The organism is Alterinioella nitratireducens (assembly GCF_013155465.1).
Classification (GTDB): domain Bacteria; phylum Pseudomonadota; class Alphaproteobacteria; order Rhodobacterales; family Rhodobacteraceae; genus Alterinioella; species Alterinioella nitratireducens.
Window position 1 is genome coordinate 1 of sequence record NZ_JABJVX010000009.1, and the last position, 57,671, is coordinate 57,671.

At 65.5% G+C, this 57,671-nt stretch carries 45 protein-coding genes, 1 tRNA gene and 1 pseudogene (1 of these 47 running past the window's edge); 18 read left to right on the plus strand and 29 right to left on the minus strand.

Annotated features, from left to right (window positions below; translation table 11 throughout):
• Positions 1–85: 85 nt before the first annotated feature.
• Positions 86–667, minus strand: a complete 582-nt coding sequence (locus HNS34_RS14705) for a TetR/AcrR family transcriptional regulator (RefSeq protein WP_172320856.1) — start codon at positions 665–667, stop codon at positions 86–88.
• 102 nt (positions 668–769) lie between these two features.
• On the opposite strand from HNS34_RS14705, the gene HNS34_RS14710 reads away from it, so the two are divergent.
• The 6 genes from HNS34_RS14710 to HNS34_RS14735 all read left to right on the plus strand — a co-directional run bounded on the left by HNS34_RS14710 (position 770) and on the right by HNS34_RS14735 (position 6,489).
• A complete protein-coding gene (locus HNS34_RS14710; RefSeq protein ID WP_172320857.1) occupies positions 770–1,024 on the plus strand; it encodes a hypothetical protein in 255 nt (84 codons plus the stop codon).
• Positions 1,025–1,108: 84 nt separating this feature from the next.
• The gene (locus HNS34_RS14715) at positions 1,109–2,395 is read left to right on the plus strand and encodes a homoserine dehydrogenase (protein WP_172320858.1); all 1,287 of its coding nucleotides are present in this window, start codon (positions 1,109–1,111) and stop codon (positions 2,393–2,395) included.
• 159 nt (positions 2,396–2,554) lie between these two features.
• A complete protein-coding gene (gene glpX / locus HNS34_RS14720) occupies positions 2,555–3,529 on the plus strand; it encodes a class II fructose-bisphosphatase (protein ID WP_172320859.1) in 975 nt (324 codons plus the stop codon).
• Positions 3,526–5,271: a single-stranded-DNA-specific exonuclease RecJ gene (gene recJ, locus HNS34_RS14725; protein WP_172320860.1), complete on the plus strand. Its 1,746-nt coding sequence runs from the start codon at positions 3,526–3,528 to the stop codon at positions 5,269–5,271. Before glpX ends, recJ begins: the two co-directional genes overlap by 4 nt.
• A 93-nt stretch (positions 5,272–5,364) precedes the next feature.
• Positions 5,365–5,439: transfer RNA gene (locus HNS34_RS14730), tRNA-Glu, on the plus strand.
• Positions 5,440–5,553: 114 nt separating this feature from the next.
• The gene (locus tag HNS34_RS14735) at positions 5,554–6,489 is read left to right on the plus strand and encodes a dihydrodipicolinate synthase family protein (RefSeq protein WP_172320861.1); all 936 of its coding nucleotides are present in this window, start codon (positions 5,554–5,556) and stop codon (positions 6,487–6,489) included.
• Between the two features lie 13 nt (positions 6,490–6,502).
• Here HNS34_RS14735 and HNS34_RS14740 read toward each other — a convergent pair whose 3' ends face one another.
• The gene (locus tag HNS34_RS14740; RefSeq protein WP_172320862.1) at positions 6,503–7,369 is read right to left on the minus strand and encodes a LysR family transcriptional regulator; all 867 of its coding nucleotides are present in this window, start codon (positions 7,367–7,369) and stop codon (positions 6,503–6,505) included.
• Between the two features lie 129 nt (positions 7,370–7,498).
• Here HNS34_RS14740 and HNS34_RS14745 point away from each other — a divergent pair, with 129 nt between their 5' ends.
• From HNS34_RS14745 to HNS34_RS14770, 6 genes are read left to right on the plus strand one after another with little or no spacing between them, the layout of a single operon-like run.
• Complete coding sequence (locus tag HNS34_RS14745; protein ID WP_235952750.1) at positions 7,499–8,323, plus strand: carbon-nitrogen hydrolase family protein; 825 nt, start codon at positions 7,499–7,501, stop codon at positions 8,321–8,323.
• A 27-nt stretch (positions 8,324–8,350) separates the two neighbouring features.
• Positions 8,351–9,928, plus strand: coding sequence for an ABC transporter substrate-binding protein (locus tag HNS34_RS14750; protein ID WP_172320864.1), 1,578 nt, complete (start codon positions 8,351–8,353; stop codon positions 9,926–9,928).
• Positions 9,929–11,539 carry a dipeptide ABC transporter ATP-binding protein gene (locus HNS34_RS14755; protein ID WP_172320865.1) on the plus strand — a complete coding sequence of 537 codons (1,611 nt, stop codon included), beginning with the start codon at positions 9,929–9,931 and terminating at the stop codon, positions 11,537–11,539. It begins immediately after the preceding gene.
• Complete coding sequence (locus tag HNS34_RS14760; RefSeq protein WP_172320866.1) at positions 11,536–12,459, plus strand: ABC transporter permease; 924 nt, start codon at positions 11,536–11,538, stop codon at positions 12,457–12,459. The genes HNS34_RS14755 and HNS34_RS14760 overlap by 4 nt, the downstream gene beginning before the upstream one ends.
• A 1-nt stretch (position 12,460) precedes the next feature.
• The gene (locus tag HNS34_RS14765; RefSeq protein WP_172320867.1) at positions 12,461–13,318 is read left to right on the plus strand and encodes an ABC transporter permease; all 858 of its coding nucleotides are present in this window, start codon (positions 12,461–12,463) and stop codon (positions 13,316–13,318) included.
• Between the two features lie 11 nt (positions 13,319–13,329).
• Complete coding sequence (locus HNS34_RS14770; RefSeq protein WP_172320868.1) at positions 13,330–14,034, plus strand: RraA family protein; 705 nt, start codon at positions 13,330–13,332, stop codon at positions 14,032–14,034.
• Between the two features lie 4 nt (positions 14,035–14,038).
• Here HNS34_RS14770 and HNS34_RS14775 read toward each other — a convergent pair whose 3' ends face one another.
• Together HNS34_RS14775 and HNS34_RS14780 are read right to left on the minus strand one after the other, a co-directional pair.
• Positions 14,039–15,277 (minus strand): GNAT family N-acetyltransferase, encoded by a 1,239-nt coding sequence (locus HNS34_RS14775; RefSeq protein WP_235952755.1) that lies wholly within the window; start codon positions 15,275–15,277, stop codon positions 14,039–14,041.
• Between the two features lie 2 nt (positions 15,278–15,279).
• A complete protein-coding gene (locus HNS34_RS14780; protein WP_328700545.1) occupies positions 15,280–16,314 on the minus strand; it encodes a phosphotransferase family protein in 1,035 nt (344 codons plus the stop codon).
• Between the two features lie 386 nt (positions 16,315–16,700).
• Between HNS34_RS14780 and HNS34_RS14785 the strand changes: the two genes are divergently transcribed.
• The gene (locus HNS34_RS14785; protein ID WP_172320870.1) at positions 16,701–18,323 is read left to right on the plus strand and encodes a hypothetical protein; all 1,623 of its coding nucleotides are present in this window, start codon (positions 16,701–16,703) and stop codon (positions 18,321–18,323) included.
• 60 nt (positions 18,324–18,383) lie between these two features.
• On the opposite strand, the gene guaD is transcribed toward HNS34_RS14785, so the two are convergent.
• The 5 genes from guaD to xdhA all read right to left on the minus strand — a co-directional run bounded on the left by guaD (position 18,384) and on the right by xdhA (position 26,053).
• On the minus strand, positions 18,384–19,676 hold the full coding sequence (gene guaD / locus HNS34_RS14790) for a guanine deaminase (RefSeq protein WP_172320871.1): 1,293 nt from the start codon (positions 19,674–19,676) through the stop codon (positions 18,384–18,386).
• Between the two features lie 80 nt (positions 19,677–19,756).
• Positions 19,757–21,364: a xanthine/uracil/vitamin C permease gene (locus HNS34_RS14795; protein ID WP_172320872.1), complete on the minus strand. Its 1,608-nt coding sequence runs from the start codon at positions 21,362–21,364 to the stop codon at positions 19,757–19,759.
• Between the two features lie 34 nt (positions 21,365–21,398).
• Positions 21,399–22,259, minus strand: coding sequence for a xanthine dehydrogenase accessory protein XdhC (xdhC, locus tag HNS34_RS14800; RefSeq protein WP_172320873.1), 861 nt, complete (start codon positions 22,257–22,259; stop codon positions 21,399–21,401).
• Between the two features lie 4 nt (positions 22,260–22,263).
• Positions 22,264–24,579 (minus strand): xanthine dehydrogenase molybdopterin binding subunit, encoded by a 2,316-nt coding sequence (xdhB, locus tag HNS34_RS14805; RefSeq protein ID WP_172320874.1) that lies wholly within the window; start codon positions 24,577–24,579, stop codon positions 22,264–22,266.
• Positions 24,580–24,595: 16 nt separating this feature from the next.
• Positions 24,596–26,053 (minus strand): xanthine dehydrogenase small subunit, encoded by a 1,458-nt coding sequence (xdhA, locus tag HNS34_RS14810; protein WP_172320875.1) that lies wholly within the window; start codon positions 26,051–26,053, stop codon positions 24,596–24,598.
• A gap of 170 nt (positions 26,054–26,223) precedes the next feature.
• On the opposite strand from xdhA, the gene HNS34_RS14815 reads away from it, so the two are divergent.
• Together HNS34_RS14815 and HNS34_RS14820 are read left to right on the plus strand one after the other, a co-directional pair.
• A complete protein-coding gene (locus HNS34_RS14815; RefSeq protein WP_172320876.1) occupies positions 26,224–27,135 on the plus strand; it encodes a LysR family transcriptional regulator in 912 nt (303 codons plus the stop codon).
• 79 nt (positions 27,136–27,214) lie between these two features.
• Positions 27,215–29,647: a GcvT family protein gene (locus HNS34_RS14820; RefSeq protein ID WP_172320877.1), complete on the plus strand. Its 2,433-nt coding sequence runs from the start codon at positions 27,215–27,217 to the stop codon at positions 29,645–29,647.
• 6 nt (positions 29,648–29,653) lie between these two features.
• On the opposite strand, the gene HNS34_RS14825 is transcribed toward HNS34_RS14820, so the two are convergent.
• From HNS34_RS14825 to HNS34_RS14865, 9 genes are all read right to left on the minus strand, one after another.
• Positions 29,654–30,688, minus strand: coding sequence for a coiled-coil domain-containing protein (locus tag HNS34_RS14825; RefSeq protein WP_172320878.1), 1,035 nt, complete (start codon positions 30,686–30,688; stop codon positions 29,654–29,656).
• 126 nt (positions 30,689–30,814) lie between these two features.
• Positions 30,815–31,822, minus strand: a complete 1,008-nt coding sequence (locus tag HNS34_RS14830; protein ID WP_172320879.1) for a GlxA family transcriptional regulator — start codon at positions 31,820–31,822, stop codon at positions 30,815–30,817.
• Entirely contained in the window at positions 31,819–33,885 is a 2,067-nt protein-coding gene (locus HNS34_RS14835) for an ABC transporter permease (RefSeq protein ID WP_172320880.1), read from the minus strand. The genes HNS34_RS14830 and HNS34_RS14835 overlap by 4 nt, the downstream gene beginning before the upstream one ends.
• Positions 33,882–34,943, minus strand: coding sequence for a quaternary amine ABC transporter ATP-binding protein (locus tag HNS34_RS14840; RefSeq protein ID WP_172320881.1), 1,062 nt, complete (start codon positions 34,941–34,943; stop codon positions 33,882–33,884). The genes HNS34_RS14835 and HNS34_RS14840 overlap by 4 nt, the downstream gene beginning before the upstream one ends.
• Before the next feature lie 9 nt (positions 34,944–34,952).
• Positions 34,953–35,903 carry an ABC transporter substrate-binding protein gene (locus HNS34_RS14845; protein ID WP_172320882.1) on the minus strand — a complete coding sequence of 317 codons (951 nt, stop codon included), beginning with the start codon at positions 35,901–35,903 and terminating at the stop codon, positions 34,953–34,955.
• A 241-nt stretch (positions 35,904–36,144) separates the two neighbouring features.
• The gene (locus HNS34_RS14850) at positions 36,145–37,785 is read right to left on the minus strand and encodes an ABC transporter ATP-binding protein (protein ID WP_172320883.1); all 1,641 of its coding nucleotides are present in this window, start codon (positions 37,783–37,785) and stop codon (positions 36,145–36,147) included.
• Positions 37,786–37,789: 4 nt separating this feature from the next.
• Complete coding sequence (locus HNS34_RS14855) at positions 37,790–38,713, minus strand: ABC transporter permease (RefSeq protein WP_172320884.1); 924 nt, start codon at positions 38,711–38,713, stop codon at positions 37,790–37,792.
• A gap of 12 nt (positions 38,714–38,725) precedes the next feature.
• Entirely contained in the window at positions 38,726–39,679 is a 954-nt protein-coding gene (locus HNS34_RS14860) for an ABC transporter permease (RefSeq protein WP_172320885.1), read from the minus strand.
• A 101-nt stretch (positions 39,680–39,780) separates the two neighbouring features.
• On the minus strand, positions 39,781–41,349 hold the full coding sequence (locus HNS34_RS14865) for an ABC transporter substrate-binding protein (protein ID WP_172320886.1): 1,569 nt from the start codon (positions 41,347–41,349) through the stop codon (positions 39,781–39,783).
• 341 nt (positions 41,350–41,690) lie between these two features.
• Between HNS34_RS14865 and betC the strand changes: the two genes are divergently transcribed.
• Positions 41,691–43,217: a choline-sulfatase gene (betC, locus tag HNS34_RS14870; protein ID WP_172320887.1), complete on the plus strand. Its 1,527-nt coding sequence runs from the start codon at positions 41,691–41,693 to the stop codon at positions 43,215–43,217.
• Between the two features lie 238 nt (positions 43,218–43,455).
• Here betC and HNS34_RS14875 read toward each other — a convergent pair whose 3' ends face one another.
• Together HNS34_RS14875 and HNS34_RS14880 are read right to left on the minus strand one after the other, a co-directional pair.
• Positions 43,456–44,478, minus strand: coding sequence for a phosphotransferase family protein (locus tag HNS34_RS14875; RefSeq protein WP_172320888.1), 1,023 nt, complete (start codon positions 44,476–44,478; stop codon positions 43,456–43,458).
• A complete protein-coding gene (locus HNS34_RS14880; protein ID WP_172320889.1) occupies positions 44,468–45,676 on the minus strand; it encodes an acyl-CoA dehydrogenase family protein in 1,209 nt (402 codons plus the stop codon). Before HNS34_RS14880 ends, HNS34_RS14875 begins: the two co-directional genes overlap by 11 nt.
• A gap of 114 nt (positions 45,677–45,790) precedes the next feature.
• On the opposite strand from HNS34_RS14880, the gene HNS34_RS14885 reads away from it, so the two are divergent.
• The gene (locus HNS34_RS14885; RefSeq protein ID WP_172320890.1) at positions 45,791–46,558 is read left to right on the plus strand and encodes an SDR family oxidoreductase; all 768 of its coding nucleotides are present in this window, start codon (positions 45,791–45,793) and stop codon (positions 46,556–46,558) included.
• A gap of 252 nt (positions 46,559–46,810) precedes the next feature.
• On the opposite strand, the pseudogene HNS34_RS14890 reads toward HNS34_RS14885, so the two are convergent.
• The 9 genes and pseudogenes from HNS34_RS14890 to HNS34_RS14930 all read right to left on the minus strand — a co-directional run.
• Positions 46,811–47,635: pseudogene (locus tag HNS34_RS14890) on the minus strand (ABC transporter permease); the annotation flags it as partial.
• A gap of 32 nt (positions 47,636–47,667) precedes the next feature.
• The gene (locus HNS34_RS14895; protein WP_172320892.1) at positions 47,668–49,230 is read right to left on the minus strand and encodes an ABC transporter permease; all 1,563 of its coding nucleotides are present in this window, start codon (positions 49,228–49,230) and stop codon (positions 47,668–47,670) included.
• Positions 49,231–49,233: 3 nt separating this feature from the next.
• The gene (locus tag HNS34_RS14900; RefSeq protein ID WP_172320893.1) at positions 49,234–49,521 is read right to left on the minus strand and encodes a DUF1330 domain-containing protein; all 288 of its coding nucleotides are present in this window, start codon (positions 49,519–49,521) and stop codon (positions 49,234–49,236) included.
• A 107-nt stretch (positions 49,522–49,628) separates the two neighbouring features.
• Positions 49,629–50,744, minus strand: coding sequence for an extracellular solute-binding protein (locus HNS34_RS14905; protein ID WP_172320894.1), 1,116 nt, complete (start codon positions 50,742–50,744; stop codon positions 49,629–49,631).
• Between the two features lie 80 nt (positions 50,745–50,824).
• Positions 50,825–51,925, minus strand: a complete 1,101-nt coding sequence (locus tag HNS34_RS14910; RefSeq protein WP_172320895.1) for an ABC transporter ATP-binding protein — start codon at positions 51,923–51,925, stop codon at positions 50,825–50,827.
• Positions 51,909–52,187: a hypothetical protein gene (locus HNS34_RS14915; protein WP_172320896.1), complete on the minus strand. Its 279-nt coding sequence runs from the start codon at positions 52,185–52,187 to the stop codon at positions 51,909–51,911. The genes HNS34_RS14910 and HNS34_RS14915 overlap by 17 nt, the downstream gene beginning before the upstream one ends.
• Positions 52,188–52,289: 102 nt before the next feature.
• A complete protein-coding gene (locus tag HNS34_RS14920) occupies positions 52,290–53,132 on the minus strand; it encodes a PaaX family transcriptional regulator C-terminal domain-containing protein (protein ID WP_172320897.1) in 843 nt (280 codons plus the stop codon).
• Between the two features lie 33 nt (positions 53,133–53,165).
• A complete protein-coding gene (gene paaZ, locus HNS34_RS14925; protein WP_172320898.1) occupies positions 53,166–55,187 on the minus strand; it encodes a phenylacetic acid degradation bifunctional protein PaaZ in 2,022 nt (673 codons plus the stop codon).
• Complete coding sequence (locus HNS34_RS14930) at positions 55,184–57,214, minus strand: FAD-dependent oxidoreductase (RefSeq protein ID WP_172320899.1); 2,031 nt, start codon at positions 57,212–57,214, stop codon at positions 55,184–55,186. The genes paaZ and HNS34_RS14930 overlap by 4 nt, the downstream gene beginning before the upstream one ends.
• 92 nt (positions 57,215–57,306) lie before the next feature.
• On the opposite strand from HNS34_RS14930, the gene paaG reads away from it, so the two are divergent.
• On the plus strand, positions 57,307–57,671 hold the beginning of the coding sequence (gene paaG / locus HNS34_RS14935; protein ID WP_172320900.1) for a 2-(1,2-epoxy-1,2-dihydrophenyl)acetyl-CoA isomerase PaaG. The gene runs 421 nt beyond the window's last position; 365 of the gene's 786 nt are visible here — the first part of the coding sequence; it begins with the start codon at positions 57,307–57,309; the stop codon falls past the right edge of the window.

Here is a 57,671-nt window from a genome sequence, read left to right on the forward strand (position 1 = left end):
CATGCCGGATACGTTTGTGCAGACTGATTACGCCGTCACCCAATCGTCGCTTGCAACCGGGGCGGGCCATACGTTTTCGGCCAAGTCAGGCCGCCACCGCCTTGCGCACCATGTCCCAGTAGATCGCCTCGATATCGCCCCGCGCCAGCCGCCCGCCCTCGCGATACCAGGTGTTCACCCCGGTCAGCATGGCGATAATCGCCAGCGCGGCCAGCTTGCTGTCGGGCAGGTCGAAACTGCGCGCCGCCTGCCCCGCCCGCAGGATCATTTCCAGCCGATCCTCATACTGACGGCGCAGGGCTTCGATCACGGCGAAATTCTCGGGCTCCAGGTTGCGCAGCTCCATATAGGCGATGAAGACCAGTTCGGGCCGGTCCAGGTGGTAGCGGATATGGTGGCGGCAGAACGCCTCCAACTGATCCACGGCAGACCCCTCCGGCACCTGCCAGCTTGCCAGCAGATCCTCAAGGTGATCGCGCATGAGATCAAAAAGAAGTGTCTGTTTATCAGGGGTATAGAGGTAAAGCGCACCCGCCTGCACGCCGACCTCCGCCGCGATCTGGCGCATGGAAACGGCGGCGAATCCGTGTCGCGCAAAGAGGCGCAGCGCCGCGTCGCGCACCTTGGGGCCGGTGATGTCGGCGTGGGAACCTTGTTTGCGTGCCATGGGGGGCACATTATCTGAACACACGTTCAATTCAAGCAGATGCTGGACGCGGGTGCGGCTTCCGCGATACAAAATAACAACGGCACATCATGCAGGCAGGCAATGCGGACTCTCACCCTCATCACGGTTCTCGCCCTCGTCGCCGCCTGTTCCATTCGCGCGCCCGAGCTTGACGCCTCGATCACCGATCAGAGCCGCGCCGCCGACTGGCCCGAGCTGGTGCCCCTCGGGCCGATCCTGACCCGGACCGAGCTTGCCGGGCCACCCCGCGCCGAAGCCGCGGGCCGCAGCCTGGAATGGCGCGCCGCCGATCTGCGCCGCCGCGCCGCCATCCTGCGCCGGATGCAGGTAAATTAGGGCAACAGCCTCTCGTTGCACCCCCCGGACGGGTCGGCTAACAGTTGCGCGACCGATTTCATTCCTGCCGGAGGCCCGCGCCACATGTCAGACCCGCTTCGCCTTGGCATCGCCGGGCTTGGCACCGTTGGATGCGGTGTCGTCAAGATCATCCAGCAAAAGGCCAACCTGCTGGCCGCGCGTGCCGGACGGCCCGTGGTGATCACCGCCGTCTCCGCCCGCACCCGCGACAAGGATCGCGGCGTCGACCTTTCGGCCTACGCGTGGGAGGATGACCCGGTCGTGCTGGCCGCGCGCGACGACGTGGACGTGTTCGTGGAACTGATGGGCGGGTCGGATGGCCCGGCCAAGGCCGCGACCGAGGCCGCGATCGCGGCGGGCAAGGACGTGGTCACCGCGAACAAGGCGATGCTGGCGGTGAATGGCCAGGCGCTGGCGGAACTGGCCGAGGCCGCAGGCCGCGTGATCCGGTTCGAGGCCGCCGTCGCGGGCGGCATCCCGGTGGTCAAGGCCCTGACCGAGGGGCTGGCCGGCAACCAGATTTCCCGCGTCATGGGCGTGATGAACGGCACCTGCAACTATATCCTGACGCGGATGCAATCGGCGGGCCTCAGCTATGACGAGGTCTTCGAGGAGGCCAACAAGCTCGGCTACCTGGAAGCCGACCCCAATCTCGACGTGGGCGGCATCGACGCAGGGCACAAGCTGGCGCTGCTCTCGGCCATCGCCTTCGGCACGGCGGTCGATTTCGACGGCGTGACGCTGGAGGGCATCGGACAGGTCACCATCGAGGATATCGAACAGGCCGCCGATATGGGTTTCCGCATCAAGCTGCTCGGCGTCGCGCGCATGACCGGACGGGGGCTGGAGCAGCGCATGACGCCCTGCCTTGTTCCCGCCGACAGCCCGCTTGGGCAATTGGAGGGCGGCACCAACATGGTCGTTCTGGAAGGCGATGCCGTCGGCCAGATCGTGCTGCGCGGCGCGGGCGCGGGCGAAGGCCCCACCGCCAGCGCGGTCCTGTCCGACGTGATGGATATCGCGCGCGGCATCCGGCTGCCCACCTTCGGCCAGCCCGCCGCCGGGCTGGAACATGCCGCCCGCGCCGCCGTCGCGGTTTCGGCCCCCTACTATTTGCGCCTGAACCTCACCGACAAGCCCGGCGCGCTGGCCAAGGTGGCCTCGGTCCTGGGCGATTGCGGCATTTCCATCGACCGGATGCGCCAGCCAGAACATGGCGGCAGCGAGGCCCCGGTGCTGATCGTCACGCACAAGGTCTCGGCCCCGTCGCTGGCCGACGCGCTGGAAGCACTGCCGCAGACCGATGTGGTCCTGGGCCAGCCCGTGGCGTTGAGGATCGAAAACATCTGACGCGCGGCAGGCGGCCCGTCGACGGGCCGCGTATGCGCTCGGTCGACCGAGCGCGCGCGCCCCTGTTAGCGCAACCCTGACGCGACACGGGCTTGCGCGGCTTTCCGGCCACGGGTTACAGACAGGGGCAACCTCTATCCCACGAAGGACACCGGCCCCATGCCCACGAAAACCGATTTCAACGATCGCATGCTCTCGCTCGGGCTGGCCCGCGTCTCCGAGGCTGCCGCCATCGCCTCGGCCGGCCTGATCGGGCGCGGCGATGAGAAAGCCGCCGACCAGGCCGCCGTCAACGCGATGCGCGACCAGCTCAACAAGCTCGACATCGCGGGCGTCGTGGTGATCGGCGAGGGCGAACGCGACGAGGCCCCGATGCTCTATATCGGCGAGGAGGTCGGCAGCGGCAACGGCCCCGGCGTCGATATCGCGCTGGACCCGCTGGAGGGCACGACGCTGACCGCCAAGGACATGCCGAACGCGCTGACCGTCATTGCCATGGGGCCGCGCGGATCCATGCTGCATGCGCCCGATGTCTACATGGAGAAACTGGCGATCGGTCCGGGCTACCCGGAGGGTATCGTGTCCCTGGACATGCCCCCCGCCACCCGTGTCTCGGCGCTGGCATCCGCGAAGGGCTGCCTGCCCAAGGACATCACCGTCTGCATCCTCGAACGCCCCCGCCACCAGGAGCTGATCGCCGAGATCCGCTCGACCGGGGCCGCGATCCGCCTGATCACCGATGGCGATGTCGCGGGCGTCATGCATTGCGCCGAGGCCGAGGCCACCGGCATCGACATGTATATGGGCGAAGGCGGCGCACCCGAAGGCGTGCTGGCCGCCGCCGCGCTGAAATGTATGGGCGGGCAGATGTATGGCCGCCTCGTATTCCGCAACGACGATGAACGCGGCCGCGCGGGAAAGGCCGGGATCACCGACCTCGACAAGATCTATGGCCGCGACGAGATGGTGACCGAGGATGTGATCTTTTCCGCCACCGGCGTCACCAACGGCTCGATCCTGTCGGGCATCAAGCGCGAGGTCGGTTGGGTCACGACCGAGACCCTGCTGATGCGCTCCAAGACCGGATCGGTGCGGCGCATGACCTACCGCACGCCCGTCGCGCCCGAGGCATGACCAGCACGATCCTGAACGTCACGGCCTCGGCCACCGGGCGGCACTGGGTGGGCCTGTCACCCGAAGAGGACCGCCTGTCGGAGGCGCTGGCGCAACGGGCCGATATCGCGCCTGCGCTGGCCCGCGTGCTGGCCCGGCGCGGCGTGCTGCCGGAGACCGCCGACAGCTACCTGGCCCCTGCCCTGCGCGACCTGCTGCCCGATCCGCTGCGCCTGAAGGATATGGGGGTCGCCGCAACCCGCGTGCTTGCCGCCATGGCCGACCGCGAACGCATCGCGATCTTTGCCGATTACGATGTCGATGGCGGCACCTCCGCCGCCCTGCTGATCGACTGGCTGCGCCAGCAGGGCCATGCCGCGACGCTCTACATTCCCGACCGCATCGACGAGGGCTATGGCCCGAACGAGGCCGCGATGGCCGAGCTCGCCACATCCCACGACCTGATCATCTGCGTCGATTGCGGAACCCTGTCGCACGACCCCATCGCGGCGGCCAGGGGCGCGGAGGTTATCGTGCTCGACCACCACCTGGGTGGCGCGGAGCTGCCCGATTGCGTCGCCGTGGTGAACCCCAACCGGCAGGATGAACCGGGCGACCTGGGCTATCTCTGCGCCGCCGCCGTCGTGTTCCTGATGCTGGTCGAGGCGGGCCGTCAGTTGCGGGAAGCGGGCCGCAAGGGCCCCGACCTGATGGCGATGCTGGACCTCGTGGCGCTGGCCACCGTGGCCGATGTGGCGCAACTGACCGGTGTGAACCGCGCCTTCGTGCGGCAGGGCCTCAAGGTCATGGCGCGGCGCGACCGCCCTGGCCTGGTGGCGCTCTGCGACGTGGCGCGGCTGGACCGGGCGCCGACCTCCTACCATCTCGGCTTCGTCCTCGGCCCGCGCGTCAATGCCGGGGGCCGCATCGGCGAGGCCGACCTGGGCGCGCGCCTCCTGGCCTGCACCGATCCGGCCGAGGCACGAGCGATGGCCGAACGTCTGGACATGTTCAACACCGACCGGCGCGAGATCGAGGCCAATGTGCGCGATGCGGCCCTGGCGCAGGCCGAGGCGCGCTGTCTCGACGCGCCGTTGGTCTGGGCCGCCGACGAGGGCTGGCACCCCGGTGTCGTCGGCATCGTGGCAAGCCGCCTGAAAGAGGCCACCAACCGCCCCGCCGTGGTGATCGGCTTCGACGGCGATGACGGCAAGGGCTCGGGCCGCTCAATCGCGGGCGTCGATCTGGGTGCGTCGATCCAGAAACTGGCCGCCGAGGGGCTGATCCAGAAAGGGGGCGGCCACCGCATGGCAGCGGGCCTGAGCCTGAGCCGCGCGCAGCTAGAACCCGCCATGGCCCGCCTCTCGGAGCTCTTGGCCAAACAGGGCGCGGGCGAGGCCGGCCCCGCCGACCTGCGCATCGACGCCATGCTGATGCCGGGCGGCGCAACAGTCGAGCTGATCGAGGCTTTGGAGACGGCAGGCCCGTTTGGCGCCGGGTCCCCCGCCCCGCGCTTCGTGTTTCCGTCGCAGAGCATCCGCTTCACCAAGCCGGTGGGCGACGGCCACCTGAAATTCAGCTTCTCCGATGGCGGCCCCGTCACGCTGGAGGCCATCGCCTTCAATGCCCGCAGCACCGGGCTGGCCGACCTGATCGAAGGCCACGCAGGCCGCCCAATCCACCTTGCGGGCCGGATCGAGGTCAACCACTGGAACGGCCGCCAGAGCGTGCAATTGCGGCTGGAGGATGCCGCCTTGGCATGACGGAAGACCTTCGAAAATTTCCTTGCCCGATGCGTCAATTTCCCCTTGCGCATCACACCGGCTTTTCCTAGAACCCGCCTCACCGCCAAGCGTGGCCCGTTCGTCTATCGGTTAGGACGCCAGGTTTTCAACCTGGAAAGAGGGGTTCGATTCCCCTACGGGCTGCCACTTGACCTCTCCTTTATCGCGTCGGGTTCCGGCTTGCCTTTACCGCAAGGCCCATGATTGTAATGCACATTCATCCCGTTGCGCAGGCCGCTCTTCGACCAGGAAAGGTCCCCCATGTCCAAACTGACGGAATCCGCGAAAGGCGTCTACGTCATCGCCCCCACCCCCTTCGATGATGGCGGGGCGATCGATGACGGCAGCATCGACACCATGGTGGAGTTCTTCCTGTCCGCAGGGGCCGACGGTCTGACGATCATGGGTATGATGGGCGAGGCGGAGAAACTCACGCAAGACGAATCCGTCGCCGTGATGACGCGCGTGATGGCCGCCGTCGCGGACCGCGTTCCGGTCATTGTCGGCGTGTCCTCGCCCGGGCTTGCCTCTCTGGTCGGGCTCTCGCGCACCGCGATGGATCTCGGCGCCGCCGGGGTCATGGTCGCCCCCACCCCTGCCTTGCGCACCGACGCACAGATCAAGGGCTATTTCGCGACCGTCGCCGACTCGCTCGGCCCCGATACGCCTTTCGTTTTGCAGGATTTTCCGCTGGCCACCGGGGTCCGGATCGACGCCTCGGTCATCATCGACATCATCCACGACCACCCCAGTTGCGTGATGCTGAAGCACGAGGATTGGCCGGGCCTGTCCAAGATCTCTGCCTTGCGCAAAGCGTCCGATGTGGGCGGCCGCCGGATCTCGATCCTGTGCGGCAATTCGGGGCTGTTCCTGCCCGAAGAGATGGCGCGCGGCGCCGATGGCGCGATGACCGGCTTCGCCTTCCCCGAGATGATGATTGGCGTTTGCCGCCACGCGCAAGCAGGCGATCACGACAAGGCGCGCGACCTCTTTGACGCCTATCTGCCCTTGATCCGATATGAAAGCCAGCCGGGTCTGGGGCTTGCCCTGCGCAAACACGTGCTGGCCCATCGCGGCATCATCGCGAACGCGGCCCTGCGCCGCCCCGGCCCCAAACTCGCCCCGCAGGACATCGCGGAGATCGACACGCTTATGGACCGACAGGCCAAACGGCTTGCCGCCCTGGACGCGGCATGATGCGCCGCCCGCCTCATTGCGATAGCCGGGCGACCACGGCCTCCACCTCGGGGGCCTGGCGCTTTTCTGCGTCGCATCGGATGAAGTAGCACCAATCCTCGTCTATGGTGTGATCGGACAGCGTGACCAGGCGGCCCGCGGCCAGGTCGCGGCCGAGGAACCACTTTCGGCAGATCGCGACACCCAGACCGGCCACCGCCGCGCCTTGCAACAGGGCCGAGCCTTCCAGCATCAGGCCCGAGCCACTGGCCGGTTGGCGCGGGTGGCTTGAGCGCTCGTACCAGAGCGACCACATCCGCAGGTCTTCATCGAACAGAAGCGGTCCGGTCGTCAGCAACTCGTCCGGCTCCCGTCCCGCCAGCAGTGCGGGCGCGCAGACCGGAACCGCGTCGCCGGGGGCAAGCACGATATCATGCGTCATCAGCTGCGCGCGGCGGGCAAAGCGGATCTCGATATCGGGCGGCGGCGTCACCGGCCTGTCGGTCTGCAGAAGCGTGACATGCAGGTTGATCTCGGGATGCGCCGCGCTGAACCCCTTGAGGCGCGGCATCAGCCACCCGGTCGCCACCAGCGGCAGGCAGGCGATCGAGACACTGCGCAGCCCGCGCATCGGCAGCCGGTCCATCTCGTGCCGGATCGCGTCGAAGGCCTCATGCGTGACGCCCGCCAGGCTGCGGCCCGCATCGGTCAGCGTGGTCACGCGGCCCTGGCGAATGAACAAGGGCTCGCTGGCCCAGGCCTCCAGGATCTTGACCTGGTGGCTGATCGCAGAATGCGACACGTTCAGTTGATGCGCGGCATCGGTGATCGAGCCGGTCTGGTGGATCGCCTCCAGCGCGCGCAGGGCCTTGAGCGGTGGCAGGCGTCGTGTCGAGCTCATCTGTCCAATATGTTAGTTTTTTGAACGCTATCCAAGTTATTTGTGCTTTTTAAGTTAGGGTTTTGATTTCAGGATGAGAGGATGGACAGGCATTCGGAGGACAATGTGCAGCGGAAGTTACGGCTATGCATGGCCCAGATGACATCGACCAACCGCCATGCGGGCAATATCGCCTTCGTTGAGGCGGCGGCTGCCCACGCCGCCGACCAGGGCTGCCACCTGCTCGCCCTGCCGGAAGCCGCGGGCATGATGAACAAGGACCGCGACGACGCGCGCAGCCAGATCACGCAGGAGGCCGATGACCCTTTCGTCACCGCCTGCAAGACGCTGGCGGCCAGGCACGGGATCTGGATTCAAACCGGCTCGACCCCGGTTGCCAGCGGCGACGGGCGCTTTCTGAACCACGGCAACCTGATCGACGACACCGGCGCGTCGGTGGCGCAATACGACAAGATCCACCTCTTCGACGTGTTCCTGGAGGGTCGCCCGCCCACCGGCGAATCGAACCGCTACGCACCGGGCCGGGAGGCCGTGCTGGTCGATACGCCCTGGGGCCCATGGGGCCTGACCATCTGCTATGACCTTCGGTTCCCGCATCTCTACCGCGATTTCGCCAAGCGGGGGGCCACGGTGATGTTCATCCCCTCGGCCTTCACCGTCCCCACCGGCGACGCGCATTGGGAAACCCTGTTGCGCGCGCGCGCCATCGAGAACGGGGCCTTCGTGGTCGCGGCGGCGCAGGTGGGCCTTCACGATGACGGGCGCAGAACCTGGGGCCACTCGATGATCGTCGATCCCTGGGGTAAGGTGATGGTCGATATGGGTGGATCCGAGCCGGGTCTTGCCGTTGTCGATCTCGACCTCGACCAGGTCACACGCACCCGCGACCAGATCCCGTCCCTGCGCAATGAACGCGACTACACGCTGCGGCATGTCACGGCCAGCGGCACCTGATCTTCACATCTCCCAGGAGGACTTGTCATGAAAACCACACGCAGAACCCTACTTGCCAGCGCCGCCGCAATCGGCACGGTCACGGCCCTGAAACCGTTTCGCGCCTATGCGCAGCAGGCGCGCCCCGACCTGGTGATCGCGGTCGACAACCTTTGGGAGACGATGGACCCGGTGATCGGCATCTCGACCTCGGGCGGCCGGGTGCATTCCAACCTTTTCGACACGCTTGTGCGCCGCAACCGGTGGGAAGACCCCGACGGGACCGAGCTTGTGCCCTGGCTTGCCACCAGTTGGGAACGCACGACGCCGACGATCTGGACGTTCCACCTGCGCGAGGGGGTCAAGTTCCATGATGGCCATGTGATGGATGCCGAGGATGTGGCTTTCTCGATCTCCGAGCAGCGGCTCTGGGGTGAGGAGCCCGACGCGCCGCGCGGCACGCGCTATGTCGCGGGCATCATCCGGGTCGAAGCGGTCGGCCCCCTGACCGTCGAGATCGAGACCGAGGCCCCCGACCCCTCGATCGCCTACCGCATGGTCACGCCGATCGGCTTTGTCCTGCCCAAGCATTACTACGAGGAGGTCGGCAAGGACGCCTTTGGCCAGGCCCCGATGGGCACTGGCCCCTACAAGCTGGTCTCGTTCGACCCGTCGACCGAACTGGTGGCCGAGGCCTTTGACGATTACTGGAATGCGCCGGTCCCTGCGGCGAGCCTGACCTTCCGCATCGTCCCCGAGTTCTCTACCCGCTACGCAGGTCTCGCCGCGGGCGAATTTGACGTCATCGTCAATATCCCCGCCGACCAGGTGGCACAGGTGCGCGATACGCCGGGCGTCGAGGTGATGGAGAAATCCATCGAGAACTACCCGATGTTCGCCTTCAACACGCTGGAAACCGAGGATCTGCCCAACAACCCGCTGACCGATCCGAACCTGCGCAAGGCGATGGTCTCGGCCATCGACCGCGAGGCCATCGTCGAGGCGCTCTGGGGCGACGCAACCTTCGTGCCGACGCCGTTCAACTTCCCCGAATACGGGCCCTATTACGACCCCGACCGGGAACGCGCCTACCCTTACGACCCGGACCGCGCCCGCGAGCTTCTGGCGCAATCGGATTACGCCGGGGAGGAGCTGATCTGGCACATCACGCGCGGCTTCTACCCGAATTACGAAGTTGCGGCCGAGTTCATGGTCGAGCAGTGGCGCGATATCGGGGTCAACGTGCGCATCCGCATCGTCGACAACTTCTCGCTGGCCTATCAGCGCCCGTTCCACCTGCTCAACATGTCGATGTCCAGCGAGTTCTCCGGCGACCCCTACCGCCCGCTCTGGCTGGACTGGGGGCCCAATTCCAGCCGCACCCGCGCCGCGCACCGGACGTGGGAGCCGACCGAGCGGTTCCTGGAAATCGGCGAACGCTTCGCGGCGGCGCAGGAATTCGACGAACGTCATGCGGCCTATCTGGACCTCGTCGAGGAATGGGAAAACGTCACCCCCGGCATGTACCTGTGGCGCAACGTGGTCAGCTACGGCGTGCGTGAAGACCTTGACTGGGATCCGGGCAATGACTCGGTCACCATCTTCGACCGGATGTATATGGGCTGAATGACGCCCACGGACCTCTCTCCCGTCCTGGCGGTGCGCGATCTGACCATCGCGTTGCCGCCGGGTGCCGACCGCGCCCACGCGGTCACCGGTATCGACCTGACGATCGAACCCGGCCAGACGTTGTGCCTCGTGGGCGAAAGCGGGTCGGGCAAATCCGTGGTCGCGCAGGCGATCATGGGCATGTTGCCTCCGGCCCTGCCCATGACCAGCGGCGAGATCGCCCTGCAAGGCACCCCCAACCCGCCGCAGCGCGCCTCGGCCTATCACCGCCTGCGCGGGCCCAAGGTGGCGATGGTGTTTCAGGACGCGATCTCCAGCCTCGACCCGATTCAGCGCGTGGGCCGCCAGTTGGAGGAAATCCTCGAAGTTCACGGCGTGCCGAAATCCGAGCGCCGCGCCCGCGTCATGGACATGCTGGCCGCCGTGCTCCTGCCCGACCCGGACCGCGCCTATCGCTCCTACCCGCATGAGATGTCGGGCGGACAGGCACAGCGCATCGTCATTGCGGGCGCGCTGCTGCTGAACCCCGCGCTCCTGATCGCCGATGAGCCGACCACCGCGCTCGATGTCACGACGCAGGCCGAGATCCTCGAACTGATCGAGAAGCTCAAGGTCGAATTCGACACTTCGGTCCTGTTCATCACCCATGATTTCGGCGTTGTGGCCGATATCGCCGACCATGTCGTGGTGATGAAGGACGGTATTGCCGTCGAATCCGGCACCGCCCCCTCCGTTCTTCAAGACCCGCAGCACGACTACACCAAACGCCTGCTGGCCGCCGCAGCCCTGGCCCCTGCACGCGACCAGGCCGCGGATGGCGCGGCGATCTTCCAGGTCCGCGACCTGTCGCTGACCTACCGCCGGGGGCTGTTCTTCAACCGCACCGAGGTGCCCGCCGTGCGCGAGGTGACGCTGGACCTGCACAAGGGGCAGACCCTCGCCGTGGTCGGCGAAAGCGGCTCGGGCAAATCCTCGTTGGCCAAGTGCCTGTTGCGCTTGCAGGACACGGATGGCGGGCAGATGATCTTCAAGGGACGGGACATCACCGCGCTGCAAGGAGCGGCCCTGCGCGATTTCCGCTCCAAGGTGCAGGTGGTGCTGCAAGACCCGTTCGGCGCGCTCGACCCGCGCTTCAAGACTATCGACGCGATTGCCGAGGGGCCGATCATCCACGGTGTGCCGAAGGCTGAGGCTCGCGAGCGCGCGCTGAGGATGCTGGAGCTTGTCGGCCTGACCCCGCAGGCCGCCGACCGCTACCCGCAGGAGTTTTCCGGCGGCCAGCGGCAGCGCATCTGCATCGCCCGCGCGCTGGTGCTGGAACCCGAGGTGCTGATCGCGGATGAGGCGGTCTCGGCGCTGGATGTGTCGATTCAGGTGCAGGTGCTGGACCTATTCACCGACCTTCAGGACCGCCTGGGGTTCTCGATGGTGTTCATCACCCATGACCTGCATGTCGCGGCCGCGATCTCGGACAACGTGTTGGTGATGCAGCATGGCCGCGTCGTAGAACAGGGGCCGACGGCGCAAATCTTCGCCAACCCGCGCGACCCTTACACGCGGGCCCTTCTGCAATCGGCACCGGGGCAGAAGCGGGGGCTGGTGGCATGATCGGCTTCATCCTCTCGCGCGTCGCCCGCGCCATCATCACGCTGCTGGTGACGGTCACGCTGGTCTTTGTCTTCATCCGCTTTTCCGGCGATCCGGCGGCAGCCCTCGCCCCGCCCGACGCGCCGCAGGAGGTGATCGAGCAATACCGCCGCGCGCTTGGTCTCGATCAACCGTTCTGGGTGCAATATACCGGCTACCTGGGCCGTTTGATCCAGGGCGATTTCGGCTATTCGATCCATTCGGGGCGCCCGTCGCTGCAAATCTTCCTCGACCGCCTGCCCGCCACCTTGCGCCTTGGCGGCACCGCGCTTCTGATTTCGCTGGTCTGCGGCATCACGCTTGGGGCCGTGGCCGCGCTGAACCGGGGCAGGCCCATCGACCGGGGCGTAATGGCCTTTTCCGTCTTCGCCTTCGCCATGCCGAATTTCCTCTTCGGTCTTGTCGTGATCCTTGTCGGATCGCTGGCGTTCCAAGTCTATCTGGGCGGTCAGGGGGCCAGCAGCACCGCACTTGGCCTGATCGCGCCTGCCCTGACGCTTGGCCTGGCGTCGATGGGCAGCTACGCGCGGTTCACGCGGTCATCGCTCTTGGAGACCATCAACAAGCCCTTCATGCTGGCCGCCGAGGCGCGCGGCATCCCCTATAAACGCCGCCTCATTCGCCACGCCCTGCCCAATGCCGCCATTCCACTGGTGACGCTGGTGGGTCTGTCGCTCGGCTCTCTCATCGCCGGGTCCGTGGTGACCGAGCAGGTCTTTGCCTGGCCCGGTGTCGGCCAGCTTCTGGTGCGCTCGGTCGCCACGCGCGACATCGCCACGGTGCAGTTCCTGGTGCTGGCGATTGCCGCGACCATGATCACCGCCAACCTCATCGTCGATCTGCTCTACCTCGTGATCGACCCGCGCATCCGGGCCAAGTGACTTGAGCGACGCCACCACATATCAGCGCCCCGCCATCCCCTGGGCCGTTCGCCTGGCGCTTGGCTTCATCGCGGTCTTCGTCCTCTTCGCCCTCTTCGGCCAGTGGCTGTCACCGCACGAGTTCCGCGCCACGTCGCTCCTCGATCGGCTGCGGCCCCCGGTCGGGTTCGGCGGCACCTGGGACTATCCGCTCGGCACCGATGCGCGCGGGCGCGACCTGCTGGTGCGCCTGGCCGTGGGGGCGCAGATAACGCTGATCGTCGCCGTTGTCGGCACCCTGATCGGCGCGGTCCTGGGCTCGCTTCTGGGCGTGCTGGCCGCCGCACGGCGCGGCTTTGTCGAAACCGTCGTGGTGGGCGCGGTCGATGTACAGGCGTCGCTTCCGATCATCGTCGTGGCCCTCTTCGTGCTGGCCATGTTCGACAGCAGTTTCACCCTCTTCCTCCTCCTCATCGGCCTGACCGGGTGGGAGGTCTATGCCCGCCTGATGCGCGGTGCGGTGCTGTCGGCCAAGGAACAGGGCTATGTCACCGCCGTGCGCGCGCTCGGGGCCTCGCCCTACCGCATCTACCTGCGCCATATCCTGCCCAACGTGGTCTCGGTCGCGCTGGTCCAGTTCACCGTGAACATGCCGCTGACGGTGCTGCTGGAAACCGCGCTCAGCTTCCTTGGGCTTGGCGTGCAATCGCCGCTGACCAGCCTGGGCCAGATCATGAGCGAGGGGCGCGACCGCCTGCTGACCGCCTGGTGGCTGACGCTCTTCCCCGGCGTGATCATCTTCCTGCTGGCGCTGTCGATCAGCCTGGTGGGGGACTGGGTCCGCGACCGCTTCGACCCGACATTGAGATCCGAAAACTGAGGGTTCCCCCCATGTCCAAGCCCCTGCCCCGTCCGCGGAAATACACCATCGGCCCCGAGCCCGCCGCGCTGGAGCCCGACCTGATCAGGCTGATGGGCCGGCTTGAGACGACGATGCTTGGCCACATCCTCTACTGGGGCAGCATGGATCGTGGCATTCAGGCCAGCCGGGGGTTCGGGCCCCGTACCGTGGGCCGCGCCCTGACCGTGCAATGCCCGGCGGCGGATTCGACGATGCTGCACCACGCCATTGGCCTCGCGCGGCCCGGCGACATGCTGGTGATCGACCGGTTGGGCGATGACAAATACGCCTGCCTGGGGGATGGAGTCGCCTCTGCCGCCCAACTGGCAGGGATCGTGGGCGCGGTGATCGACGGGCCCTGCACCGATGCCGACGAAATGGCCGGGATGGGCTTTCCCGTCTGGTGCCGCGGCACCGCGCCGGTGACAACACGCCTTCTGAACATCGCGGGCCGCGCGCATGTGCCGGTCAGCTGCGGCGGCGTCGTTGTGATGCCCGGCGCGGTGGTGCTGGCAGATGCCGATGGTGTCTTTGCCCTGCCGGCGGATGAGGCCCGCGCCATGGGCGAGATTGCCTTGACCCGAGGCCAGATCGCGCAGGAGCGTCGCGCCAATCGCGAACCGGGCGTGCCGCTTGGCCGGATTACCGGCGCGACCGCTCTGGTCGAGGCCGAGTTGAATGACGGCAGGGGCTGAGGGCCTAGGACGCCTCCGCCCCGCCCGCCTCATCCGAGAATGACGCGATCAATTGCGCACAGGCCCGCATCGCCAGGTCGTATTTCTTCGCCTTGATCTGGTCCTGCACCCGCAACAGCGCCTCCGGCGTGTTGTCCCGGTCGAACGCCCGCGCGCCCAGGGCCTCCCGGCGCTGCACCGTCAGGTATCGGGTCTCCTTGTCGGTGGTCCCGTAGGAGTATTTGTAGGGCTCGTTCCCATGGCAGAAATCATAGACCCGGTAGCCATGCGCGATGGCCCATTCGATGCTGCCCAGATGCAGGATTTGCCCCGCGAAGGGCACGTCCGCATCGACATCGCGCCCCGCCACGATGAAATGGACGGTCTTCTGTTCATGGTCGAGGATATGCCCCAAGGCCCCTAGGGGCGTATCCCCGCGCCACAGCACCGGCAGGAACAGCGTGTCCGTCTCAAGCCCCGCGCGCAGCGTGCGCCGGTACATGTCGGCGGCCTTCGCGGCGGTCGCGGCCCCCTTCTTCGGGATCCATTTCCGACCCCAGAACTCCAGCAGGATCTCCAGATGCGCGTCAAACGTCTCGGCGCCGGTATCGGTCAGGTGAAGTTCGCCCGTGTTCAGGTGCTTGCGCTCCAGCCGTCGGAACTTCTGCCGTGAATTCGCGCTGAGGCCCTCGTTCAGGAACGCGTCGAAACTGTCCGGCAGGGTCACCTGCGGCGACACCAGGTTGTCGGTCTCGCCCTTGTTGATGAGGTAGGGGCGAAATCTGGTCGAATACTCCGCCCGCGCAAACCCGGCCCGAAACGCCTTGATCCGGTCGATCTGGTCGACATAGCGCAGCGAGAGCGTGGTCCAGGGCATCTGGTCCAGCGTCTGCGCGAGGGCGGGCAGCGCCACCTCCTCCCAATCCGGGTCGCAGATGAAGCCGGTATATTCACCGCCGATGAGCCGCCCGGCGGCCTGATACTGGGTCTGGAACTCGGATTTCGACCGGCTCCAATGCACGCGCGACTTCAGCGGCAGGATCGCGACAACCTGGTCCGACACTGCATCGGCCCGCGCGACAAGCACGGTGAAGCGCCCCGGATTGTCACGAAACCCACGCATCATCCAGTCCCAGCTGAGGAACAACCCCGCCTGCGGATCGCGTCGGTGCAGTTCGGTCCAGTCGGCGCGCAAGTCCTCGACCTCCGAGAGGCTGCGCAGCAGGTGGACCGTCAGATCCTGCGAGATGTCGCGCGGGGCCATGTTCACACCCTGCCCTCCTCCAGCGTTGCCAGGATGATGCTCAGGAACATCTTCTGCGCCGCCTCGAAATCGCGCGCGATCGGCGCGGTCAGCCGGTTACGGGCGGCGAAATATGCTCCGACCCGGCAGATCTGCGCCCCGAATTCGGGGTGGACGCCCGCATCGTCATATTTACGGATGCGGCGTTTCGACAGCCAGCCCCGTTTGCCGGCCTCCTTCACGATCAGCTTGAAACGCTGCGCACAGTGAAAGGTCAGGTAGAGCGAGAGGTAGTTCAGATAGGGCTCCAGCGCATGGCCGCAGCCGGGGTCGAATTCCGAGCGCACAATCTCCAGCATCACCTCCGGTGGCACTGGCCACGCCTCGTCGCCGATCAGCCAGGCGATATCCTCGGCCCCGTGACGCAACCCGCTATACTCGAAATCGAACCAGCGCAGCACGTCGTCGCGGCCAATCGCGGCATTGCCCGACCGGCAATCCCATTTGACGAATTGCCGCCCCGGCTGCGCCACCGCCGCTTTGATCGCATCGAGGTCCACCGGGCCCGAGCGCCCGCCCGAATAGGGCTCCAGCCCGCGCACGCCCTCGGCGAAATTGTCGATCCAGTCGCGGTTGTTGCCCAGGTGCGGCATGATCTCGTGCAGCCGGGTCTTGCGGGACGCCTCCTGCACCATGAAGATCGCGCGCACGGCTTCGGCCGCCAGATCGGCCTGCCCGCCCGCGTCACGGGCCGCGATTTCCATGTTCAGGCGGCGCCCGCCGACATCGGATTGGAACATCACCTCACCGACTACGCCGAGGCAGCGCGGGACCAGGTCGCAATGGGGTGCGAGCTGTTTCAGGACATGTGCCTCAAGATGGGTGCGGCGGAAATTCGGGCGCAGCGTGGCGAAGACCGTGCGGTCGTCGAAATGCAGCTTGTAGCTCGCACGCCCGTCGCCGCCGGGCGCCGTCACCCGCCGGATCTTGTTGCCGAAATGCCCTTCCGCGGCCCGGACGACCTGGGTCAGACGTTTCTGCCGAGAGCTGTTCGTCACGTGAATACCTAGCAGTTTGGCGCGCCGGATGCCGACGCGGATCTGGAACCAAGGCCATGAATACCGCGGAATTGAGCCCGAATTGAGAACAGTCTTTGGCAACAATGGGCAAAGGAGGTCGCGTGATTCGGGCGCGAATTGCGCCAAGACCGCAATGGATTGTTCCGGAACCCCGTGAGAATCTTAATAGTACAATCAAGACTGTTTCCCGATCGAAAACCAAGCGCCTCATTTTCGACGAAAAATAACGAAGAATTTGCCCGATTTCGGAATTGTCCGTAAAGTTCCTATCGGATGGGGGTCCGAAATCTGAACCGGAATAGTCGCCTTTTGCGCAAGTGAAAGTGCTGCCCGAATGAATGCTGCCTGAAACAGGGGGACTCTCGATGTCTGAAGAATACCAAACCATTTATGAAAATGCCGGTGCCGGAAATGGCTCCGGATCGGGAGGAACGCGCGGATCTGGCTCCGGTGGCTCCAAGGGATCGGGCTCGGGCGGATCGCAAGGCTCCGGCTCTGGCGGCTCCAAGGGATCGGGCTCGGGCGGATCGCAAGGCTCCGGCTCTGGCGGCTCCAAGGGATCGGGCTCCGGCGGATCGCAAGGCTCCGGCTCTGGCGGTTCCAAGGGATCGGGCTCGGGCGGATCGCGTGGCTCCGGCTCGGGCGGCTCCAAGGGATCGGGCTCGGGCGGATCGCGTGGCTCCGGCTCCGGCGGCTCCAAGGGATCGGGCTCGGGCAATGATACCGCCAGCACGACGAAGGCCTATCACAATGGCGGCGTCGAGGGTGACTCCTTCGCGGATTGGTATTCGGCCAACCTGGAGACCGAGTTCAGCGCGTCCGGGTCCGAGGGCCAGACGATCCTGGACCTGTCCGATGCCGGTGCGGCCAAGACGATCAACGAATCCGTCGCCCCCGACGGCACCCATAGCGGCACGGTCGAGTTCTCCAACGCTGATGGTGAGCCCGTCGGATGGGGCCATTACGATGGCGTGGACGAGGTCATTCCCTCGGACGATCCGACCAGCAAGTATTACACCGAAGACGATCTCAACGTGATCGGAGCGCACGGCCCCGGCCAACCGCCGGAAGTCTCGCTCGATCAGTTCATGACGGATGGAAGCGACGGTTCCGACGCGGGCGGCACGAAAGGCTCCGGCACGGGCGGCTCTGGCTCCGGCGGCACGAAGGGATCCGGGTCCGGTAGCGGCGGCTCCGGCTCCGGCGGCTCCAAGGGCTCAGGCTCTGGGGGCACGGGTGGGTCCGGTTCCGGTGGCTCCAAGGGCTCGGGGTCTGGCGGCACGGGCGGGTCCGGCTCCGGTGGCTCCAAGGGCTCCGGGTCTGGCGGCACGGGCGGCTCCGGGTCCGGCGGCTCCAAGGGCTCCGGCTCTGGGGGCACGGGCGGCTCTGGCTCCGGTGGCTCCAAGGGCTCCGGGTCTGGTGGCACGGGTGGGTCCGGCTCCGGTGGGTCCAAGGGCTCCGGGTCTGGGGGCACGGGCGGGTCGGGATCCGGTGGGTCCAAGGGCTCGGGCTCTGGGGGCACGGGCGGGTCCGGCTCCGGTGGCTCCAAGGGCTCCGGGTCTGGTGGCACGGGCGGGTCCGGCTCCGGTGGCTCCAAAGGCTCAGGTTCGGGTGGCACGGGCGGCTCCGGGTCCGGCGGCTCCAAGGGCTCGGGCTCTGGGGGCACGGGCGGGTCCGGTTCCGGTGGCTCCAAAGGCTCCGGGTCTGGCGGCACGGGCGGCTCCGGGTCCGGCGGCACGAAGGGTTCCGGGTCTGGTGGCACGGGCGGGTCCGGTTCCGGTGGGTCCAAGGGCTCCGGCTCTGGGGGCACGGGCGGCGGGACGCAGTTGACCGCGGCTGCGGCAGCGCTGCCAGCGTTCAGCTATGACGCCCAGGACGACGCTTTGTCGGTTGATGACATCATGGCTCTGATGAACCAGGATGTCGACGATCCGTCCAACCAGCAGCAGGACTGGGAGGATGACGGGATGGACGACCTCCTCCTCTGACAGGAGGCCCATCCGATCAAACCGGTGCTGCGGGGCCTGAACCGTCCCGCAGCGCCTTTTTCATGCCGGTGCGCCCGCGACATAGACCTGCGCAACCGCGCGGTCGTCGCCCATGATCTGCAACACGAAAAGCTCTTCGGCCAGTGTCTCGGCGCGCTCCATCCGCAACGCCATCGCGTCGGTGGCGCGCGCGTCCAGCACCACGATATCGGCATCGCTGCCGGGGGCGAGGGTGCCGATCCGGTCCTCCATCCCCAGGGCCACCGCATTGCCGCGCGTAATCCAGTGGAAGGCGCGCAACGGGTGCAGGCGCTGGCGCTGGAGTTGCAGGATCTTGTAACCCTCGTTCAGCGTTTGCAGCATCGAATAGCTGGTGCCGCCGCCCACATCGGTGGCAATCGCGTTGATTGTCCCGCGCGCGCGCAGGCCCGCGTCGTCGAAGAGGCCGCTGCCCAGAAAAAGGTTCGAGGTCGGGCAGAAGACCGGCCGCGCCCCGGTTTCGACCAGCGCGTCGATCTCGCGCGGTTTGAGGTGGATGGAATGACCAAGCAGCATCTTTTCCGACAGCAACCCGTGCGACTGATACACGTCCAGGTAATCGCGCGCTTCCGGGTAAAGCTCGGCGGTGAAGGCGATCTCGTCGTGATTTTCCGACAGGTGCGTCTGCACGAAACAGTCGGGATGCTCAGCGACCAGCGCGCCGGCCATCTCCATCTGTTCCGGTGTCGATGTGATCGCAAATCGCGGCGTGATCGCATATTGCGCGCGGCCCCGCCCGTGCCACTCGGCGATCAGCGCCTTGCTGTCGTCATAGCTTGATTGCGGCGAATCGCGCAGCCCGTCCGGCGCATTGCGGTCCATCATCACCTTGCCGCCGATCATGCACATGTTGCGGCGGGCGGCTTCCGCGAAATAGGCCCGCGCCGAGGTCTTGTGGACCGAGCAATAGGCCACCGCCGTCGTCGTGCCATGCGCCAGGATCTGGTCGTAGAACCTGCCCGCCATCGCGGCGCTGTGGGCCGGGTCTGCATATTCGGTCTCCGCCGGGAAGGTGTAGTTGTTCAGCCAATCCAGCAGTTGCGCCCCCCAGGAGGCGATGACCTGCACCTGCGGGAAATGAATATGCGGGTCGATGAAGCCCGCCATCATCAGGTGCGGGCGGTGGTCGATGATTTCGGCATCCCCGGCCTGGCGGTTCACCTCGGCAAACCCGCCGCGCGCCACGATGCGGCCCCCCTCGATCAGGATCGCGCCATCCTCGATATGGATATGGGCGCTGTCATCCTCGGGGCTCTGCGGCTCGGCCACGAAATCCAGGATGCGGCCGCGCAGGAGGGTCTTTTGGGTTGTCATGGCTCAGGTATCCGTTTCTTGAAAGCACAGGGCGCATGGGGTCCACGCGCCCTGTGAAGTGTCCGGGTGAAAACGAAGGATTATTCGCCCGGGGTTGCGTGTGGCGCATCGGTATCCATGAAATCCGGCTCGTCCGGCACGATGATACGATGTTCCAGATCCTCCTTCGGCGCAATTGCCGGGTAGAAATAGAGGAATGCGCCGATGATCAGGTATCCGATGGTGATGCCGTCGAATTGCGGGGCCTGCAGCGTGTTGCTGTGGATGATCCCGACCGAGGACATCGCCGCCGCCGCGAGGGCGAAGCCGCCCGCGAAGCGGAACCGCCCGTCGATCACATCGGCCACGATCGCGCCCCAGACAAGCCCCGTGATGATCGCGCCCTGGCTGAGCGCGAGGTGCCCTTCGTAATGCGCCCCCTCGATCAGCAGCGCGGCGGTCAGGTCGGCATCCCCCAGGCCCGGCAGCCCCTCGACCCCCGTTGTGCGCAGCGCGTTGATCAGCGATCCCCACTTGGTCACCAGGAAGGCCGAGATATGCGGCAGGATCGCGAAGGCAACGGCGGCCATATGCGCCGGTTTCACCGCGAAGGCCGTGTTGGTGATCAGGCTGACCGAGACGAAAACCAGCACCGGGGCGGCGGCGGCAATCGGGATCAGACCGGCCAGGAAGGACAGGAAGCCCAGGAAGGCCGCCGCCGCGATGACCAGCGCCACACCGACGATATAGCCAGCATGGGCATCCAGCCGCTTGTAGGCGGGATGGCCGATATAAACGGTCGTCGGAAAGGGCGAGCCGAAAAGCGCGCCGATCATGGTGCCCGCGCCATCGGTCACCTGGCAGACGGCGACGGGGTAATGGTCGCCCGCGGCTTCGGCCGATTCGACGTTGTTCATGGTCTCGATGAAATTGTAGATCTGGACCGGGATCAGCACCAGGAACAGCTCGGGGTTGGCGAAGAGATACTGGATGCCCACGATCATGTCGCCCAGGTAGGGAACCGGCGGGTAGAACCCGATCCCCTCGGTGGTGAAGCTGGACTGCCCCAGGAAGATCGCGATGACCGTGCCGACGCCGATGGCCACCAGACCCGCGGGAACGTTGCCCGGCAGGCGGAAGCGCCCGATCAGGCCCCAGAGGATGAAGAGAAGCGAGGCAAAGCCGATGATCGGATACTCGAAGATCTCGGCCAGGGGCACCGATCCGATGAAGACCAGCGCGATACCGCAAAGCGTGCCAAGCATGCCCGCGCGCGGCGTGATCCGCTTCAGGAACGGCCCCACGATGGCCCCGAGCCCCGCGACGATACCGCCCATGAAACCCGCGCCGATGCCCACCTGCCAGGCCAGAAGCGCGTCATTGGTGGCCCAGTAGATCGGGCCGATCACGCCGAATAGATAGACGAACATCACCGGGGTCGAAATGCCATAGGGCAGCGCGGTGACATCCTTGCCCTGCCGGTTGGCCGCCCATTTCGCCAGGTAGGTATAGACCGCTACACCGGCGAGGATGGCGATGGCCGCCCCCGGCACGATGCGGCCAAAGACGATCTCGGCGGGCATCTGAAAGACGAATTGGCAGATCCCGGACAGGATCAGCAGGTTGACGAGGTTATCGGTAAACAGCGCCCAGAAGGCGTTGAAATCGCTACGCGTGAACAGCTTGTAATTGTAGGTTGTGCCGTCCATGACGGTCTCCTCCTCCTAAGACCGGGCCTGTTGCCTATGGGGCGACAGGGTGGCCGGTTTCCGTGCCCGTGGCGGGCGCTCCCTTTGGCCGTTCCGGCCGGTTCACGACAGTTTCAGAGGTCAATTCGGCCATCACCTCGGCAACCACGAAGGCCGCGATGACGCCGGGCCGCTTGTCGCGGCTGCCGTTCGCCCCGATGGGGCAAGTCAATTGGTCGATGGGCTGGCCCGCGTCGGCTTCACGGGTCCAGGTGCGGAATCTGGCGCGCTTGGTGGCCGAGCCGATCATGCCGACATACCCCGCATCGCCCCGCTCCAGCGCCGCCGCCGTCAGCAGGAAATCCAACGCATGGTCATGGGTCAGCACGATGAAGGCGCTACCCTGAGGCGCGGCGGCAATCTCGGCCTCGGGGATGGCGGAAAGGCGCGTCTCCACATCGGCGCGGCAGAGCGCCAGCTCCTCGGCCCGCGTGTCGATGAGGATGCAGCGCACCGGCAAGTGCTGGAACAGATCGGCCAGCGCGCGGCCCACATGGCCCGCCCCCATCACGTAGACATGGGGGCGTGCCTCCGTCTCCTCCCGCGCCCGCTCCATCGCGGCATAGCGGTCGGTCCGGTGCATCCGGGTGAGGCGCAACGCCACCCGCCCGCCGCAGCATTGCCCGATCTCGGGGCCAAGCGGCACGTCCATATCGCTGCGTGTCTCGCCGCTGCGCAGCATCGCACGGGCCTTGTCCAGCCCCATATATTCCAGTTGCCCGCCACCGATGGTGCCGAAAAGGCCGGTCTCGCTCACGAACATCTCGGTCCCCGCCTCGCGCGGCGAGGATCCCCGCACGGAGGTCAGCAGCACCCGGATCACCGGGCCTTGGGACAGGAAGTCTTCGAGCCTCATCGCCTCAGGCCCCCTTCATCCGCTGGACGGCCATCAACACCCGCTCGGGCGTGGCGGGCGCATCCAGACGCGGGCATTCGCGGTAATCGGCAACCGAGGCGACCGCCATCGACAACGCCTCGAAGACCGAGATGCCCAACATGAAAGGCGGCTCACCCACGGCCTTGGACCGCTTGATCGTCAGCTCGCGGTTCTCGGACCAATCGGCCAAATCGACGTTGAAGACGCGCGGTCGATCCGAGGCCAGCGGGATCTTGTAGGTCGAGGGCGCGTGGGTGCGCAGCCGCCCCTCCGTGTCCCACCACAACTCCTCCGTGGTCAGCCAGCCCATCCCCTGGATAAACGCGCCCTCGACCTGGCCCCTGTCCAGAACGGGGTTCAGCGACCGGCCCACATCGTGCAGGATATCGGTCCGTTCGACCCGGTATTCGCCGGTCAAGGTGTCGATGGTGACCTCGGAACAGGCCGCGCCATAGGCGTAGTAGTAGAACGGCCGCCCCTGCCCCTTGTCGCGGTCCCAATGGATGTCGGGCGTCTTGTAGAACCCGGCGGCGGAAAGCTGTACCCGCGCCATATAGGCCGCCTTGATGAAGGCGTCAAAAGACAGGGTTTCCTCACCGATCCGCACCCGGTTGGGCAGGAACGCCACTTCTTCCGCCGCAACGCCCCAGTGCTCGCAGGCGAAATCCACCAGCCGCGCCTTGATCTGCTCGGCGGCATTCAGCGCCGCCATCCCGTTCAGGTCCGAGCCCGAGGAGGCCGCTGTCGCCGAGGTGTTCGGCACCTTCTCGGTGGTCGTCTTGGTGATCTTGATGCGCTCGAAGTTGACCTGGAACGCCTCGGCCACCACCTGCGCCACCTTGGTGTTGAGGCCCTGCCCCATCTCGGTGCCGCCATGGTTCAGGTGGATCGAGCCGTCATTATAGACATGGATCAGCGCGCCCGCCTGGTTGTACCAGGTCGCGGTAAAGGAGATGCCGAATTTCACCGGCGTCAGCGCGATGCCCTTCTTCAGCACCTTCGATGAGGCGTTGAAATCAATGATCGCCTGCCGCCGCGCGCGGTAGTCGGCGCTCTGCTCCAGCTCGCCGACCAGACGGTCGAGGATATTATCCGTCACCTGCTGGTGATAGGGCGTCAGGTCGCGGCCCTCGCCGCCGTAGAAATTCGCCTTGCGCACGTCCAGCGGGTCTTGGCCGGTGGCATAAGCGATCTCCTCGATCATGCGTTCGGCCACGATCACGCCCTGCGGCCCTCCAAAGCCGCGAAAGGCGGTGTTCGACACGGTGTTGGTCTTCATCGGACGGCTTTCCAGCCGCACATGCGGGTAGAAATAGGCGTTGTCGGCATGGAACAGCGCCCGGTCGGTGACGGGGCCGGAAAGGTCCGAGGAATAGCCACAGCGCGCGGCGAAACTGCCGCCGACCGCCTCGATCCGGCCCTCGTCATCAAACGCCACGTCATAATCGACCACGAAATCATGCCGTTTGCCGGTCGCGGTCATATCCTGGTCGCGGTCGGGCCGGATTTTCACCGCCCGGTTCCATTTCTTCGCGGCCAGCGCGGCGACGGCGGCAAAGATGTTCATCTGGCTTTCCTTGCCACCGAACCCGCCGCCCATGCGCCGCACATTGACCACGACCGCGTTGGACGGCACGCCCAACACATGCGCCACCATATGCTGCGCCTCGGACGGGTGCTGCGTGGAGCAATGCACAACCACCTCGTCATCCTCGCCGGGAATGGCGAAGGCGATCTGGCCCTCCAGGTACATGTGATCCTGTCCGCCGATAACCATCCGGCCCTTGATCCGGTTGGGGGCGTTGGCGAACCCTGCCTCGACATCGCCGCGCTCAAGCTTCAGGGGCGCGGTGACATGCGGATAGCCTGCCTCGATCGCCTGCACCGGGTCCAGCGCGTGGGGCAGCGCCTCGGTCTCGACCTTGGCCAGTTCCGCCGCCCGCCGCGCCGCATCGCGGGTTTCGGCGACCACGGCAAAGAGCGGCTGGCCATGAAACTGGATCAGGTCGGTCGGAAAGACCGGCTCATCATTCTGGCCCGTGGGGCTGATATCGTTATGGCCCGGAATATCGGCGGCGGTCATCACGCCGACGACGCCGGGGGCCGCGCGCACGGCGCTCAGGTCCAGTGAAACGATCCGCGTATGGGTGACGGTGGAGACGCCCAGATAGGCGTGCAGCGTGCCTTCGGGCTGCGCAATATCATCGGTGTAGTCTGCGGCCCCCGTGACATGCTTGATGGCGCTGTCATGGATGCGGTCGGTATGGGCGGAGCCGGTGATGGTGACGTTGTCTTTCATCTCTTTGATCCTTCCCTCAAGCCGTCAGTTGGACGGGTGATGCGGCACCGTCTTGTTCCAGGTAGAAGCGGCGGAGGAGGTTCTGCGCCGAGAGCATCCGGTAATCCGAGGAGGCCCGCCAATCGCTCAACGGTTTGAAATCCCTCGGCAATGCCTCGGCCGCTGCGCCAAAAGCCGCCTTGCCCCAGGTCTTGCCAAGCAACGCCGCCTCGGCCTCGCCCGCGCGCTTCGGCGTCGCCGCCATGCCGCCGAACGCGATGCGCGCGGCGGTGATGGTCTCGCCCGTCAGGGTCACGCTGATGCCCACGGCGACCGAGGATATATCCTCGTCCCGCCGCTTGGAGATCTTGTAGGCCGCGTCGCGCTGGCCTTGGGCGGACAACGGCACACGGATGCTCTCGACGAACTCGCCCGCCGCGCGGTCCTGCTTGCCATAGTCGATGAAGAACGCCTCAAGCGGCAGGGTCCGGCGCGCATCACCCTTGCGCAGGACCACCTCGGCCCCGAGCGAGATCAGAACGGGGGGCGTGTCCCCGATGGGCGAGCCATTGGCGATATTGCCCCCCACAGTGCCCATATTGCGCACCTGCCAGCCGGCGATGCGGTCCCAATAGGGGCCAAGATGCGGAAAATGGCGCCCAATCGCGGCCTCGCAATCGGTATAGCTGGCGCCCGCGCCGATGGTCAGGGCGTCCGAGCCCTCCTCGATCTCTTTCAGCCCGTCCAGATGCCCGATGAAGATCGCGGGCCCGATGGGCTTGAGGAATTTCGTCACCCACAGCCCCACATCGGTGGCCCCTGCCACGATGGTGGCTTGCGGGTATTCAAGCAGCGCGGCGGCAAAATCATCGACGCTGGCGGGCAGGATGGCGCGGTTGTCCTCGGGGCCGGTGACAACGCGCGCGCCGTCCTGCATCGCGCGCAGTTGCGCGGTGATCGCCTCGCGCTCGGTGGTCAGGTAATCGGCGGCGGGGCTGCCATATTGGCTGACCGCGACGGCGGCGCGGATGATCGGCGCGTAGCCGGTGCAGCGGCAGAGATTGCCTTGCAGCGCGGTCTCGACCTGTTTCTCACTCGGCTTTGGCACCGCCATCCACAACGCATAGAGCGACATGACGAAGCCCGGCGTGCAGAAGCCGCATTGGCTCCCGTGATGCTCCACCATCGCCTGTTGCACGGGATGCAAACGGCCATCGGGGCCGCTCAGATGTTCCACCGTCACCACATGACAGCCGTCGCAGGAGGCGAGGAACCGGATGCAGGCATTGACCGGCTGATAGCTGAGGCCCTCCGCCCCGAGCCGCCCGACCAGAACCGTGCAGGCCCCGCAATCGCCCTCGGCGCAGCCCTCCTTGGTGCCGGTCAACCGGCGGTCGAGCCGCAGGAAGTCCAGCAGGGTCTGGCTGGCCCCCACATCCGCGACGCTGACCTCGCGCCCGTTCAGCAAAAACCGGATCTCGCGACGATGTTGCATGTGATCTCCCCCCATTCATTCGGGCCGAACCTCCTCCGGCTTGTGAAAACACTACCGCGAATGACTGCCCCGAAAAATCCACCCAATCGGGAAGCACTTTCAACAACGCGTTGATAAAATCGCCGATCCGTGCCACCTTGGGTTGCGCGCGGCAGGGAAGAGGAAGGCATATGTCCTATATCGAGAGCCTGCGGCTCTTCATCCGGGTGGTCGATCTCGGCTCGATCACCTCGGGCGGGCGCGACCTGCGCCTGACGCCTGCTGTCGCCAGCAAGCGCATCAAGGAGCTTGAGGCCCATCTGGGCGTGCGCCTCTTCAACCGCACCACCCGGTCACTGTCGCCCACCGAGGTCGGCAAGGTCTTCTACGGCGAGGCGCGCAAGGTGCTGGCCACGCTGGACAGCGCCGAGGCGCGGGTGGCCAATTTCTCGGACCATCCGCGCGGCGTGATCCGGGTGACAGCACCGCTTGGGGCGGGCCGCAGGATCATCGCGCCCCTGGTGCCGCAATTCGTCGATACCTACCCCGAAACCGAGGTCCGGATGCGCCTGTCGGATCGAAAGGTCGACATCATGGCCGACGGGCTGGACGTGGCCTTTTTCATCGGCAGCCCCGGCGACAGCACGCTGAAACTTCGCAAGATCATGGATTGCGACCGGGTGCTGTGTGCCGCGCCCTCCTACCTGGCGGAGTTCGGCACCCCTAAAAGCCCCGAAGACCTGATGGACGGCAAGGCCAATTGCCTGCTGCTGCGGTTTCCGCGCAGTCCCGAGTATTTCTGGGTGCTGCAAACCCCCGATGGCCCGCGCAAATTCGAGGTCGAGGGCAAATACGACGCCGATGACGGCGACGTGCTGACCGCCTGGGCGCTGGACGGGCGCGGCATCATCAACAAGCCGCGTTTCGACGTGGCCGATCACCTGCGCGACGGGTCGCTGGTCGAGGTTCTGCCCGACACGCCGCCCGCGCCGTCGATGTTCGGCTGCCTCTACCCGCACAAGAAACTGCTCGACCCCAAGATCCGCGCCTTTGTCGATTTCATCGTCGAGCGCGGCGCGCCCCGGCTGGACCCCGAGATCTGAGCCCCCCGCATGTCGCAAAGGGGCTTGACCGGACCGACCCGCGCGGAGCCTTCTGGCTTTGAACCGGAAGGCAGGGAACATGAAAACGCAAACTCGGGTCGTCGTCATCGGCGGTGGCATCGCCGGATGCTCGACACTCTATCACCTGACGCAGGAAGGCTGGTCCGATGTGGTGCTGGTCGAACGCGATGAGCTGACCTCGGGCACCACCTGGCATTCGGCGGCGCAGGTGACGAATTTCGGCATGACCCAGACCATGGTCGGCCTCAAATCGCATTCCATCGCGCTCTACAAGAAGCTGCGCGACGATCCCGATTACCCGGTCGGCTATCACCATGGCGATGGCGGCATCCGTCTGGCCAACCGGCCCGAGCAGATGGAGGGCTATCGCCATTTCGCCTCCGTCGCGCGTGGCATGGGGGTGGAGTTCGAGGTCATCGACGCCGCTGAATGCGCCCGCAGGCATCCGCTGATCACCACCGACAACCTGATTGGCGGGCTTTGGGATGGCGAGGATGGCGATATCGACCCGGCGCAGCTGTGCCAGGCGCTGGCCTTCCATGCGCGCAAGGCCGGGGCCGAGGTCTATCGCAACACCGCCGTCACCGGGCTGACGCAGAAAGCCGATGACAGCTGGACCGTGCAAACCGACAAGGGTGACATCGACGCCGAGATCGTGGTCAACGCCTGCGGCTACCGCGTGAACGAGGTCGCGGCGATGATGGGGGTGCAGCACCCCGTGGCCTCGATGGAACATCAGTATTTCGTGACCGAGGACATCCCCGAGATCGCAAATGCCGACCACCGGATGCCGCTCTTGCGCTGTCCGATCAGCGATTACTACTGCCGCCAGGAAAAGAACGGGCTGCTGCTCGGGTTCTACGAACAGGATTGCAAGACCTGGGGGCTGGACGGTATCAGCCCGGACTTCTCCAACGACCTCTGCCCCGACGACCTCGACCGGGTGATGGGCGTGCTGGAAGGGGCCTTCGCGCGGATGCCGGTCCTGACCGAGGCCGGGATCAAGCGGGTGGTGAACGGCCCGATCACCTACACGATCGACGGCGCGCCGCTGGTGGGGCCCATTCCGGGCAAGCGCAATGCGTTCTGCATCATCGGACTGCGGGCGGGCGTTGGCGAGGGCGGCGGGCATGGCTGGCTGCTGGCACAACAGATCGTGCATGGCGAGGCCTGCTATGACACCTGGGGGCTCGACCCGCGCCGCTTCGGGCCACACGCCAATGTGGAGCTGACCGCGCTGAAGGCCATCGAGGATTACCAGAACGAGTTTCGCTTTCACTTCCCCAACGAACACCGCCCCGCGGGCCGCATGGCGCGCACCACGCCGCTGACCCCGGTGCTGGCCGCCGAGGGCGCGGCGTTTACCGTTGTTAACGGATGGGAACGGGCCGAGTATTTCAAGCCCGCCCCCGGTTTCCACGTCACCCACGGCTTTCGCTTCGACGAGAGCTTTGACGTCGTGGCGGCAGAGGTCGCCGCCGTGCAGACCGGCGTGGGCCTGTGCGAAGTGAACGGCTTCAACCGCTTCGAGATCACCGGCGCGGATGCGGTCGGCTTCCTTGACCGGATGATCTGCGGACGCCTGCCGCGCAAACCGGGCCGCGTCGGGCTGGCCTATCTGCTGAACCACCAGGGGCGGCTGAAATCCGAGGCGACGATTGCCAACATCCCGGCCTCGGATCGGGGACCGGGCCGGATCTGGTATGGTTCCGCCGCCGCGTCGGAACTGCATGACATGGATTGGCTGCGGGCCAATCTGCGGCAAGATGAAGACGTGCAGATCCGGTCCCTGACCAATGACATGACCATCCTCGTGCTGGCCGGTCCGAAGGCGCGCGCGGTCCTGTCCAGCGTCGCGCGCGGCGACTGGTCGGCTGCCGCCTTCCCCTGGCTGTCCTTGCGCGAATGCTTCATCGGCATTGCGCCCGCGACCGTTCTCGCGGTCAGCTTCTCGGGCGAGCTGGCCTATGAGATCCACATCCCCAACGCCTCGCTGCACGCCGCCTACCTGGCGCTGCGGCTGGCGGGGGCCGACCATGACCTGCGGCTGTTCGGCGCGCTGGCGGTCGACGCCATGCGGATGGAGAAAGGGTACCTGCACTGGAAGGCCGATATCCTGAGCGAGTTCGACCCCTACGAGACCGGCCTCGACCGTTTCGTCGACATGTCGAAACCCGATTTCATCGGCAAGCAGACGCTGGCGGCGCGCGGCGGCAGGATCGAACAGCGACTGGTCACGCTGACCCTCGACAGCACGGACGCCCCGGCCCATCCCGGCGCGTCCGTGATGCTGGACGGTTTGGTTGTCGGCAGCGTCACCTCGGGCGCATGGGGGCACCGGGTGGGGCTGAACCTGGCCTATGCCTTCATCCGCCCCGACCTGGCCGGACCCGGCACCGGCATGGTGATCGACAGCCTCGGCCAGCCGGTTCCGGCCAAGGTTATCGCCGCCTGCCCCTATGACCCCGAGGGCACACGGATGCGCGGTTAGGCCGGGTTACTCACCCAACACCGCTTGCAGCCGCGCCATGACTTCCGCGCCCATGGCGGGGTTGTTGCGGGCCTGTTCGATCGCGGTGACCAGCGCCTCGCGGGCAATGGCGCCGATCTCGGCCCCCTCGACCATCTCCAGCGCGGCATCGGCGTCGAAAGTGGGCAACCCGGCCTCGGTGCTGTCTTCGGTGGCGTCCTCCATCGCGCTGGCGGCCTGTGCCTCCTCCACCTCAGCCTGCAGTGCCGCCATGTCGCGCTCGGCGCGGGCAAGCTCCGCCTCCAGCGTCACGACCTGATCCTCAAGCCGGGCGATCTGCGCTTGCGCCTCCGACGCCCCGGCGGCGGTCCCCTCCAGTTCCGTGCTGCGCGCCTCGGCGGCGGCGAGACGCGCCTCCAACTCGGCGCGGGCGGCGGCCCCGGCCTCGACCTGGGCCTGTGCCTCGGCCATGGCGGCCTGTGCGCGGGCCTCGGCGCTCAGGCTCTCTGCAAGCTCGCGTTCCAGGCTGGCGATCTCGGCGGCATCCTGGGTGCGGGCGGCCCGCATCTCCTCCAGCGCGGCCTGCGCGGCATTGCGCTCGGCAATCGCCGTCACCAGATTCTCCTGGCTGGCCTCCAGCGCCGCGCGCATCGTGGCCAGACGCTGTTCAAGGGCCGCCATCGCGCCATCATCCGCAACGCTGCCCGGCGTCGGCACCGGGCCGGTCGCGGCGACGCAATCCCATTTGCCGACATCGGGCCCGCCACTGATCTGGGCGCGGGTCTCGCTCAACAGCAGGTTGCCTTCGGCCAGGGCGACGCGGTAATTGCCCTGCGCCATTTCGATGACGACACCGTCATGGCCGACGAGGATATCCCCCCTGATCGTGTAGCGCTCGGTTCGGCCATTGACCTGGCATTCCACATCCAGTTCAACATCCGAAGATTCCCCGACCATCGGCGCGACGCCGTCGCCGGGGCCTTGCGTGGTGACGGGCGGCCCCGCCAGCGCGGGCGCGGCGAGAACCAGTGACAGGGGCAAAGCGGTGATGAAACGGGTCATGGCGGATGAAACCTCCCTGGAATTGCGTATATTGAATAAACGGTGCGACGGACGAATTTGTTTCCGGCTCGCATCCTCCCGCCCGAAAGCCTAGCCAATTTCCCGCATTCTGCATAGGGCGGTGGGTCAGGTCGGTGCCCGTGTGCTCTGGAACCTGTGCGGCGAAATGCCAAAACGCGTGCGGAACCTGCGCGAGAAATGGCTGCTCGAGTCGAACCCGCAGGCCGAGGCGACATCGGCCACCTTCAGGTCGGTTTCCGCCAGCAGCATCCGAGCACGGGTCAGGCGCAGATCGGTCAGGTATTGCTTGGGCGTGACGCCGACATGCGCCAGGAACAGCCTCTCGATCTGGCGGCGCGAGACGTCGAACTCCTCCGCAAGCTCATCCAGCGTGAAGAGGTCCTCGATATGCTCCTCCATGTAGCGCAGGATGCGCAGGAGCTTGCGGTTGCGGGTGCCGAGCGAGGCGGCGCGGCTGGCCTGCTGCGCCTCCTCCTCGGCGCGGTGGACGGGGTGCAGGCACATGTTCAGCACCGCCTGCGACAGGCCCGAGCCGAAGCGCCGCGAAATCAGGCTGAGGAAAAGATCGGTCGCCGCCGACCCGCCGCCACAGGTCAGGATACGCCCGTCGATGACGTAAAGCTGATCGAGCGGCTCCAACCCCGGAAAGGTCTCGCGGAAGGGCGGAATATTCTCCCAATGCAGGGTGAAGTCATGGCCCTTGAGGATGCCCGCCTTGGCCAGCGCGTAGGCCCCCGAACACAGGCCGCCGACGCTGTGGCCAAGCCGCCAGTGATGCCGGAGCAGCCCCGCGACCCGGTCGGTCACCACGGTGTCGGGCTCGACCCCGGAACAGACAAAGAGGCTGTCGGTGATCTCGGCCCCCGCCATGTCGGTCGAGGCGCTGATCTCGACCCCGTTGGAACAGCGCACCGGGCCGCCATCCTCGGTGATGGTCTGCCAGCGGTAAAGCTCCTGCCCTGTCAACTGGTTGGCGATGCGCAGGGGCTCAATGGCCGAGGAAAAGGCCAGCATCGACAGCTTGGGCAGCATCAGGAAGCTGATCACCTCGGCGGTCTGTCCCCCGGCCAGGTCCACCTGCGCCACGCCTTTGGGCACCACCGGCACGATCATAGCCCGAGGGCCCTGCGCCGTTCCTCCGCGAAGCCTTGCACGATGCGGTCCGAGATCAGCGCCAGGATCGCCATCGCCGCACCCGCGGCGATGCCGAGGCCGACATCCGCCTGACCAAGCGCCAGGTAGATCGACTGGCCAAGCCCGGTGGTGCCGATAAGCGCGGTGATGACCAGCATGGCGAAGGCATAGAGGATGGTCTGGTTCAGCCCCAACAGGATCGTCGGGGCCGCGAAGGGTGCCCGCACATCGCGCATGATCTGGGTCTTCGTGGCCCCCGCCGCGACCGCCGCTTCCAACAACTCGGGCGGCGTCGTGACCAACCCATGCCGGGTGTAGCGGATCATCGGCACGATGGCGTAGAGGATGATCGCCAGGAAGGCCGAGAACTCGCCGATCTGGAAGAACATCAGCACCGGGATCAGGAACACGAAAAGCGGGATCGTCTGCAACATGTCGCAGATGGGGCGGATAATGGCCCAGGCGATGTTCGACACCGCCGAGAGAAGGCCGAGCAGACCGCCAAGCACCGCGCAGGCGATGACCGCCGCGCCGCAGAGGTAGAGCGACAGTAGCGCCCGTTCCCAAAGCCCCGATACCAGGATCAGCGCCAGCAGGACCAGCGCCAGCCGCGTCAGCTTCCAGCCGCCCGCGACCCAGGCCACCGCGCCGACACCGAAGAGGACGAAGGGCCAGGGCAGGTCCGCCACCCCGGTCTCAAGCACCACGGCCATGACCGGCAGGCTGGCCCCGAACGCCACACGGCCCGTCAGCGCGACCGCGAGGCCAAGCGCCGCACCGCCACCAAGCAGCACCCAGGACATGGTGGCGGTCCAGGAAAACCCCCAGGTGAAGGGCAAGACGGCGCCGTCCAACCCGATCCGCAGCGGCAGAAGCCCATAGAACATCGCGGTGTTCTTGATGCTGTCCAGCGTCGCGCCGGTCGCGCGGGTGAATTGGGTCAACGCGCCATCCACGGCCTCGACCGTCGGCGCCAGCAGCGCGATATCAGATGCCGCGGGCAGCGCCGCCCAGGCATAGACCGCCAGCGCGGCGGAGGCGGCCAGGATGATCCAGGAAATCCGCAGATCGTGGCGGTCCCGGTTGGTCGCCATCCGGGCCGAGATGCGGTCGATGATGATCGCGAAGGCCACGATCACCAGCCCGGCCAGAAAGCTCTGCCCGAAATTGGCCTGCCGCATCGTCAGCAGGACCTCCCACCCGATATCGTCGAAGCCCCCGATCACGGCGGCGATGATGACCATCGACAGCGCCGCCATCAGCGACTGGTTCACGCCGATCATGATCTGGGTGGAGGCCGCCGGGATCTCGACCAGCGCCAGTTGCTGGCGGCGGGTGGCGCCCGCCATGATGCCCGCCTCCTTCACCTCGGCCTCGACCCGCTGCAGGCCGAGAAGCGTGTTGCGCGCCATCGGCGGCGCGGCGTAGATCGCGCTGGCGATGAGGCCCACCACGGGGCCGAACCCGAACAGCAGCAGCAGCGGCGTCAGATAGGCAAAGGTCGGCACCGTCTGCATCAGGTCCAGCGTCGCCTCGATCCAGGGCCGCGCGCGCGGGCTTTCATTGGCCCAGATGCCGATGAAAAGGCCCAGGATCAGCGCCAGAGGCACCGAGACGAAGACCAGCGCCAGCGTGTTCATCCCCTCGACCCAGTAGCCCGAGGCCAGCACGAAGCCGAGGCCGATGGCGGAAAGCAGGGCCAGCGACAGCCCGCCCGCATACCAGCCAAGCGCCACCGTCGCGCCGATGATCAGCGGCCAGGGCGTCTGAACCAGCGCGACATTCACCCAATCCATCGGATAGCGCAGCAAGGTCGAGATCACCCGCACCACAGGCCGGATCAGGTCGAAGAGCCATCCCAAACCTTGCGAAATCCAGTCGGTCACCGGCAATGTCCAGGCATCCGGCCACTCCCACAGCCAATCCGCCCGCCCCTCCAGCGCCAGGCAGATCGCGGCGACCAGCAGGCTGGCCAGCGCCGCGCGGGTGCCGGGGGTCAGGTACGGCAGGGCGGTAGCGGGGGGGGCGGTCTGGTCGGTCATTCGCTGTCGACCGTCAATGCGTCGGCCAGTTCCTTGGGGTGGACATAGCCCGCCATCTTGCCGTCGCGGTCATAGACCGGGACATTTTCGTAGCAGGACATGCAGGCCGCAAGCGCATCATCCAGCGTCATGTCGATGCGCAGTTTGGGGTCGTCCGGCATCTCGGGCAGCGGCCCCTCGGTCTGGATCACGGAATCGAGGCAGGCATGGCGGCCCCGCGCCACGTCCTTGGAAAACTCGCGCACGTAGTTGTCGACCGGTTTCAGCACGATCTCGGCGGGCGTGCCGATCTGCACGATACGCCCGTCGCGCATGATGGCGATGCGGTCGGCCAGTTTCAGCGCCTCGGTGATGTCATGGGTGATGAAGACGATGGTCTTGCGCAGGCCCGACTGGATCTTGAGGAACTCATCCTGCAACTGGCGGCGAATGAGCGGATCGAGCGCCGAGAACGGTTCATCCAGAAACCAGATATCGGGGTTCACCGCCAGCGACCGGGCAATGCCGACGCGCTGCTTTTGCCCGCCGGAAAGCTGCCTTGGATAGCTGTCCTCGCGCCCGTCGAGGCCGACCATGTCAAGCACCTCGAAGGCGCGCGCACGCCGCTCCGCGCGGGACTTGCCAAGCATTTTCAAGGGGAAGGCGACGTTCTCGGCCACCGTCATATGCGGGAACAGGCCGAAATGCTGGAACACCATGCCCAGTTTGCGGCGGCGCAGCTCGATCAGGCGCTTGGGGCTGGCGGCAAGAATGTCCTCGCCGTCGATCAGGACCGACCCGGCGGTCGGCTCCACCAGCCGCGAGATGCAGCGCACCATGGTCGACTTGCCGGACCCCGACAGCCCCATGATGACGAAAAGCTCGCCCTCGCGGACCTCGAACCCGGCATCCTGCACCGCAGGGATGAGTCCCTGTTGCTTCAACTCCTCGGCGGCCTCGGGGGCGGATCCGGTCCGCCCCCGTGCCTCTTTCAGCCTGGCCCTGGCATCATTGCCAAAGACCTGCCACAGCCCCTCGACGGCAATCGCCGGAGTGCCGTTCGCATCGGGTGTGGTCATGTCAGGCCCTTATTCGGTTGCCGCGGCGATCATGGCCGAGATTTCCTCGGAGTTCGCTTCCACATAGGCGGCCGCGACCTCCTCGACCGATTGCCCGTCGACATCGACCGCACCCATCATCGGCTGCTGGTCCTCGGTGGCCAGTTGGTAGGCTTCCAGGATCTCATAGGCGGCGGGCCATTGCTCCTCGAACCCGGACCAGGCCACCTTGAAGATGCGCGAGGGCAGGAAATCGCAGTCAAAGGTCGCATCGGGGTTCACGCCCCAGGACGGATCCTCGTAGCATTCCGGCGTGCCCGCGGGCAGATCGACAAAGGTTAGATCATAAGCCGAGACCGCCCAATGCGGCTGCCAGAACACCATCAGAAGCGGCGTCTCGCGTTCGGTCGAGGCGCGCAATTCGGCGATCAGCGCCCCTTCGGACCCTGCGGGCACGGCGCGGTAGGGCAGTTCCAGACCGGCAACGCGGTCGGCCCCCGGCGTGCCCCAATCGGCGGGGTAATCCACCAGGCGGCCCTGGGGGATGGTTTCCGCCGTTGCGAATTGCATCGCGCAGTCATTCAGCGCCTCCCAGGCCGGCAGGCCGGGGCAGATCTCGGCGACATGGGCGGGGTAGACAAAGCCCTCGCGCGCGGTCAGGCCAAGGTCCGAGACCTCGACCACGCCGCCCGCTTCCAGCTGGTCGTAATACTGGTCCGAGACGTTCGATTCCCACACTTCCAGCGCGGCGTGAATCTCGCCATCGGCCATCGCCTGGTACATGTTCATGTAGCCGGCGGTGACATATTCGACGGTATAGCCCGCCTCCTCCAGGATCTGGCCCGCGATTTGCGTGGTCAGGTGCTGCCCGGTCCATTCATTGATCGCCAGCCGGATCGGCGTGCCGGTATCGCCCAGTTCGGCGGCCTGCGCGCCCCCGATGGTGGACAGCACAACGGCTGCGATTGCGAGTTTCTTCATGTCTTGCTCCCTGTTGTTGGCCGCCCTTCGCGGGCCGCTCTGATCAGATTACGGGCGTCCCCCTGGTGATCCTCACCGGAATGGACACCAATTTGACCGGATCGGCCCTGGCGGGCCGAGCCGAAGCACTCTTCCTTGATGCAGACGGTCGCCGCCCGCGCGCCGGTAACTCCTGTATTCCGGGCGCAGTATGGCGCGGTTTCGTGCCAAGATTCCACCCCCTTGCGCGCCCTGCCCCCGCTTACTGCCCCTTGGCCGCCCGTTCGGCCAGCAGTTTCGACAGCCAGTCGGGGTCCATCTCGGGCACCGAGGACAGCAGCAATTCCGTGTAGGGATCATGCGGCGGCTGGAACATGTCGGTCTTGGGCCCCTGTTCGACCACCCTGCCCTCCTTCATCACCACGACCTCGTCGGCGATGGCCTTCACCGTCGCCAGATCGTGGGTGATGAACATATAGGCTAGGTCGAACTCGGTCTGGAGCTTGTCCAGCAGCTTGAGGATGCCCTCGGCGACCAGCTGATCCAGCGCCGATGTGACCTCGTCGCAGATGATGAACCGGGGTTCGGCGGCCAGGGCGCGGGCGATGCCGATGCGCTGTTTCTGCCCGCCCGACAGCTCGGATGGCAGGCGGTCGATATAGTCGTCCGGCTCCAGCTCGATCAGGTCCAGGAGGTTGCGGATGCGTTCGGTCAGCTTGCGGCCGCGCAGCCCCAGATACATCTGCGCGGGCCGGCCGATCAATTCGCGGATGCGCAGTTTCGGGTTCAGCGCGGTGTCGGCCATCTGGTAGATCATCTGCGCCTGGCGCAACTGGTCACGGCTGCGCTGGCGGTAATCGGGCGGCAGTGCCTCACCGTCGAACAGAACCTCGCCCCGGCGCGGCGGCAGGAGGCCGGTGATCACCCGCGCCGTGGTCGATTTGCCGGACCCGGATTCGCCCACCACGGCGACGGTGCGGCGCTGGTGAATGTCGAAATTCACATCCATCAGCACATCGACCGTGCCATATCCCGCGGTCACGTTGCGCACCGAGACAACGGGCGTGGTGCCTTTCCCGACCGGCGGCTGTTCCGCGCGGGTATGACTGCGCACGGCCCAAAGCGACTTGGTATAGTCCTCCTGCGGGGCGCTCAGCATCGTGTAGGTATCGGCCTCCTCGACCTCGTCGCCCTTCAGCAGCACCTTGATCCGGTCGGCCATCTGCGCCACCACCGCCAGGTCATGCGTGATGTAGATCGCGGCGGTGTCGAATTGCTCGACGATATTGCGGATCGCGGCCAGAACCTCGATCTGCGTGGTCACGTCCAGCGCCGTGGTCGGTTCGTCGAAGATGATCAGATCGGGGCGGCAGGACATCGCCATTGCCGTCATCGCGCGCTGCAACTGCCCGCCCGAGACCTGGTGCGGATAGCGAAAGCCGATGCTGTCGGGGTCGGGCAACTGCATCCGGCGGTAGAGGTCCACCGCGTCGCGCTCGGCCTCCGCCTTGCCCATGACGCCATGCTGCACCGGGGCCTCGGAATACTGGTCGATCAGCTTGTGGGCGGGGTTGAAACTGGCCGCCGCCGATTGCGCGACATAGGCGATGCGCTTGCCCAACAGCTTGCGCCGCGTGTCCTTTCCGGCCTTGCGCAGGTCGATCCCGTCAAAGTCGATGGTCCCGCCCGAGATGCGGCAGCCGTCGCGCGTGAACCCCATCGCGGCGAGGCCGACGGTGGATTTCCCCGCCCCCGATTCCCCGATCAGGCCCAGAACCTCGCCCTTGCGCAGGGTCAGGTCCACACCGTTGACGATCGGCGACCAGGTCTCGTCCGAGCGGCCCTCGATCCGGAGATCCTTGATGGTCAGCAGCACATCCTTGTCGGCGAATTGATCGCTCATATCGTTACTCCTTCAATCCGCTGGCGCGATGCAACTGCCAGTCGACGACGAAGTTCACCGAGACCGTCAGCAGCGCGATGGCGCCCGCCGGCAGCAGCGGCGTGATGTCGCCAAAGCTGATCAGCGTCGCGTTTTCCTTCACCATGGAGCCCCAATCCGCCATCGGCGGCTGCAACCCGAGCCCAAGGAAACTGAGCGCCGAGATCGCCAGGAAGACAAAGCAGAAGCGCAACCCGAACTCGGCCACCAGCGGGGCCAGCGCATTGGGCAGGATCTCGCGCGTGATCAGGTGCCACTTGCCCTCGCCGCGCAGCTTGGCGGCCTCGATATAGTCCATCACCACGATATTGACGGCGACGGCACGGGCGAGGCGATAGACACGGGTGGAATCGATCACCGCGATCACCAGGATCAGCGTCACGATGGAGGTGCCGAAGATGGTCAGCAGCAGAAGCTGGAAGATCAGCGACGGAATCGCCATCAGCGCATCCACCGCCCGGCTGAGAACCTGGTCCAGCCAGCCGCCCACGGTCGCCGCCAGCAGCCCCAGGATGGATCCGATGAGGAAGGCCAGGGCCGTGGTGGCGAAGGCGATGCCGACCGTGTTGCGCGCGGCAAAGATCATCCGCGACAGCATATCCCGGCCAAGCGTGTCGGTGCCGAGCCAATGCTCACCGTCCCAGGGCTGGAACTCGCGCCCCACGATCTGCGTCTCGGGGTATGGCGCGATCAGCGGCGCGAAGACCGCGACGACGATATAGATCAGGATCATCAGCATCCCGAAACTGGCGGTCAGCGGCGCGGTGCGCATCTCCTTGGCGATGCCCCTGGGGCTGACCAGGGTCATCACCGTCTTGAACAGCCAGCCCGCGGCCATGGCGGCCACGATGAAACCGATGAAGTAAAGGATGTTCAGCAGAATTCCCATATCCCAACCCCCTCAGCGACGATGGATGAGACGCGGGTTCGACAGGGTCGAAAGCACGTCCGCAAGAAGGTTGAGCAGCACATAGGCCGAGGCGAAGATCAACGCCACCGCCTGCACCACCGGCATATCGCGCGAGGCGACGCTGTCGACCATCAACTGGCCGAGGCCGGGATAGACGAAGACCACCTCGACCACCACGACGCCAGTGATCAGATAGGCGAGGTTCAGCGCGATCACGTTGATGATCGGGGCCAGCGCATTGGGCAGCGCATGTTTCACGATCACCCGCATCGGGTTCATGCCCTTGAGACGCGCCATCTCGATATAGGGCGATGCCAGCAGGTTGATGATCGCGGCCCGCGTCATCCGCATCATGTGGGCGGTCACCACCAGCGTCAGCGTCAGCGCCGGCAGGAAGGTGCGATAGAGGATCTCTCCCCACCCCGCCGTGGCCGGGATCCGCGCCATTGACGGGAACACCCCGGTCTGCGCCAGCCACAGGATCAGGATATAGGCCACGAAGAATTCAGGGAAGGAAATCGCCGTCAGCGCGGAGGCATTGGCGATGCGGTCGAACATGGAGTTGCGAAAGAGCGCCACCAGGATGCCCAGGATCAGCGACAGCGGCACCGCGATGGCCGCGGCATAAAGCGCCAGGAACAGCGTGTTGCCAAGCCGCGTGGCGATCAGGTCGGCCACGGGGCGCCGGTTGGACAGAGAATTGCCGAAATCGCCCGTCACGACCCCGCCGAGCCAGTCGAAATAGCGCGTCACCATCGGTTGATCGAGCCCCAGTTCGCGCCGGATGGCGGCCACAGTCTCCGGCGTTGCGGACTGGCCCAGGAATTCTTGCGCGAAATCGCCGGGCAGAAGTTCCGTCGCCAGGAAGATCAGCACCGATACGATAAACAGCGTAAGCAGCCCGAGCGCCAATCGCTTCGCGATCATGCTCCAGATATGTGACATTCGTTCCCCCTCGTTGGGTCGCCGCGCCATCTTGCGTGCCGCTGGCCATGGGTCGTCATTTGAAAAACCCCCGGCCGTTTGGCCGGGGGTCAGGGGTGGGATCAGGCGAACCACCAGCGTTCCGCGATGCGGTGACCGTCATTGGCCCAGTTCGAGGCAATCTCCTCCTCGTGGGCAAGGCTGTCGGAATACGCGCTGACATAGGCCGCGAACATCGGGATGATGGTCGAGCCTTCGTCGGACACGATCCGCTGCATCTCGAAATACATCTCGCGACGCAGGTCGTCGTCCAGCTCGGACCGGGCCTGCACCATCAGCTCGTTGAAGCGCTCATGGCTCCAGTAGCTCTCGTTCCAGGACGCGCCGTCGGCATAAGCCGTGGCGAACATCCAGTCCTCGGTCGGGCGCCCGCCCCAATAGGTGCCGACAAAGGGCAGCTGCATCCAGACATTGGACCAGTAACCGTCATTGGGCTCGCGTACGACATTGAGGTTGATCCCCGCCGCCGCCGCCGATTCCGCGAACAGAACCCCTGCGTCAATCGCGCCCGCAAAGGCCGCATCGGCCAGGTGGATATCGACATCCAGGCTGTCGACACCGGCCTGTTGCAGGTAGTAGCGCGCCTGGTCGGGATCGTAGCTCTTCTGTTCCAGCTCGGTGTTGAAATAGCGCTGGCCGGGGCCGATCGGATGGTCGTTGCCGACCGAGCCATAGCCGTTGAGGATGGTTTCGACCATCTGCTCGCGGTCGATGGCATATTTCAGCGCCATGCGGATGTTGTTGTCGCTGAAGGGGGCGGCGCGGCTGTCCATCGGCAAGCCGTAATGCTGCGTCCCGGTGATCGACAGGACCTCGACGCTCGGCGCGCGGGCCAGAAGGTGAACGGTGTTCAGATCGACGCCGTCGATGTAATGCACCTCGCCCGACATTAGCGCGTTCTGGCGCGCCGCGTTGTCATGGATCGAGATGATCTGAACGCCGTCGAAGAAGGCCGAGTTCGGCTTCCAATATCCTTCATGGCGCGAGAAATTGGCCTCGACCCCCATCTCGATGCTGTCCAGCACATAGGCCCCGCAGCCGTCGGTCGTCATCGGATCAATCGCGCCATCGGTCGAGGGCAGGATCGGCAGGTGGTAATCCGAGACGATGAACGGGAAGTCCGCGTTACCTTCGGAGAGCGTGATGATCACGTTCATGCCGTCGGCCCGCATCTCGGTGATCGATTCGATGATCGGCTTGGCGGCGGAGGTCGAATCCTCGCCCAGGTGATGCTGCAATGACGCGATCACGTCTTCGGCCGTCACCGTGCCGCCCGAATGATACTGCACATCGGGACGGATGGTGAAGGTCCAGATCCGCGCATCCGGGGAGGCTTCCCAGCTTTCGGCCACTTCCGGCACCAGGCTGCCATCGGTGGCGATCTCGGTCAGGAAACCGTTGCGCGTGTGCGACATCAAGATGGTGAAGTCGTTCTCCCACGAGCCGGGATCGAGGCTGTCGGTGGTCGAGCCATGCGCCAGCCCGATCTTCAGCGTGCCGCCGCGCGTCGGTTGCGCACGGGCCATGCCCGCGCCCATCGGCCCGATCAGGGCCGCGCCGCCAAGCGCCGATGCGCCCTTCAGCACGCCACGGCGGCTGACACCGCCGGTAATCAAGGATGAGTTCCTCATTTGTCTTTCTCCACTGTTGGTTATTTCAGGTCAGGGACCCTCCCGGGTTCATCCCGGGTTGGGCGCAGAAATCGGGGCGCGCCGGACAAGGCTAGGCCGCCGCGGCAAGAACTGATGGATTCCCCAAACATGAGCGCAGTTTTGCATGAGACGGTCGGGACCGGAACCACTTTTCGACAGGTTGGGGCCGGTTTGCGACATCACTTCACGGTGTAAGGCAATATTCTTTCGCGTTCACGCGCCGAAAACGTCCAAACTTCGCCGGTTTCGGATGCGCGCGAAATGCGTGATGTTGCGACAAACCGCGAAAACCGCAGCCCGACAGACCCGGAGGACCACGCATGCCCACCCCGCCCAATATCGTCCTGATCATGGCCGACCAGCTTGCCCCGCACTTCACCGGCACCTATGGCCACCCGCTGGTGAAGACGCCGCATATGGATGCACTGGCCGAAACCGGCACGCGCTTCGATGCCGCCTATTGCAACTCGCCGCTTTGCGCGCCCTCGCGCGCGTCTTTCATGACCGGGCAACTGGTCTCGAAGATCGGCGCCTATGACAACGCGGCCGAGTTCGGCGCCTCCATCCCCACCTTCGCGCATTACCTGCGGATGATGGGCTATCGCACCTGCCTCAGCGGCAAGATGCATTTCGTCGGCCCCGACCAGCTGCACGGGTTCGAGGAAAGGCTGACCACGGATGTCTACCCCTCCGATCACGCCTGGACGCCGGATTGGGATCACCCCCACGACCGCATCGACAAATGGTATCACAACATGGAGTCGGTGCAGGAGGCCGGCCCCGCCGCCACCAGTTTCCAGATCGAGTTCGACGAGGAAACCACCTTTGCCGCCCGCCGCCGCATCTTTGAATACGCGATGTCTGGCACCGCCCCCTTTGCGATGGTCGTCAGCCTGATCCACCCGCATGACCCCTACGTGCCCCGGCCCGAGTTCTGGGACCTCTACGACACTGCCGACATCGACATGCCCGAAACCGGCCTGACCGACGACCCGCACACCCGGAGGGTTCATCACGGCATCGCCGCCGACATCCAGCCGGTCACCGATCAGCAAATCCGCAACGCGCGGCATGGCTATTACGCCAACACCTCCTATTTCGACAGCAAGGTTGGCGAGGTCGTGAAGGCCCTGAAGGAGAGCGGCCAGTATGACAACACGATCATCATCGTGACCTCGGACCATGGCGACATGCTCGGCGAGCGCGGGCTGTGGTACAAGATGAGCTTCTTCGAGCACTCCGCCCGCGTGCCGATGATCGTCTCCGGTCCCGGCGTGCAGGCCCGCGCCGTGGGCGAACCTGTCAGCCTGATGGACCTGCTGCCCACCTTCCTCGACATCGCGGCCAGCGAAGGGGCCGATACGCCGCCCCCTGCCATGCCGCTGGATGGCCGGTCGCTCTGGCCGCTGCTGAAGGGGGCTGTGGATAACCCTGATGGGGGCGAGGTGCTTGGGGAATATTGTGCGGAATGTGCAAGCCACCCCATTTTCATGATCCGGCGCGGTCCGTGGAAATACATTCACTGCCAGGTTGATCCCCCTCAACTCTTTAACATTTCCGATGATCCGATGGAGCGCAACAACCTGGCCGACGATCCCGCGCAGGGGGCACGGGTGGCAGAATTCCAAGCCGAGATTGCCGAGCGCTGGAACGAGGCCGATCTGTATTCCCGCGTTCTGGCCTCGCAAAGCCAGCGCAGGCCGGTCTATCAGGCGATGGAGATCGGCAAACTGGTCTCCTGGGACTACAACCCGCCCCGCGACGCGTCACAGGAATATGTCCGCAACCACATGGATTGGACCGTCGCAGCCGAGAAAACCCGCTTTCCACCTTTCCAAAAGAAATGAATGGCTTACAGGTCGTTCTTCCGTGGATATAAATTTGATCAAAAGATTTCGGCCTGTTTGCGGGCCGAAATCCCCCCTCCGGCCCCGTCATGTCTCTTGCGATTCAATGAACTGGACGGGACGCCGTTTAGACATTGTTTATCAAGGCCTTGCGCGCCCTGGATAAGGCAAAATAAAACGCTCTGGCCGATTTCCAGACCGTCACCGCCCCGCGACGCGCCAGAATCCGGCGAAAGCGTCAGCCGTCCCTGTCCAGAATATCGCAGGCCTTGCGCGCCAGCGGCCCCGCCAGCGCCCCCACGGCCATCGCACGATCCGAGGAGGCATTGCCCTGCAACGCGCGGAACTTCACGCCCTGCACAATCGCGGCCAGACGAAAGAGGCCGAAGACCAGGTAGAAAGGCCAGTCTCGGATCTCTGAAATCCCCATCCGCTCGCAATAGCGCGCGACGTAGTCCGCCTCCTCCGGCAGGCCCGATGCGCCCCTCTCGACGCCCTCCAGCCCGCTCAGCACCGGCCCCGGCGGCATCCGCCACAACATGCACTGATAGGCCAGATCGGCCAGCGGATGGCCAAGCGTCGAGAGCTCCCAATCCATCACCGCAACCACCCGCGGGGCATCATCCGCGAACATGATATTGTCCAGCCGGTAATCGCCATGGACCAGCGAAACGCGCCCGTCATCGCCCACCATATTGGCCTCCAGCCAGGTCATGATGCGCTCCATTTCCGGCATCTCGCCGGTTTCCGTGGCGCGATACTGGCGCTGCCATGTGGCGAATTGGCGGGCGTAATAGCCGCCCGGACGGCCAAAATCCGACAGCCCCGCCGCCTCCAGATCGACCGAATGGATCGCCGCCAGCGTCGCGTTCATCGCGTCATAGACCTGCGCCCTCTCGCCCGCCTCAAGCTCGGGCAGGGCGGGGTTCCAGAACACCCTGCCCTGGACAAACTCCATCACGTAGAACATCGCCCCGATGACATCCTCGTCGGCGCAAAGATGCAGTGTGCGGGCCACCGGGACGTCGGAACCTTCCAGCGCGCGCAGCACCCGGAACTCCCGATCCACCGCATGGGCCGATTTCAAAAGCGCGCCACCGGGCTTGCGGCGCAGCACATAGCGTCCGCTGTCGGCCTCAAGCAGATAGGTCGGATTCGACTGCCCGTCGCTGAATTTCCGCACCGCGCGCAGGCCGCGGAAGCCGTCCAGATGCGCCTCCAGGTAGCGCCCGAGGGGTCCGACAGCCAGGTCACTGCCCATGATGCGCCCGCACCAATTGCCGCCCGAGCGCCATCATATGCACCTGGTCCGGCCCATCCGCGAGCCGGATCTGGCGTGCGTAATTGAACAACTCCGCCAGCGGCAGATCGCCGGTCAGTCCAGCGCCACCATGGATCTGGATCGCCCGGTCGATCACTTTCTGCGCCATCTTAGGGGCCACGATCTTGATCGCCGCAATGAGGTCGCGGGCGGATTTGGCCCCTTCGGCATCCACCTTCGCCGCCGCCTTCAGCGTCAAGAGCCGCGCCTGCTCGATCTCGCACCAACTGAGCGCGATATCCTCGCGCACCGATTGATGCTCGCTCAGCTTCCGCCCGAAGGTGCGCCGCTCCTCCACGCGGGTCAGCACCAGGTCCAGCGCCCGTTGCGCTGCCCCCACCAGCCGCATGCAGTGGTGAATCCGCCCCGGCCCAAGCCGCCCCTGCGCGATCTCGAAACCGCGCCCCTCCCCAAGCAGCATGCTCTCGGCCGGCACCCGCACGTCGCGAAACACGATCTCGGCCTCGCCGAAGGGCGCGTCATTATAGCCGAAGGTCGAGACATGGCGCACGATCTCCAGCCCCTTCGCGTCGCGCGGCACCAGAATCATGCTCTGCTGCTTGTGGCGGTCGGCCTCCGCGTCGGTCTTGCCCATCACGATGAAGACGGCGCAGCTCTCGCGCATGCCGCCCGTGGTGTACCATTTGCGCCCGTTGATGACATACTCGTCGCCCTCGCGGCGAATCTCGGTGCGGATATTGGTGGCATCGGAGGAGGCGACATCGGGTTCCGTCATGGCAAAGCCCGAGCGGATCTCGCCCGTCATCAGCGGCGCCAGCCAGCGCGCTTTCTGCGCCTCGGAGCCATAGAGCAGCAGCGTCTCCATATTGCCGGTATCGGGCGCGTTGCAGTTGAAGATCTCGGGCGCCCACCAGACCCGCCCCATGACCTCGGCCAGTGGCGCGTAATCGAGGTTGCTCAGGCTGCCGCCATGCGCGGGCGGCAGGAACAGGTTCCACAGCCCCGCATCCCGCGCCTTTTGCTTCAGCTCCTCCATGAATTCGGGCGTGCGAAAGGGCGTGTCCGTGGTCTCGAAATACGCCCGGAACCCGGACTCGGCGGGGTAGATATGGGCCTCCATGAACGCTTCCAGCCGCGCCCGCATCTCCACCGCTTTCTCACTCGGTTCAAAATCCATGATCGCCCTTCCCGCCATTTGTCCAGAGCCTCCGCCGCCGGTCCGCCCAAGTCAACGCTTGCCTTCGGGTCCGCCCCCTCTTTAGCCTTGCCTGACCCATCAGGAGGCCCGCAGATGACCCCCCATCCCCTATTCGACCTCACGGGCCGCATCGCCCTCATCACCGGGGCCAGCCGCGGCATCGGTGAGGCCATCGCCCACCTGCTGGCCGAGCATGGCGCGCACGTGATCTGTTCCAGCCGCAAGCCCGAGGGGTGCGAGGCCGTCGCACAGGCCATCCGCGACAAGGGCCTCCGCGCCGAAAGCCATCCCTGCCATATCGGCGAGATGGACCAGATCGCGGCCACCATCGCGCATGTCGAGGCCAGGCATGGGCGGCTCGACATCCTCGTCAACAACGCCGCGACCAACCCCTATTTCGGCCATATCCTGGACACCGATGCGGGCAGCTTCCAGAAGACGCTCGACGTGAATATCCGCGGCTATTTCTTCATGTCGCAAGCGGCGGGCAAACTGATGCGGGCGCAAGGCAAGGGGGCCATCGTCAACGTCGCGTCAGTGAACGCGCTGGAGCCCGGAGACGCGCAGGGCACCTATTCCATCACCAAGGCGGCGGTGGTGAACATGACGCAGGCCTTCGCCAAGGAATGCGCCTCTCTCGGCCTCCGCGTCAACGCCATCGCACCGGGATGGACGCGGACCAGGTTCGCGGGCGCGCTTCTCGACAGCAAACCGCATCACGACGCGATCATGGCCCGCCTGCCGATGAAGCGTCCGGCAGAGCCGCAGGAAATGGCCGGGGCCGTGCTCTACCTCGTCTCCGACGCGGCAAGCTACACGACAGGCGAATTGCTGGTCGTGGATGGCGGCCTGACGATCTGAAGCGGCACCCTGCCCACATCTTCTTGGCCCAAATACTCACCCTTCCGCGCCCGTAGGGCGCGTGGATCGACGCGCGCAACGCGCGCGGCGACACCACCGCAGAAGCCCCGATTTCTCATCTTCTTCGTGTAATTACCTGAAAGAAAGCGCGCCCGAAGGGCGCGCGGATCGACGCGCGCAACGCGCGCGGCGAAACTCCTCCATACGGGAGAAAACGGCGGATCCCGAACGCGATCCGCCGCTCGATCCTTGTCAGCCCGGCGACATCCCCCGCAGCCGTTCCGACCGCCGCCTGAGCAACTCCACCGTGGTCAGCAGGCAGATCGAGATGATCACGAGGATGGTCGCCACCGCCAGGATCGTCGGGCTGATCTGTTCGCGCAGACCGATGAACATCTGCCAGGGCAGCGTTTTCTGCCCCGCCGACCCCACGAAGAGGACCACCACGACCTCGTCGAACGACGTGATGAAGGCAAAAAGCCCGCCCGAGATCACGCCGGGCAGGATCAGCGGCATCTGCACCCGGAAAAAGGTCGTCACCGGATCGGCGCCCAGATTGGCCGAGGCCCGCGTCAGCGACTTGTCGAACCCCACCAGCGTAGCGGTGACGGTAATGATCACGAAGGGAATGCCAAGGGCCGCATGGGCCAGCACGACACCCAGATAGGTGCCCTGCAACCCGATCCGGCTGTAGAAGAAATACATGCCGGCGGCCGAGATGATCAGCGGCACGATCATCGGCGAGATCAGGATCGCCATGATCGCGCCCTTGAAGGGCACATGGCTCTGGCTCAACCCGATCGCGGCCAGCGTGCCCAGTGACACCGACAGCAGCGTCGCGGCGGGCGCGATCTTGACCGAGTTCCACAGCGGCTGCTGCCAGTCCGGATTGGTGAAGAAATCCCGGTAATGCTGCAGGCTGTAGCCCTCGGGGTCCAGCCGCAGCATTTCCGGCGTGAAGGTAAAGAAATCCTCGGCGTTGAAGCTCAGCGGGATGATCGTGATGATCGGCGCGATCAGGAAGAAGAAGATCAACCCGCAGATCACCCGAAAGCTGTAATACCAGATCTTCTGGCCGGTGGAGGCATAGATTGGAAGGCTCATGATCTTTACCCCAGTTTCACGTTGTCGATGCCGACGATCCGGTCATAGGCCCAGTAGAGCGCCAGGACGAGGATCAGCAGGATGGACCCGAGGGCCGCCGCCAGACCCCAGTTGAGCGAGGTCGAGATGTGATAGGCGATCCGGTTCGAGATGAAGGTGCCGGTGCGCCCCCCCACCAGTTCGGGCGTGATGTAATAGCCGATGGCGAGGATGAAGACGAGGATGCACCCCGCCCCGATCCCGGGCACGCTTTGCGGGAAATAGACCCGCCAGAACGCCGTCCAGTCGGTCGCGCCAAGCGATTTGGCTGCACGCACATAAGAGGGCGGGATGGTCTGCATCACCGAATAGAGCGGCAGGATCATGAAGGGCAGCAGGATATGCGTCATCGCGATGATCGTGCCGGTCTGGTTGTTGATCAGCGCCAATCGGTCATTGTCGGCCACCAGGCCGATCCAGACCAGGATATCGTTGATCACGCCCTGTTGCTGCAACAGCACCTTCCAGGCCGAGGTCCGCACCAGCAGCGACGTCCAGAACGGCAGCAGAACCAGGATCAGCAGGATGTTCGATATCCGCATCGGCAGGTTCGCCAGCAGGAAGGCAATGGGATAGCCAAGCAGCACGCAGGAGCCCATGATCACCAGCGACATGAACATCGTGCGCTTGAAGAGCGTCAGGTAGACCCGCAGGTCTTCGGACTGCGGCTCGATCCCGTCGGCGGTCAGTTGCAGATCGACGGCGGTCAGGAAATAGCCGGCGGTGTAGTTCGGGCTGTAGACCCAGATGGTCTCGAACACGGCCGGGTCCAGCCAATCCTCGTCGATCTCGGCGAATTGCTCGCGCAGCGAGACGGTCTCAAACGCGCCGACGGCCTCCGCCGCCTCGGAGAGCATCGCGCTGGACCCATCATATCCGCGCGCCGCAAGATCACGGTAGAGCGCCGTATAGACGTAATCCTCGACATCCTCCTCCAGAGGGTCATCCTCGTTGGCCTCGATGGTGACATTGACCCACCCGTCATAGGCGCTGGCAGTTTCCGGCAGGGCGGCGCGGACGCTTTCATCCTCCATCAGCGTGGCCCAGACCCGCGGGTCGGCCCAATCGGCGTCCAGCTCGGCGAACTGGTCGGTATAGATATCGGTGTCGAACCGGCCCACGCCGCGCCCCGACTGGCGGAACAGCGACGACACGCCGGTCATCTCGTAATTCAGGCGGCTGCCGACGCGGCTGTGGATGCGGAACTCGGCGGCCTCGAAAAGGTCATAGTAGAGCGCGGCGTAGACGTCTTCGGATGGCGGCTGATCGTGATCCTCCCAATCCTCCAGCGCGACCACCGTGCGCGGCAGCGTCTCGGAGACGATCTGGTTCTCGACCGAGCGAAACAGCATATCCGCGATCGGCAGGATGAAGGTGATCATGATGAACAGCAGAAGCGGCGCGATCAGCAGGAGCGCCCGCATCTTCTGGGCCCTCAGCGCCCGGCGCAGGCTGGCCTTGAGGGGGCGTCCGTCGGCGGCCAGGACGGGGCCGGATTTCGCTTCGGTCTGTGCGGCTGCGTCTGTCATGTCTCAGGTGCCTTCCACGACGAGGATCACGCTGTCGGCACTTGCCCTGCGGATCGCTGCGACATCTTGATATTCGGGATCGTTATAGGCAGCGAGGGCCGCCTCATAGCTTGGAAACTCGATCACCACATGACGGTCGCCGGCTTGGCCTTCCATCACCTGCGCCTGACCGCCCCTGACGATGAATTTCGCGCCGAGACGTTCCAGGATGGGCGTGTCGCGGCGGATATATTCCGGGTAACTGTCGGGGTCTGTCACCGTGATATGGCCGATGATGTAGCCTTTGGGCATCTGTCCCGCCTTGTTGGTTTTTCTCTGGGCGGGGAAGGCGGGGAACCCCCCGCCCTACCCTGTTTTTCAGGTCGTGGGGCGGGGGTCACCCCGCCGCCACGGATCGCTTATTGCGACAGCCAGGCCTGGAAACGGGCGTCCAGGTCGTCACGGTAATCGGCCCACCACTCGTAGTTGTAGAGGAAGGTGCGTTCCGCGTTTGCCGGATCGGTCGGCATATGCGGGGCCATGGCGATACCCAGTTCGGCGTGATCCCCCACCAGCGGGGCCGAGCTTGCGCGCGCCGGGCCGTAGGAGATGTATGCCGCCTGATCACCCAGACGCTGCGTGTCGGTGGCGAAGTAGAGGAAGTCCAGCACGCGGGCCAGGCGATCCTCGGGCAAACCCTCGGGGATGATCCAGCCATCGAGGTCATAGACCTGCGCGTCCCAGAGCATGGCGACCGGCTGGTCCTGCTCTTCGATCACGCTGAAGAGACGCCCGTTATAGGTCGAGCCGATCACGACCTCGCCATCAGCCAGAAGCTGCGGCGTGTCGGCACCGGCGGACCACCAGACGGTCTCGTCACGGATGGTTTCCAGCTTGTCGAACGCCATCTGGATACCTTCTTCGGTCTCCAGCATGTCATAGACGTCTTCCTCGGCAACACCCGAGCACAAGAGCGCCCATTCCATGTTGTTGATCGGGCGACGCTCCAGCGACCGCTGACCGGGGAAGGCTTCCAGGTCGAACACGTCGCAGATGTCATCCGGCGTGCGGCCGTTCCATTCCTCGACATCGGTGCGATAGCCGAAGGTGGTGGAATAGACGATCTGCGGGATGAAGCAGTCGCTGACGATCAGGTCGCCGAAATCCTCGGAGGCAGGGGTGCCATCGGGGGCCGGGGCCAGAACCTCGTCATGGTCGATCTCCATGGCCAGACCCTCGTCGCACAGACGAATGGCGTCCGAGGCCACGACATCGACCAGGTCCCAGGTGATGTTGCCGGCTTCGTTCATGGCGCGCAGACGGGCCACGGCCTCGTTCGAGCTTTCGTCCCAGACGATCTCGACGCCGGGATTGTTCTCCATGTAGGGCTCCGCGTAGGCGGCAACCTGGCTGGCCTGATAGGCCCCGCCCCAGCTGACCAGGGTCAGGCTGTCGGCCATATGCGCTTCGGCGCTGGCCATGGTGGCGGACATCGCCATACCAGTTGTCAGCATAAGTGCTGATTTCAGTTTCATATTTCTCTCCTCTGTTGGTCGTTCTGTTCGCGTTATCGGCCCCCTTTGGCATTGCACGCGCCGGGGGCTCTCCACTTTGCTCAGGCGTCCAGTGCCCGGCAATCCTTGGCCCGCCAGCCGATCTCGATCTGTTCGCCGGGTTGCAACCGGCGCTGATCGGGGGCGTTGCGGGTCTTGATAAAGAAATCATCATTTCCGGCGACACGCAAACGGGTGCGGTAGATGTCGCCCATATAGATGAACTCCAGCACCTCGGCCTTGACGGTGTGGGCGCCGGGTTGCAGGCGGGAGGGGTCGTATTCGACCCGCTCGGGCCGGATCGAGACCAGCGTGCGGTCGCCCACCTTGGTGACGTTGACGGGCAGCGTGTCGATCAGCTCGCCATCGTCCAGCTTGACCACGGCAAGGTCGTTCTCGATGCTTTCGACCGTGCCCATCAGCGTGTTGTTCTCACCGATGAACTGCGCGACGAAGCTGTTTTCGGGCGATTCATACAATGTATCGGGTGCGGCAAGCTGCTGGATGCGGCCATCGTCGAACACCGCGACCCGGTCCGACATGGTCAGCGCCTCGGTCTGGTCGTGGGTCACGTAGACCGTGGTGATGCCCAGATTATGCGCCAGGTTGGTGATCTCGAACTGCATCTTCTCGCGCAGCTGCTTGTCCAGCGCGCCAAGCGGCTCGTCCATCAGCACCAGCTCGGGCTCGAAGACCAGCGCCCGGGCGAGTGCCACCCGCTGCTGCTGACCGCCCGAAAGCTGCGCCGGACGGCGGCCGCCAAACGATCCCATCTCGACCATGTCCAGCGCGCGCTGCACCTTCTGTTCGCGGTCGGACTTGCCGATCTTGCGCACCTCCAGCGGGAAGGACAGGTTCTCCGCGATCGTCATATGCGGGAACAGGGCGTAATTCTGGAACACCATTCCGATACCGCGCTTATGCGGCGGGATGTTGTTGATCGGCTGGCCGTCCAGCAAGATCTCGCCATGTGTCGCGGTCTCGAAGCCCGCCAGCATCATCAGGCAGGTCGTCTTGCCCGAGCCCGAGGGCCCCAACATGGTCAGGAATTCACCTTTGCCGATTGCGAGATTGAGGTCTTTTACGACCAGGTTTTCACCGTCATAGCTTTTCTGCACACGGTCAAAGACCACGAAATGGTCTGCGTCAGAACTTGCGTTCATGAATCTTCCCTGTTCTTCGGCGCTTGCGCGCTTCCTGTGGCCATTGCGGCATCATTGCGGCGCTTCCTGATACAACCGGGTCGAAAAACGACAATACACGGCCAGAAAACGACATCGTCCCAGCCTCTTCACTGTAAGAGCTTGATATTCGCTGTCCACCCGTTTTCTTGAAGGTCACTGGAAACGACCTGCAAGAGGCCACCATCCCGGAACCTGCATTGAGGTCGGATGGCATCCTGAAGCACTCAATTTTTTCGTTCATGATCAGATGGTTAGGTCCATCCTCTCCGGTCTTCAAAAAGGATGCGGACCAGCCCTTGCCACAATCGAACAGAGGTTCCGCACCCGGCCCGACGAACGCTTGTCAACCCTCCAAAACCGCGCGCCTCGAATCATGCCCCGTCAGCCCCTGTTCCAGCACCGCGAGGTCAGGCACCGGCAGCGCCGCCATGATCCGCGAGAACCGCTCCCGCGCCGCCACGCCCGGCCAGCCTTCGGGAAAGAACGCCGGTGGCAGGTCCGGGTGGCGCAGCAGGATCCGGCGCCAGCTATGCACCACCAGCCCGCGCAGGGCGGCGGCCTCGGCTCCGGTCAAGGGCGGGCTGCGGTCGAGGCAGTCCAGCACGTTCTCGAACGCCGCCAGACATTCCGCATAGGCCCGCATCAGCGGTTCGGGGCAGATCTGCGCGCGCAGCCAGTCGGGCACCGCGACCGCGCCCGTCTCGACCCCGAGCAGCCCGCCGTGATCGTCAGGCAGCGGACCGGGGGCCAACGCCGCCTGCCCGCCAAGCGCGATATAGTCGTCGCTTTGCAAGAAAGCCTCCAACCGCGCCGCGCCAACCGTGTCGCCCGCGATCAGCAGGTGCCACAGGTCAGGGCTCGGCACGCCGGTCCCGTAGATGCGCGGCGATGCGGCGGCCGATTGCGCACGGCCATAGCCCGTCAGGAAATGCGTGCTGGCGCGCCCCTCGCGCAGGCTCTCGATCCAGCCATCCTTGCGCAGCCGGTGCAGCGCCACCCGCATCGCCTCGGGCCTCACGCCCATCAGCCCGGTCAATTGCGACAGCAAGGGCCCGCTGATCGCGTCGCCCTTTCCTTGCGCGAGATCGCCGAAGATGGTCACGATCAGCGACCACACCCGATGCCCCTGATCACCCGTGAGGGCGGCGGCGCAGGCGCGAAAGGTGGGGCTGGCGGACTCGTGCATGGAGGCCATGCTACGCGCGCCGCCCCGCCCCGCTCAAGAGGCGTTCATCGTCAGCAGCTCATATTCGGCCACCGCCTCGCCCTCCTCATCGGTCACGCGCACGGCCCAACGCACCTCGCCATACTCCTCGTTGCGGCGGGTCTTCTTCCTGACCGTCAGATGAACCCGGATGGAGCTTCCCGCGACCAGCGGCTTGAGGAAACGCAGATTGTCGAGGCCCGTATTGGCCAGCACCGGCCCTTCATCGGGATCGACGAACAGCCCCGCCGCAAAGCTCAGCAGCAGGTAGCCATGCGCCACGCGGCCCGGAAAGAACGGGTTCCGCGCGGCGGCTTCCTCGTCCATATGGGCGTAGAACGTGTCGCCGGTAAACTCCGCGAAATGCTCGATATCGGCCAGCGTGACCTGGCGCGGATCGGTTGTGATGCTCTCGCCGATCTGAAGCTCGTCGAACCTGCGCCGGAACGGATGCGCCGGACCCTTGTGCACCGTAGCGCCCTTGACGTAGACGCCGCCGATCGCGGTCAGGATGTCGGGGCTGCCCTGGATCGCCGTGCGCTGCATGTAGTGCATCACGCCACGCACGCCGCCCAACTCCTCGCCGCCCCCCGCGCGTCCCGGCCCGCCATGGACCATATGCGGCAGGGGCGATCCGTGGCCCGTGCTTTCCTTCATCGAATCGCGGTTGTTGATATAGAGCCGCCCGTGGAAGGCGCCGGCCCCCAAGGCCACCTGACGCGCCACATCGCCGTCATGCGTGATGAGAGAGGCCACAAGCGACCCCTGCCCCTTGTTGGCCAGCGCAATACCATGGTCCAGATCTCGGTAGCCCATGATCGTGCTGACCGGCCCGAAGGCTTCCGTGTCATGCACGCGGGCCGCCGTGTCGGGGCTTTCGCAATGAAACAGCATCGGCGGCAGGAAGGCCCCCCTGGACCCGGCCATCGCGAAATCCTCGGGGTCGCCGAAGACGCGCGTGGCCTCGGCCCCGATGGTGCCGATCTTCTCCAGCACGTCGCGTTTCTGGCCGTTATTGACCAGCGCGCCCATCCGCGTGCCCTCAGCCTTCGGGTCACCCACCGTCGTCTTGGCCAGCCGCGCCGACAGCGCCTCGATCAGCGCCGCGACCTGCCCCTCCGGCGCGATGATCCGCCGGATCGCGGTGCATTTCTGCCCCGCCTTGGTGGTCATCTCGCGGGTCACCTCCTTGACGAAAAGGTCGAACTCCGGCGTGCCCTGCACTGCATCCGGCCCCAGGATCGAGGCGTTCAGACTGTCCTGCTCGGCCACGAAGCGCACCGAGTTCTGCATGATCACGAGCGCGGAGCGCAGTTTCAGCGCCGTCGCCGCCGATCCGGTGAAGCCCACGACATCCTGACAGGTCAGATGGTCCAGCATGTCGCCAAGCCCGCCCGAGACCAGTTGCAGCGCGCCCTCGGGCAGGATGCCGCTTTTCAACATGATCCGCACCGCAAGTTCGGTCACGTAACAGGTCGCCGTCGCCGGTTTCACGATCGCCGGAACCCCCGCCAGCAGCGTCGGCGCGAGCTTTTCCAGCATCCCCCAGACCGGAAAGTTGAACGCGTTGATATGGACCGCAACCCCTTGCAAAGGCGTGCAGATATGCTGCCCCAGGAAGGTGCCGTCACGGCTGAGCTGCTCAACCTCGCCATCGAGGTAGACATGCCCATCCGGCATTTCCCGCCGCCCCTTGGAGGCGAAGACGAACATCGTCCCGATGCCGCCGTCAATGTCGATCAGGTGATCGCTCTGCGTCGCCCCGGTCGCGAAGCTGAGGTCATAGAGCGCCTGCTTGTGCTTGCCCAGTTCCACGGCCAGCGCCTTGAGCATCCGCGCCCGGTCATGGAAACTCAGCGCGCGCAGGGCAGGCCCGCCCTTGGTCCTGGCAAACTCCAGCATCGCGGCCACATCCAACGTGTCATTGCCCGCCCGCGCCATGGCTTCGCCGGTGACGGCATTTTCGATCAGGCGCGCATTCGCATCCGGCGCGATCCAGCGTCCGGCGGCAAAACTTGAAACATCTTGCAGGCTCATCTCGCTGCTCCTTTCAATTGATCGGCAATCACCCACGATCCCGGGCTCGCCTCGGCCACGCGGGCCATGTCCTGTGCCACCACGTCCCAGCCGCGTTCGGAGGCGTAGTGCATCGGCCCGCCGCGCCAGCGCGGAAAGCCGTAGCCGTGGATCTGCACCGTATCGACATCGCCGGAGCGTTCGGCGATCCCCTCCTCGACGATCCGCGCGCCCTCGTTGATCAGCACGGCCATGAGGCGGTTCGCGATCTCATCGGCGCCGAAGCCCCGTCGCGTGATCCCGCGCTCCGCCGAATAGGCCCGGATCATGCCCTCGACCTCCGGGTCGCGCACGGGGCTTCGGCTGGCCTCGCCGTAGCGATACCAGCCCTTGCCCGCGCGCTGGCCCAATCGACCGAGATCGCAAAGCGTGTCGGCAATCGTCTCATAGCGCTCGCCCTCGGGCCGCGTCGCCGCCTGCCGCTGCCGATTGGCCCAGGCGATCTGCAATCCGGTCAGATCCTGCAACTCGAACGGTCCCATCGGCATCCCGAAGCCGCGCATGGCCGCGTCCACCTCATGCGGCAGCGCGCCATCGGCCAAGAGGTATTCCGCCTCGCGCCGATAGGCGGCCAGCATCCGATTTCCGACAAACCCGTCACAAATTCCTGACAGAACTGTCATCTTTTTCAGTTTGCGGCCAAAGGCGAAGCCCGTCGCCAGCACTTCGGGCGCGGTGTCGGGCGTCATCACGATTTCCAGCAGCTTCATGATATGCGCAGGCGAGAAGAAATGCAGGCCGAGGCAGCGGGCGGGGTTGGGAACGCCCGCAAAGATCTCGGTCGGATCGAGGTAGGAGGTGTTGGTCGCGAGGATCGCGTCGTCGCCCATCGCCTCGGCAAGGTTGCGGAACACCTCGCGCTTGACCTCCAGGTCTTCAAAGACCGCTTCAATCGCCAGATCGGCCCCGGCGGCGGCCCCGTAGCCCGGTGCAACGCTGAAATTATCCCGTTGTTTTTCCGATACTTCCCGGCTTATCTTGCCGCGTTTCAACGCCCCTTCCAGCAGCCCCGTGACGCGCGCTTCGGTGGCTTCGGCCTCTGCCTTTCCCCGCTCGAGGATCACGACCTCATACCCCGCCGACAGCGCCGCCGCCGCGATTCCCGCGCCCATCAACCCGCCGCCGACAATGGCGATGCGGGCGATGTCGCGCGGGGTGACGCCCTTGATCGCATCGGGCTTGGCGGCCTGCCGCTCGGCAAAGAAGGCATGGCGCAGGGCGCGGCTTTCGGCGCTTTGGCGCAGTTCCAGATGGCGCGCCCGCTCCTTCGGCTGGCCCTCCGCGAAGGGCAGCGCAACCCATTGAAGCGCCTTGAGATTTTCCAGCGGTGAGCTCTGCCCCTTGGCCCTTTTTCGCACCTCATCCGCGACTCCGCTCAGGTCCGGCACATCGACATCGCGCGCGCTGACCGGCTCGGGCCGGGGCGGAAGATCCTCGGCGAACGCCTTGATATCGGCAATGATGTCCTTTGAAATCAGGTCGATACCGCCCAGGTCAAAGACCTCTTCAGCCGCGAAGATCCGCCCCCGGCAGGCCATGTCAATAGCCGCCTCCATCCCGATCAGCCGCGGCGCGCGCTGCGTCCCGCCAGCTCCCGGAATGAGGCCCATATTGACCTCCGGCAGCCCGATCTTCACGCCCGGTGCGGCGATCCGCCAGGCGCAGCCCATGGCAATCTCCCAGCCGCCGCCAAGCGTTGCGCCATCCAGAACGGCCAGGAACGGCACCGGGCTGTCTTCGATTTTCTGAACGACATCAGGCAGATGCGGCTCTTCCGGGGGGCGGTCGAACTCGGACATGTCGCCGCCCGCGACAAAGCAATTGCCCGCCCCGCGCAGCACGGCCAGTGTCGCGCCCTGCACGGCATCGACCGCCTGCCACAGCCCTGCGCGCACCAAAGTCGAGGTCGCGTTCACCGGCGGGTTGTCGATGGTCACCCAGGCGATGTCGCCCTCTCGCACCACCTGCACCACATCGCGTTCCGACATGAAAAATCCCCCTTGGTCTGACGTGCGGAATTTATTGACCAACCGTTCGGTTTATGCAAGGTAATTGTCAGGCAAAGGGGGGATCGGCGGATATGAGCGACACGATACGCATTGAAAACAAGGGCGACTGGCGGGAGATCACGCTGAACCGCCCGGATCGTTTGAACAGTTTCAACGACGAGATGCACGGGGCATTGCGGGCCGCGCTTGAGGACGCCCGCGATGAGGGGGCCCGCGCGGTGCTGCTGACCGGCGCGGGCCGTGGCTTTTGCGCGGGCCAGGACCTGGGCGACCGCGACCCTTCAAAGATGGACGACCCGCCCGATCTGGGCCGCACCGTGCGCGAGTTCTACGCGCCGCTGGTGCGCCTGATCCGCGAGTTGCCCTGCCCGGTGATCTGTGCGGTGAATGGCGTCGCCGCCGGGGCCGGAGCCAATCTGGCGCTGGCCTGTGATAT

Bases quoted from the DNA above. Each gene is read 5' to 3' on its own strand.
- HNS34_RS14705 (WP_172320856.1), bottom strand. From the start codon at position 667: ATGGCACGCAAACAAGGTTCCCACGCCGACATCACCGGCCCCAAGGTG.
- HNS34_RS14710 (WP_172320857.1), top strand. From the start codon at position 770: ATGCGGACTCTCACCCTCATCACGGTTCTCGCCCTCGTCGCCGCCTGT.
- HNS34_RS14715 (WP_172320858.1), top strand. From the start codon at position 1,109: ATGTCAGACCCGCTTCGCCTTGGCATCGCCGGGCTTGGCACCGTTGGA.
- glpX (WP_172320859.1), top strand. From the start codon at position 2,555: ATGCCCACGAAAACCGATTTCAACGATCGCATGCTCTCGCTCGGGCTG.
- recJ (WP_172320860.1), top strand. From the start codon at position 3,526: ATGACCAGCACGATCCTGAACGTCACGGCCTCGGCCACCGGGCGGCAC.
- HNS34_RS14735 (WP_172320861.1), top strand. From the start codon at position 5,554: ATGTCCAAACTGACGGAATCCGCGAAAGGCGTCTACGTCATCGCCCCC.
- HNS34_RS14740 (WP_172320862.1), bottom strand. From the start codon at position 7,369: ATGAGCTCGACACGACGCCTGCCACCGCTCAAGGCCCTGCGCGCGCTG.
- HNS34_RS14745 (WP_235952750.1), top strand. From the start codon at position 7,499: ATGGCCCAGATGACATCGACCAACCGCCATGCGGGCAATATCGCCTTC.
- HNS34_RS14750 (WP_172320864.1), top strand. From the start codon at position 8,351: ATGAAAACCACACGCAGAACCCTACTTGCCAGCGCCGCCGCAATCGGC.
- HNS34_RS14755 (WP_172320865.1), top strand. From the start codon at position 9,929: ATGACGCCCACGGACCTCTCTCCCGTCCTGGCGGTGCGCGATCTGACC.
- HNS34_RS14760 (WP_172320866.1), top strand. From the start codon at position 11,536: ATGATCGGCTTCATCCTCTCGCGCGTCGCCCGCGCCATCATCACGCTG.
- HNS34_RS14770 (WP_172320868.1), top strand. From the start codon at position 13,330: ATGTCCAAGCCCCTGCCCCGTCCGCGGAAATACACCATCGGCCCCGAG.
- HNS34_RS14775 (WP_235952755.1), bottom strand. From the start codon at position 15,277: ATGGCCCCGCGCGACATCTCGCAGGATCTGACGGTCCACCTGCTGCGC.
- HNS34_RS14785 (WP_172320870.1), top strand. From the start codon at position 16,701: ATGTCTGAAGAATACCAAACCATTTATGAAAATGCCGGTGCCGGAAAT.
- guaD (WP_172320871.1), bottom strand. From the start codon at position 19,676: ATGACAACCCAAAAGACCCTCCTGCGCGGCCGCATCCTGGATTTCGTG.
- HNS34_RS14795 (WP_172320872.1), bottom strand. From the start codon at position 21,364: ATGGACGGCACAACCTACAATTACAAGCTGTTCACGCGTAGCGATTTC.
- xdhC (WP_172320873.1), bottom strand. From the start codon at position 22,259: ATGAGGCTCGAAGACTTCCTGTCCCAAGGCCCGGTGATCCGGGTGCTG.
- xdhB (WP_172320874.1), bottom strand. From the start codon at position 24,579: ATGAAAGACAACGTCACCATCACCGGCTCCGCCCATACCGACCGCATC.
- xdhA (WP_172320875.1), bottom strand. From the start codon at position 26,053: ATGCAACATCGTCGCGAGATCCGGTTTTTGCTGAACGGGCGCGAGGTC.
- HNS34_RS14815 (WP_172320876.1), top strand. From the start codon at position 26,224: ATGTCCTATATCGAGAGCCTGCGGCTCTTCATCCGGGTGGTCGATCTC.
- HNS34_RS14820 (WP_172320877.1), top strand. From the start codon at position 27,215: ATGAAAACGCAAACTCGGGTCGTCGTCATCGGCGGTGGCATCGCCGGA.
- HNS34_RS14825 (WP_172320878.1), bottom strand. From the start codon at position 30,688: ATGACCCGTTTCATCACCGCTTTGCCCCTGTCACTGGTTCTCGCCGCG.
- HNS34_RS14830 (WP_172320879.1), bottom strand. From the start codon at position 31,822: ATGATCGTGCCGGTGGTGCCCAAAGGCGTGGCGCAGGTGGACCTGGCC.
- HNS34_RS14835 (WP_172320880.1), bottom strand. From the start codon at position 33,885: ATGACCGACCAGACCGCCCCCCCCGCTACCGCCCTGCCGTACCTGACC.
- HNS34_RS14840 (WP_172320881.1), bottom strand. From the start codon at position 34,943: ATGACCACACCCGATGCGAACGGCACTCCGGCGATTGCCGTCGAGGGG.
- HNS34_RS14845 (WP_172320882.1), bottom strand. From the start codon at position 35,903: ATGAAGAAACTCGCAATCGCAGCCGTTGTGCTGTCCACCATCGGGGGC.
- HNS34_RS14850 (WP_172320883.1), bottom strand. From the start codon at position 37,785: ATGAGCGATCAATTCGCCGACAAGGATGTGCTGCTGACCATCAAGGAT.
- HNS34_RS14855 (WP_172320884.1), bottom strand. From the start codon at position 38,713: ATGGGAATTCTGCTGAACATCCTTTACTTCATCGGTTTCATCGTGGCC.
- HNS34_RS14860 (WP_172320885.1), bottom strand. From the start codon at position 39,679: ATGTCACATATCTGGAGCATGATCGCGAAGCGATTGGCGCTCGGGCTG.
- HNS34_RS14865 (WP_172320886.1), bottom strand. From the start codon at position 41,349: ATGAGGAACTCATCCTTGATTACCGGCGGTGTCAGCCGCCGTGGCGTG.
- betC (WP_172320887.1), top strand. From the start codon at position 41,691: ATGCCCACCCCGCCCAATATCGTCCTGATCATGGCCGACCAGCTTGCC.
- HNS34_RS14875 (WP_172320888.1), bottom strand. From the start codon at position 44,478: ATGGGCAGTGACCTGGCTGTCGGACCCCTCGGGCGCTACCTGGAGGCG.
- HNS34_RS14880 (WP_172320889.1), bottom strand. From the start codon at position 45,676: ATGGATTTTGAACCGAGTGAGAAAGCGGTGGAGATGCGGGCGCGGCTG.
- HNS34_RS14885 (WP_172320890.1), top strand. From the start codon at position 45,791: ATGACCCCCCATCCCCTATTCGACCTCACGGGCCGCATCGCCCTCATC.
- HNS34_RS14895 (WP_172320892.1), bottom strand. From the start codon at position 49,230: ATGACAGACGCAGCCGCACAGACCGAAGCGAAATCCGGCCCCGTCCTG.
- HNS34_RS14900 (WP_172320893.1), bottom strand. From the start codon at position 49,521: ATGCCCAAAGGCTACATCATCGGCCATATCACGGTGACAGACCCCGAC.
- HNS34_RS14905 (WP_172320894.1), bottom strand. From the start codon at position 50,744: ATGAAACTGAAATCAGCACTTATGCTGACAACTGGTATGGCGATGTCC.
- HNS34_RS14910 (WP_172320895.1), bottom strand. From the start codon at position 51,925: ATGAACGCAAGTTCTGACGCAGACCATTTCGTGGTCTTTGACCGTGTG.
- HNS34_RS14915 (WP_172320896.1), bottom strand. From the start codon at position 52,187: ATGAACGAAAAAATTGAGTGCTTCAGGATGCCATCCGACCTCAATGCA.
- HNS34_RS14920 (WP_172320897.1), bottom strand. From the start codon at position 53,132: ATGCACGAGTCCGCCAGCCCCACCTTTCGCGCCTGCGCCGCCGCCCTC.
- paaZ (WP_172320898.1), bottom strand. From the start codon at position 55,187: ATGAGCCTGCAAGATGTTTCAAGTTTTGCCGCCGGACGCTGGATCGCG.
- HNS34_RS14930 (WP_172320899.1), bottom strand. From the start codon at position 57,214: ATGTCGGAACGCGATGTGGTGCAGGTGGTGCGAGAGGGCGACATCGCC.